This window comes from Sphingomonas sp. KR3-1, from assembly GCF_040049295.1.
Lineage (GTDB): Bacteria > Pseudomonadota > Alphaproteobacteria > Sphingomonadales > Sphingomonadaceae > Sphingomonas.
On sequence record NZ_JBDZDQ010000001.1, the window covers coordinates 1507759 to 1562188 of the forward strand.

At 68.2% G+C, this 54430-nt stretch carries 62 protein-coding genes (2 of these 62 running past the window's edge); 40 read left to right on the forward strand and 22 right to left on the reverse strand.

The genetic code is table 11. The features are described 5' to 3' along the window. The 3 genes in view from ABLE38_RS07360 to ABLE38_RS07370 are tightly spaced (at most 2 nt apart) and all read left to right on the forward strand, a layout consistent with a single transcriptional unit that may run on beyond the window. Positions 1–1282, forward strand: the 3' end of a protein-coding gene (locus ABLE38_RS07360) for an isoleucine--tRNA ligase (RefSeq protein WP_348973506.1). The gene continues 1646 nt to the left of window position 1, outside the view; the window shows 1282 of its 2928 coding nt (coding positions 1647–2928); its start codon lies off the left edge, out of view; it ends in the stop codon at positions 1280–1282. Positions 1283–1284: 2 nt separating this feature from the next. Beyond that, positions 1285–1848 carry a signal peptidase II gene (gene lspA, locus ABLE38_RS07365; RefSeq protein WP_348973507.1) on the forward strand — a complete coding sequence of 188 codons (564 nt, stop codon included), beginning with the start codon at positions 1285–1287 and terminating at the stop codon, positions 1846–1848. Further along, entirely contained in the window at positions 1841–2254 is a 414-nt protein-coding gene (locus ABLE38_RS07370; protein WP_348973508.1) for a DUF3035 domain-containing protein, read from the forward strand. Before lspA ends, ABLE38_RS07370 begins: the two co-directional genes overlap by 8 nt. Before the next feature lie 104 nt (positions 2255–2358). Here ABLE38_RS07370 and ABLE38_RS07375 read toward each other — a convergent pair whose 3' ends face one another. The 4 genes from ABLE38_RS07375 to ABLE38_RS07390 form a co-directional block, all read right to left on the reverse strand. Then, a complete protein-coding gene (locus ABLE38_RS07375; protein ID WP_348973509.1) occupies positions 2359–3153 on the reverse strand; it encodes a TorF family putative porin in 795 nt (264 codons plus the stop codon). Between the two features lie 197 nt (positions 3154–3350). Next, positions 3351–3830, reverse strand: a complete 480-nt coding sequence (locus tag ABLE38_RS07380) for a RidA family protein (protein WP_348973510.1) — start codon at positions 3828–3830, stop codon at positions 3351–3353. A gap of 9 nt (positions 3831–3839) precedes the next feature. Continuing rightward, the gene (locus ABLE38_RS07385) at positions 3840–4475 is read right to left on the reverse strand and encodes an HAD family hydrolase (RefSeq protein WP_348973511.1); all 636 of its coding nucleotides are present in this window, start codon (positions 4473–4475) and stop codon (positions 3840–3842) included. Next, the gene (locus ABLE38_RS07390) at positions 4472–4738 is read right to left on the reverse strand and encodes a DUF3572 family protein (protein WP_348973512.1); all 267 of its coding nucleotides are present in this window, start codon (positions 4736–4738) and stop codon (positions 4472–4474) included. The genes ABLE38_RS07385 and ABLE38_RS07390 overlap by 4 nt, the downstream gene beginning before the upstream one ends. 37 nt (positions 4739–4775) lie before the next feature. Here ABLE38_RS07390 and ABLE38_RS07395 point away from each other — a divergent pair, with 37 nt between their 5' ends. Further along, entirely contained in the window at positions 4776–5186 is a 411-nt protein-coding gene (locus ABLE38_RS07395) for a response regulator (RefSeq protein ID WP_348973513.1), read from the forward strand. A 45-nt stretch (positions 5187–5231) separates the two neighbouring features. Here the strand turns inward: ABLE38_RS07395 and rpmG are convergent, their stop codons facing one another. Continuing rightward, positions 5232–5399 carry a 50S ribosomal protein L33 gene (rpmG, locus tag ABLE38_RS07400; RefSeq protein ID WP_025560997.1) on the reverse strand — a complete coding sequence of 56 codons (168 nt, stop codon included), beginning with the start codon at positions 5397–5399 and terminating at the stop codon, positions 5232–5234. A gap of 175 nt (positions 5400–5574) precedes the next feature. Between rpmG and ABLE38_RS07405 the strand changes: the two genes are divergently transcribed. Together ABLE38_RS07405 and ABLE38_RS07410 are read left to right on the forward strand one after the other, a co-directional pair. After that, positions 5575–6138 carry a TMEM165/GDT1 family protein gene (locus tag ABLE38_RS07405; protein ID WP_348973514.1) on the forward strand — a complete coding sequence of 188 codons (564 nt, stop codon included), beginning with the start codon at positions 5575–5577 and terminating at the stop codon, positions 6136–6138. A gap of 109 nt (positions 6139–6247) precedes the next feature. Beyond that, the gene (locus tag ABLE38_RS07410) at positions 6248–6745 is read left to right on the forward strand and encodes a DNA starvation/stationary phase protection protein (RefSeq protein ID WP_348973515.1); all 498 of its coding nucleotides are present in this window, start codon (positions 6248–6250) and stop codon (positions 6743–6745) included. A gap of 54 nt (positions 6746–6799) precedes the next feature. Here ABLE38_RS07410 and ABLE38_RS07415 read toward each other — a convergent pair whose 3' ends face one another. Both ABLE38_RS07415 and ABLE38_RS07420 read right to left on the reverse strand, forming a co-directional pair. Further along, on the reverse strand, positions 6800–7123 hold the full coding sequence (locus tag ABLE38_RS07415) for a hypothetical protein (RefSeq protein ID WP_348973516.1): 324 nt from the start codon (positions 7121–7123) through the stop codon (positions 6800–6802). A 35-nt stretch (positions 7124–7158) separates the two neighbouring features. Then, positions 7159–8040, reverse strand: coding sequence for a metallophosphoesterase (locus ABLE38_RS07420; protein ID WP_348973517.1), 882 nt, complete (start codon positions 8038–8040; stop codon positions 7159–7161). A 50-nt stretch (positions 8041–8090) separates the two neighbouring features. On the opposite strand from ABLE38_RS07420, the gene ABLE38_RS07425 reads away from it, so the two are divergent. From ABLE38_RS07425 to ABLE38_RS07435, 3 genes are read left to right on the forward strand one after another with little or no spacing between them, the layout of a single operon-like run. Next, positions 8091–9668, forward strand: a complete 1578-nt coding sequence (locus ABLE38_RS07425) for a cisplatin damage response ATP-dependent DNA ligase (RefSeq protein ID WP_348974463.1) — start codon at positions 8091–8093, stop codon at positions 9666–9668. 15 nt (positions 9669–9683) lie between these two features. Beyond that, positions 9684–10127, forward strand: coding sequence for a hypothetical protein (locus tag ABLE38_RS07430; RefSeq protein ID WP_348973518.1), 444 nt, complete (start codon positions 9684–9686; stop codon positions 10125–10127). A gap of 10 nt (positions 10128–10137) precedes the next feature. After that, complete coding sequence (locus tag ABLE38_RS07435; RefSeq protein ID WP_348973519.1) at positions 10138–10971, forward strand: DMT family transporter; 834 nt, start codon at positions 10138–10140, stop codon at positions 10969–10971. Between the two features lie 150 nt (positions 10972–11121). Here ABLE38_RS07435 and ABLE38_RS07440 read toward each other — a convergent pair whose 3' ends face one another. Next, a complete protein-coding gene (locus ABLE38_RS07440; protein WP_348973520.1) occupies positions 11122–11949 on the reverse strand; it encodes a cold-shock protein in 828 nt (275 codons plus the stop codon). Between the two features lie 210 nt (positions 11950–12159). Here ABLE38_RS07440 and ABLE38_RS07445 point away from each other — a divergent pair, with 210 nt between their 5' ends. The 7 genes from ABLE38_RS07445 to ABLE38_RS07475 all read left to right on the forward strand — a co-directional run bounded on the left by ABLE38_RS07445 (position 12160) and on the right by ABLE38_RS07475 (position 17773). Then, complete coding sequence (locus ABLE38_RS07445; protein WP_348973521.1) at positions 12160–12978, forward strand: TerC family protein; 819 nt, start codon at positions 12160–12162, stop codon at positions 12976–12978. 31 nt (positions 12979–13009) lie between these two features. Further along, positions 13010–13630, forward strand: coding sequence for a ribonuclease D (locus ABLE38_RS07450; RefSeq protein ID WP_348973522.1), 621 nt, complete (start codon positions 13010–13012; stop codon positions 13628–13630). Then, on the forward strand, positions 13630–14274 hold the full coding sequence (gene lptC / locus ABLE38_RS07455; RefSeq protein WP_348973523.1) for an LPS export ABC transporter periplasmic protein LptC: 645 nt from the start codon (positions 13630–13632) through the stop codon (positions 14272–14274). Before ABLE38_RS07450 ends, lptC begins: the two co-directional genes overlap by 1 nt. 3 nt (positions 14275–14277) lie before the next feature. Beyond that, the gene (locus tag ABLE38_RS07460; RefSeq protein ID WP_348973524.1) at positions 14278–14886 is read left to right on the forward strand and encodes an LptA/OstA family protein; all 609 of its coding nucleotides are present in this window, start codon (positions 14278–14280) and stop codon (positions 14884–14886) included. 124 nt (positions 14887–15010) lie between these two features. Beyond that, complete coding sequence (gene lptB, locus ABLE38_RS07465; protein WP_348973525.1) at positions 15011–15787, forward strand: LPS export ABC transporter ATP-binding protein; 777 nt, start codon at positions 15011–15013, stop codon at positions 15785–15787. A 6-nt stretch (positions 15788–15793) separates the two neighbouring features. After that, positions 15794–17329, forward strand: a complete 1536-nt coding sequence (rpoN, locus tag ABLE38_RS07470; RefSeq protein ID WP_348973526.1) for an RNA polymerase factor sigma-54 — start codon at positions 15794–15796, stop codon at positions 17327–17329. 57 nt (positions 17330–17386) lie between these two features. Further along, the gene (locus ABLE38_RS07475) at positions 17387–17773 is read left to right on the forward strand and encodes a hypothetical protein (RefSeq protein ID WP_348973527.1); all 387 of its coding nucleotides are present in this window, start codon (positions 17387–17389) and stop codon (positions 17771–17773) included. A 216-nt stretch (positions 17774–17989) separates the two neighbouring features. Here the strand turns inward: ABLE38_RS07475 and ABLE38_RS07480 are convergent, their stop codons facing one another. From ABLE38_RS07480 to ABLE38_RS07490, 3 genes are all read right to left on the reverse strand, one after another. Continuing rightward, on the reverse strand, positions 17990–18442 hold the full coding sequence (locus ABLE38_RS07480) for a hypothetical protein (protein ID WP_348973528.1): 453 nt from the start codon (positions 18440–18442) through the stop codon (positions 17990–17992). A gap of 56 nt (positions 18443–18498) precedes the next feature. Then, positions 18499–19494, reverse strand: coding sequence for a ligase-associated DNA damage response exonuclease (locus ABLE38_RS07485; RefSeq protein ID WP_348973529.1), 996 nt, complete (start codon positions 19492–19494; stop codon positions 18499–18501). Positions 19495–19565: 71 nt separating this feature from the next. Continuing rightward, positions 19566–19826 (reverse strand): hypothetical protein, encoded by a 261-nt coding sequence (locus ABLE38_RS07490; RefSeq protein ID WP_348973530.1) that lies wholly within the window; start codon positions 19824–19826, stop codon positions 19566–19568. A gap of 147 nt (positions 19827–19973) precedes the next feature. Here ABLE38_RS07490 and ABLE38_RS07495 point away from each other — a divergent pair, with 147 nt between their 5' ends. Genes ABLE38_RS07495 through ABLE38_RS07510 form a run of 4 tightly spaced genes read left to right on the forward strand, consistent with a single transcriptional unit; the run spans position 19974 to position 26153 of the window. Then, complete coding sequence (locus ABLE38_RS07495) at positions 19974–21134, forward strand: S8 family serine peptidase (RefSeq protein WP_348973531.1); 1161 nt, start codon at positions 19974–19976, stop codon at positions 21132–21134. Between the two features lie 44 nt (positions 21135–21178). Beyond that, positions 21179–23593, forward strand: coding sequence for a ligase-associated DNA damage response DEXH box helicase (locus ABLE38_RS07500; RefSeq protein WP_348973532.1), 2415 nt, complete (start codon positions 21179–21181; stop codon positions 23591–23593). A 51-nt stretch (positions 23594–23644) separates the two neighbouring features. Next, positions 23645–24673, forward strand: a complete 1029-nt coding sequence (locus tag ABLE38_RS07505) for a retroviral-like aspartic protease family protein (RefSeq protein WP_348973533.1) — start codon at positions 23645–23647, stop codon at positions 24671–24673. 46 nt (positions 24674–24719) lie between these two features. After that, complete coding sequence (locus ABLE38_RS07510; protein WP_348973534.1) at positions 24720–26153, forward strand: mannitol dehydrogenase family protein; 1434 nt, start codon at positions 24720–24722, stop codon at positions 26151–26153. A gap of 244 nt (positions 26154–26397) precedes the next feature. Here the strand turns inward: ABLE38_RS07510 and ABLE38_RS07515 are convergent, their stop codons facing one another. The 4 genes from ABLE38_RS07515 to ABLE38_RS07530 all read right to left on the reverse strand — a co-directional run bounded on the left by ABLE38_RS07515 (position 26398) and on the right by ABLE38_RS07530 (position 31297). Beyond that, positions 26398–27498: an ATP phosphoribosyltransferase regulatory subunit gene (locus ABLE38_RS07515; RefSeq protein ID WP_348973535.1), complete on the reverse strand. Its 1101-nt coding sequence runs from the start codon at positions 27496–27498 to the stop codon at positions 26398–26400. Positions 27499–27684: 186 nt separating this feature from the next. Continuing rightward, positions 27685–29262, reverse strand: a complete 1578-nt coding sequence (serA, locus tag ABLE38_RS07520) for a phosphoglycerate dehydrogenase (RefSeq protein ID WP_348973536.1) — start codon at positions 29260–29262, stop codon at positions 27685–27687. Positions 29263–29397: 135 nt separating this feature from the next. Next, positions 29398–30558 (reverse strand): phosphoserine transaminase, encoded by a 1161-nt coding sequence (locus ABLE38_RS07525; RefSeq protein ID WP_348973537.1) that lies wholly within the window; start codon positions 30556–30558, stop codon positions 29398–29400. Between the two features lie 115 nt (positions 30559–30673). Then, positions 30674–31297 (reverse strand): hypothetical protein, encoded by a 624-nt coding sequence (locus ABLE38_RS07530; protein ID WP_348973538.1) that lies wholly within the window; start codon positions 31295–31297, stop codon positions 30674–30676. A 74-nt stretch (positions 31298–31371) separates the two neighbouring features. Here ABLE38_RS07530 and ABLE38_RS07535 point away from each other — a divergent pair, with 74 nt between their 5' ends. After that, a complete protein-coding gene (locus ABLE38_RS07535; protein ID WP_348973539.1) occupies positions 31372–32052 on the forward strand; it encodes an extensin family protein in 681 nt (226 codons plus the stop codon). A 36-nt stretch (positions 32053–32088) separates the two neighbouring features. Then, complete coding sequence (locus tag ABLE38_RS07540) at positions 32089–32997, forward strand: LOG family protein (protein WP_348973540.1); 909 nt, start codon at positions 32089–32091, stop codon at positions 32995–32997. Between the two features lie 4 nt (positions 32998–33001). On the opposite strand, the gene ABLE38_RS07545 is transcribed toward ABLE38_RS07540, so the two are convergent. Continuing rightward, the gene (locus ABLE38_RS07545) at positions 33002–34195 is read right to left on the reverse strand and encodes an acetyl-CoA C-acyltransferase (protein WP_348973541.1); all 1194 of its coding nucleotides are present in this window, start codon (positions 34193–34195) and stop codon (positions 33002–33004) included. A gap of 100 nt (positions 34196–34295) precedes the next feature. Here ABLE38_RS07545 and ABLE38_RS07550 point away from each other — a divergent pair, with 100 nt between their 5' ends. After that, on the forward strand, positions 34296–34658 hold the full coding sequence (locus ABLE38_RS07550; protein WP_348973542.1) for a DUF427 domain-containing protein: 363 nt from the start codon (positions 34296–34298) through the stop codon (positions 34656–34658). Here the strand turns inward: ABLE38_RS07550 and ABLE38_RS07555 are convergent. The 5 genes from ABLE38_RS07555 to ABLE38_RS07575 all read right to left on the reverse strand — a co-directional run bounded on the left by ABLE38_RS07555 (position 34648) and on the right by ABLE38_RS07575 (position 38109). Next, positions 34648–35436 carry a crotonase/enoyl-CoA hydratase family protein gene (locus tag ABLE38_RS07555; protein ID WP_348973543.1) on the reverse strand — a complete coding sequence of 263 codons (789 nt, stop codon included), beginning with the start codon at positions 35434–35436 and terminating at the stop codon, positions 34648–34650. The genes ABLE38_RS07550 and ABLE38_RS07555 overlap by 11 nt on opposite strands. A 34-nt stretch (positions 35437–35470) precedes the next feature. After that, positions 35471–36070, reverse strand: a complete 600-nt coding sequence (locus ABLE38_RS07560) for a response regulator transcription factor (protein ID WP_348973544.1) — start codon at positions 36068–36070, stop codon at positions 35471–35473. Positions 36071–36131: 61 nt separating this feature from the next. Next, the gene (locus tag ABLE38_RS07565; protein WP_348973545.1) at positions 36132–37013 is read right to left on the reverse strand and encodes a transposase; all 882 of its coding nucleotides are present in this window, start codon (positions 37011–37013) and stop codon (positions 36132–36134) included. Continuing rightward, on the reverse strand, positions 37001–37948 hold the full coding sequence (locus ABLE38_RS07570) for a hypothetical protein (RefSeq protein WP_348973546.1): 948 nt from the start codon (positions 37946–37948) through the stop codon (positions 37001–37003). Before ABLE38_RS07570 ends, ABLE38_RS07565 begins: the two co-directional genes overlap by 13 nt. Further along, positions 37945–38109: a hypothetical protein gene (locus tag ABLE38_RS07575; protein ID WP_348973547.1), complete on the reverse strand. Its 165-nt coding sequence runs from the start codon at positions 38107–38109 to the stop codon at positions 37945–37947. Before ABLE38_RS07575 ends, ABLE38_RS07570 begins: the two co-directional genes overlap by 4 nt. Positions 38110–38227: 118 nt before the next feature. Here ABLE38_RS07575 and ABLE38_RS07580 point away from each other — a divergent pair, with 118 nt between their 5' ends. Both ABLE38_RS07580 and ABLE38_RS07585 read left to right on the forward strand, forming a co-directional pair. Continuing rightward, positions 38228–38668 carry a PaaI family thioesterase gene (locus ABLE38_RS07580; RefSeq protein ID WP_348973548.1) on the forward strand — a complete coding sequence of 147 codons (441 nt, stop codon included), beginning with the start codon at positions 38228–38230 and terminating at the stop codon, positions 38666–38668. Beyond that, positions 38665–39039 (forward strand): PaaI family thioesterase, encoded by a 375-nt coding sequence (locus ABLE38_RS07585; RefSeq protein ID WP_348973549.1) that lies wholly within the window; start codon positions 38665–38667, stop codon positions 39037–39039. Before ABLE38_RS07580 ends, ABLE38_RS07585 begins: the two co-directional genes overlap by 4 nt. 104 nt (positions 39040–39143) lie before the next feature. Here the strand turns inward: ABLE38_RS07585 and ABLE38_RS07590 are convergent, their stop codons facing one another. After that, positions 39144–40379, reverse strand: coding sequence for a PQQ-dependent sugar dehydrogenase (locus ABLE38_RS07590; RefSeq protein WP_348973550.1), 1236 nt, complete (start codon positions 40377–40379; stop codon positions 39144–39146). Positions 40380–40511: 132 nt separating this feature from the next. Here ABLE38_RS07590 and ABLE38_RS07595 point away from each other — a divergent pair, with 132 nt between their 5' ends. From ABLE38_RS07595 to rpsO, 15 genes are all read left to right on the forward strand, one after another. Beyond that, positions 40512–42443, forward strand: a complete 1932-nt coding sequence (locus tag ABLE38_RS07595; protein ID WP_348973551.1) for a S9 family peptidase — start codon at positions 40512–40514, stop codon at positions 42441–42443. A gap of 94 nt (positions 42444–42537) precedes the next feature. Beyond that, entirely contained in the window at positions 42538–44421 is a 1884-nt protein-coding gene (locus tag ABLE38_RS07600; protein ID WP_348973552.1) for a S9 family peptidase, read from the forward strand. 293 nt (positions 44422–44714) lie between these two features. Next, a complete protein-coding gene (rimP, locus tag ABLE38_RS07605) occupies positions 44715–45299 on the forward strand; it encodes a ribosome maturation protein RimP (protein ID WP_348973553.1) in 585 nt (194 codons plus the stop codon). Continuing rightward, positions 45299–46918, forward strand: a complete 1620-nt coding sequence (gene nusA / locus ABLE38_RS07610; protein ID WP_348973554.1) for a transcription termination factor NusA — start codon at positions 45299–45301, stop codon at positions 46916–46918. Before rimP ends, nusA begins: the two co-directional genes overlap by 1 nt. Next, entirely contained in the window at positions 46918–47145 is a 228-nt protein-coding gene (locus tag ABLE38_RS07615) for a 4-oxalocrotonate tautomerase family protein (RefSeq protein ID WP_348973555.1), read from the forward strand. Before nusA ends, ABLE38_RS07615 begins: the two co-directional genes overlap by 1 nt. Continuing rightward, entirely contained in the window at positions 47126–47872 is a 747-nt protein-coding gene (locus tag ABLE38_RS07620; RefSeq protein WP_348973556.1) for a DUF448 domain-containing protein, read from the forward strand. Before ABLE38_RS07615 ends, ABLE38_RS07620 begins: the two co-directional genes overlap by 20 nt. A 7-nt stretch (positions 47873–47879) precedes the next feature. Continuing rightward, the gene (gene infB / locus ABLE38_RS07625; protein ID WP_348973557.1) at positions 47880–50594 is read left to right on the forward strand and encodes a translation initiation factor IF-2; all 2715 of its coding nucleotides are present in this window, start codon (positions 47880–47882) and stop codon (positions 50592–50594) included. A gap of 141 nt (positions 50595–50735) precedes the next feature. Beyond that, positions 50736–51161, forward strand: a complete 426-nt coding sequence (locus ABLE38_RS07630) for a PaaI family thioesterase (protein WP_348973558.1) — start codon at positions 50736–50738, stop codon at positions 51159–51161. After that, positions 51158–51565 (forward strand): 30S ribosome-binding factor RbfA, encoded by a 408-nt coding sequence (rbfA, locus tag ABLE38_RS07635; protein ID WP_348973559.1) that lies wholly within the window; start codon positions 51158–51160, stop codon positions 51563–51565. Before ABLE38_RS07630 ends, rbfA begins: the two co-directional genes overlap by 4 nt. A 31-nt stretch (positions 51566–51596) precedes the next feature. Beyond that, positions 51597–51878 (forward strand): AbrB/MazE/SpoVT family DNA-binding domain-containing protein, encoded by a 282-nt coding sequence (locus ABLE38_RS07640; RefSeq protein ID WP_348973560.1) that lies wholly within the window; start codon positions 51597–51599, stop codon positions 51876–51878. 20 nt (positions 51879–51898) lie between these two features. Beyond that, entirely contained in the window at positions 51899–52264 is a 366-nt protein-coding gene (locus tag ABLE38_RS07645; protein WP_348974464.1) for a type II toxin-antitoxin system VapC family toxin, read from the forward strand. Further along, positions 52265–52840, forward strand: a complete 576-nt coding sequence (locus ABLE38_RS07650) for a thymidine kinase (protein WP_348973561.1) — start codon at positions 52265–52267, stop codon at positions 52838–52840. Positions 52841–52894: 54 nt separating this feature from the next. Continuing rightward, positions 52895–53293: a DUF6491 family protein gene (locus ABLE38_RS07655; protein ID WP_348973562.1), complete on the forward strand. Its 399-nt coding sequence runs from the start codon at positions 52895–52897 to the stop codon at positions 53291–53293. Between the two features lie 38 nt (positions 53294–53331). Continuing rightward, positions 53332–54234 carry a tRNA pseudouridine(55) synthase TruB gene (truB, locus tag ABLE38_RS07660; protein ID WP_348973563.1) on the forward strand — a complete coding sequence of 301 codons (903 nt, stop codon included), beginning with the start codon at positions 53332–53334 and terminating at the stop codon, positions 54232–54234. 20 nt (positions 54235–54254) lie between these two features. Then, positions 54255–54430: the 5' portion of a 30S ribosomal protein S15 gene (rpsO, locus tag ABLE38_RS07665; RefSeq protein ID WP_348973564.1), read on the forward strand. 94 nt of this gene lie beyond the right edge of the window; only the first 176 of its 270 coding nucleotides appear in the window; it begins with the start codon at positions 54255–54257; the stop codon falls past the right edge of the window.

The following is a 54430-nucleotide window of genomic DNA, read 5'->3' on the forward strand; positions in this document are numbered from 1 at the left end:
GGGCGTGCCGATCGCGCTCTATGTCCACCGCCAGACCGGCGAATATCTCCGCGATCCCGAGGTCAACGCCCGCATCCTCGAGGCCTTCGCGACCGGCGGCGCCGACGCCTGGTTCCAAGCCGATCACCGGGCGCTGCTCGGCGAGAAATACGACCTCGCCCATTATGAGGTGATCACCGACATTCTCGACGTCTGGTTCGATTCGGGCTCGACGCACAGCTTCGTGATCGAGGCGCGCTACGGCGCCGGCACTCGCGCCGACCTCTATCTCGAGGGTTCGGACCAGCATCGCGGCTGGTTCCAGTCGTCGCTGCTCGAAGCGAGCGGCACGCGCGGCCGGGCGCCGTACGACGCGGTGCTGACGCACGGCTTCGCGCTCGACGGCCAGGGCAAGAAGATGTCCAAGTCGCTCGGCAACGTCGTCGATCCGCTCAAGATCATCGGCGAGAGCGGCGCCGATATCCTGCGGCTCTGGGTCGCGCAGACCGACTATTTCGACGATGTCCGCATCGGCAAGGAAGTGCTCGCCGGCACCAGCGATGCGTATCGCAAGATCCGCAACACCTTCCGCTACCTGCTCGGCGCGCTCGACGGCTTTAGCGAGGGCGAGCGGATCGCGGTCGCCGAGATGCCCGAGCTCGAGCGCTACATCCTCGCCAAGCTGGCCGGGCTCGATGCCGAACTGCGCTCGGCGGCCGACGCGTTCGAGTTCAACCGCTACAGCCGCGCGCTGTCGGACTTCATGAACGAGGACCTCTCGGCCTTCTTCTTCGATATCCGCAAGGACTGCCTCTATTGCGAGGCGGAAGGATCGGCCAAGCGCCGCGCCTATCGCACCGTGCTCGACGTGCTCTTCCACGCGCTCGTCCGCTATGCCGCACCGATCCTCGCCTTCACGGCGGAGGAAGTGTGGCAGGCGCGCTTCCCGAGCGAGGACGAATCGGTCCACATGCTCGAATGGCCGGTGCTGCCTGAGGGCGCGGCGGTGCAGAGCGACTGGACCGCGATCCGCGCGCTGCGCCAGCAGGTGACCGAGGCGATCGAGCCCTATCGCCGCGAGAAGCAGGTCCGCTCCAGCCTCGAGGCCGAAGTCACCGTGCCCGACCTGCCCGCATCGGCGGAGGATCTCACCGAGCTGTTCATCGTCTCCAAGGTGACAAAGGGCGATGCGGTCACGGTAACGCCCACCCAGCGCCATAAATGCGGCCGCTGTTGGCGCCATCTCCCGGAAGTTGCGCAGGACGGCGCCTTGTGCGACCGCTGTGCCGGGGTGGTGGAATGAACGTGACTCGTGGAATCGGCTTTGCCGTCGCGGCCTTGGTCTTTGTCATCGATCAGGTGACGAAGCTGCTGGTCGTGCGCGCGCTCGGCGTCGACCTCAAGTTCGTCCAGACGCTGATCCAGCAGCGCCTCGGCCTGGATGGCCTCAACCACGTCCAGGAAGTGCTGCCGATCTTCGACCTGCGCTTCGTCGCCAATATCGGCGTGTCGCTCGGCCTGTTCGCGGCGAACAGCGACGCGACCCGCTGGATGCTCGTGCTGCTCACCGGCGCGATCGCCGCCGGCGTGATCTGGTGGATGTTCCGCGAGAGGAAGCTGCCCGATGTCTGCGCGCTCGGCATGGTGCTGGGCGGCGCGCTCGGCAACATCCTCGATCGCGGGCGGCTCGGCTTCGTCGTCGATTTCGCCGATCTGCATTTCGGGACATGGCGCCCGTTTTTGGTCTTCAACGTCGCCGATGCGGCGATTACCATCGGCGTGCTGATCCTGTTGATCCGCGCCCTTCTAGTGCGCGATAAGGCCGCAGGCGACAGCCCGGCCGCTGTGGAGAATGAAGTCAATGCGTAAGACTGTTACCCTCGTGAGCGCGATTGCGCTCGCGGCATCGCTCTCCGCCTGCGGCAAGAAGGGCTATGATCGCGCCCGTCCTGACGAGTTCGCCGTCGCGCGCCAGGCGCCGTTGGTGATCCCGCCCGATTTCTCGCTGGTTCCGCCCCAGCCCGGCGCGCCGCGCCCGCAGGAGGCCAACCCGGCCAACCAGGCGCTCGACGCGATGTTCGGCGGCTCGGCCGCGCGCAGCCCGGGCGAGCAGGCCGTGCTCGATTCGTCGGGCAGCACCGGCGCCGATCAGAGCGCGCGCTCGACCGCGGGCAGCCCCGGCACCAATGTCGTCGACAAGGGCTCGACCACGCGCGACATCGTCGCGGCGCCCGAGGGTGACGGCAAGGACGCCAAGGCCAGCACGCCCAAATAAGCGGCGCGCCCTTCACGCAATAAGAAACGCCGGCCTGCATCCCCCTGCAGGCCGGCGTTTCCGTATGGCGGGGAGCGCGGCGCGCTCCCCTTCCCCCCAACTTTTTAGAAGGCGACGCTCACCGAGCCGAGGATGCCGCCCTTGGCCGCGTTCTTGCCGCTCGGCGTGAAGAAGTCGGTGTCGGTATCGACATAGGAGACGCCGAAGGTCAGCGTCTTCCAGGTCGCGGTCGCGCCGATCGCCCAGTCGGTATATTCGCTGGTCGGGCCCGACAGCCAGCTCGGGCCCCAGGTGTGGCCGAGATGGCCGGTGAGGCCGATCGGCGTCTTCGGGATCGAGACCGAAAGGTCGCCCGCCAGGTAGAAATTGTCTTCCTTCTTGAACGCGCCGGTCAGGCCCTGGTCGATCGCCAGCGCCTTCTGCTTCGGCGCGTAGTTGCCGGTGACCTTCGCGGTGACCGGGCCGATCGCATAGGCGACCGAGGCATAAGGCTCGACGAAGTCGGACTTGCTGACGTCGCCCGCGAAGCCCGGCTTGGTGCCCGGATAGACGTAGTAGAGCGCGCCGACATCGAGGGTGACGCCGCCGCTGAACGCATGCTTGTAGCCGGCGATCAGGTCGAGCTCCTGGTGGGCGGTGCCGTGGACCGTGACGTAGTCGTCGACCGAGGAGCCCCAGGCCGAGATGTAGAAGCCCGACGAATGGCTGATCGTGATGCCGCCCTGCACAGCGAAATTGCCGTCGGTCTGCGAGATGCCGCGGAACTTGTAGTCGCTGACAACGCCAACGCTGCCGCTGATGGTCACGGCGGGCGGCGGATCGGTCTGATCCTGGGCCATCGCGGGGGTGGCTGCGGCCGCAGCCGCGAAAGCGGCGAGGCTGATGATCGTGTAGCGCATGGAATACCCTTCCCGTTTATCTAAAGGGTTCCCGCCTGCCGTCGCCGGTACTGCGTCCTTTGGGCCTCGAAGGCCTGCGCGGTTTGCAGCGACACAACTTCCTTGCCGGAACGCGCTGCGCCGCACAACATTATTTGCTGTAACGTTACACCGAAGGCCGGAACACTGTTGCGGCGCCGCAACAGCGGCGCGCCCGATCAGTCCAGCGCCGCTGCGCGAATCTGCACCACGGCATCGATCTCGACCGCGGCGCCGAGCGGCAGCACCGGCACGCCCACGGCGCTGCGGGCGTGCCGGCCGGCATCGCCGAACAGTGCCTGCATCAGCTCGGACGCGCCATTGGCGACCTTGGGCTGATCGGTGAAATCGCCTGTCGAATTCACGAACACGCCCAGCTTCACGATTCGCTCGACCCGCGACAGGTCGCCGCCGAGATACTTCTTGATCTGCGCGACGAGCATCAGCCCGCAGCGCTGCGCCGCCTCGGCCCCGAAATCGAGATCGCGATCCGCACCGAGTCGCCCGGTCATCAGCGCGCCGTCCTTGAAGGGCAGCTGGCCCGAGATGTGGAGCAGGCCGTTCGCCTCCACCACGGGAACATAGGCGGCAACCGGTGCCGCGGCTTCGGGAAGGGCGAGGCCAAGCTCTTCGAGCTTGCGGTCGACATGCGTGGTCATGCGCCCTGCTCAACCACTCGCGGCATCGGCGGTCAAGCCTGCGTCGAAGCGCGCCGCGATCCAGCCCTGCGCCTCCAGCCAGTCGTCGATCCGGGCATGCGCGTGCGGCGCCTTCGCCACGCTCGGCGCCAGGCTCGGCTCGGCGACCATGTGGAGGCGGAACACGCCCGGGGCATGCTTCGCCACCGATTCGTGGTGCACCGCCAGATCGTCGACGAACACCGTGACGCTGGGCTGCAGTTCCGCAACCAGCCGCGCGACCGGCGCGCCCTTGCCGCCCTGGTTGCACTCGACCCGGTGCGCGATCCCGTGAGTCGCCAGCTGGGCGATGCGGTGATCGCGGCAATGGTCCTGCAGGTTGGTGAGCACCACGATCTCGGCGCGCTCGGCCAGCGCGGCCAGCGCCTCGCGGGCATGCGGCACCAGGGTCTGGCGCTCCATCTCGGCGGGGAAGAAGCCGTCGAGAAGGCCCCACATCTCCTCGCGCTCGATCACCGACGAATCGCTGCGGCGGCGCATCGAATTGGCGAAGTCCGCCCCGTCGGGGGTGAAGTCGATATCGTGCGTCTCGCCCAGCCAGGTGCCGAAATGGCGGACCATGTGGAGCAGGACTTCGTCGCAATCGGTGATCAGCAGGGGTTTCATGCGCGTTCCAGCGTCGCCCGGGCGGCGACCAGTTGTTCGGGGGCGATGTCAAGCGCCTCGGCGCAGGCGACAAGGTCGGGCTCGTAGGATTCGAGGAAGGAGAGCGTCGCGGCAAGCAGCACCGCCTCGCCGGCGCGTGCGCGCAGCTCGGTGGGATCGAGCCCGGTCAGGTCGAGCAGGCGCCGGGCGCGCGATTCGTCGCCCAACGTCCAGACAAGTGCCTGCAGCGCCAGCGCTTCCGCATTTGTTTCCGCGCTCGCCATACCCTACATCGTCCCAATTGGATCCGGGGGTTAGCGCGTGGCAAAAAGGGTGCTCGTTGTCGAGGACAACGAACTCAATCTGAAGCTGTTCTGCGACCTGCTGCGTGCGCACGGCTTCACCGCCGAGCCGGTGCGCGACGGGCGCGAGGCAGTGGCGCGCGCCCGCGAGTTCGATCCGCAGCTGGTGGTGATGGACATCCAGATGCCGCACGTCACCGGGCTCGAGATCATCCAGCACATGAAGCTCGATGCGCGGCTGCGCACGATTCCGATCATGGCGGTGACGGCCTATGCCGGCAGCAGCGACGAGGAGCGCATCCGCGCCGCAGGGGCGGATGCCTATGTCTCCAAGCCGATCGGGCTGGTGCGCTTCATGGAGGAAGTGCGCGCGCTGATGCCGCCCGAAGGCCCGCCGGCTCAGGGCACAGAAGAAGCCCCGCAGGCCTGAGCGGCCCCGGGGCTTTCTTGCAGACCGGCAATCCGCGTTAGCGGATTACTTGATCTTCGCTTCCTTGAACTCGACATGCTTGCGCACGACCGGGTCGTACTTGCGGAACGAGAACTTCTCGGTCTGGGTGCGCGGATTCTTCTTCGTGACGTAGAAGAAACCCGTGTCCGCCGTGCTGACGAGCTTGATCTTGACAGTGGTCGGCTTGGCCATGACCCGAAACCCTTGAATCTTGTAAAAAAGAAAGAGCGGCACGCTGAGCGCACCGCTGCCAGACGCGGGCACCTGTGCGATTCTCCGCCGAAAGTCAAGGCTGGCGCCGCGCCGGACCATGCTTCACGCGCATTTAACCGTGGCGTGCGCAGGGTGGCCGGCGAAAGGGAGGCACATGGAAGCTCTGGTCCCGGCCTTCCTGCTGGCCGTCATTACCCAGCTTTGCGACAAGCCGGCGACGCTCAGCGCGATCCTCGCCGATCGCTATGGCCGTCCGCTCACCGTGGCGGTCGCCGCCGGGCTGGGGCAGGCCGCGACCAATTTCGCCGCCGGCCTGGGCGGCATCCTCATCGCGCCGATGATGACTCCCAACGCCCGCGCGCTGCTGCTGGCAATGGCACTGATCTTCGGCGCGCTCGGAACGATCGGATCGAACCGCGTGAAGGACCGGCTCGACGGCTGGAAGCTCGGCTCGTTCGTCACCGCGTTCCTGGCCGTGCTGGTCCTCTCCTTCGGCGAGAGCACCCCCTTCTTCACCCTGGCGCTGTCGACCGGCGGCCAGCCCTGGTTCGCCGCGGCGGGCGCGTCGATCGGCGCCTTCGCGGTCATGTTCGTCGCGGCGGTGCTCGGCGAGCGGATCTGGGCGGCCGTGCCCTGGCGCTGGCTGCGCATCCTCAGCGGCATCGCCTTCATGGGCGCCGGCATCTGGATCGGGCTCGGCGCGCTGCGCCTGACCTGACCTGCTTGACCGGGTCGATCACTCAGATCGGGAAATTGCAAGTGCGCCCGCGGACCCGGCGCGGTACCTGTTCGTTGACGTTCCGAACCAAATCCCCCGGGAGGCAAAGATGGCAGACACGAACGCGGCGCTCCGCACCCCCACCGATCTCAACCGCAACGACACCAAGAGCGTGGCGGACGCGCTGAACAGCGCGCTGGCCGATTGCTTCGCGCTCTATTTCAAGACCAAGAACTTCCACTGGCACGTCTCGGGCCCGCATTTCCGCGACTATCATCTGCTGCTCGATGACCAGGCGGCGCAGATCTACGGCATCACCGATGCGATCGCGGAGCGCGTGCGCAAGACCGGCAACAGCACGCTGCGCTCGATCGGCGACATCGCCCGCCGCCAGACGCTCAAGGACAATGACGCGGACTATGTCGCGCCCGGCGACATGCTCGCCGAGCTGCGCGAGGACAATCTCAAGCTGGTCGAGAGCTTCCGCGCGGTGAAGCAGGCGGCCGAGGATGCCGGCGACAATGCCACCTCGGGAATCGTCGACGAATGGACCGACCAGGCCGAGGAGCGCGCCTGGTTCCTGTTCGAGGCTTCGCGCAAGGGCTGAACCGCGCCCTCGCCGGAAAATCAAAAGGGGCCGACTCGCATCGGCCCCTTTTCGTTACTTCACCTTGGCCAGGTCGGCATCGAGCTTGGCGAGGATCTCGTCGGTGATCTTGCCATCCGAATAGGGGGCGACTGCGCGGAAGCTCATTGCCTTGAACTGGTCATAGGCCGGGTGCTTGTCGACATCGCCCAGGCCATCGGCGACCAGCACCGCCTTGGTCGCCTCATTGGCGAACAGCGCCTCGATCGGCGTGTCGGCGCTGAACTTGGCGGCAACGGCGGGCGCAGGGGCCGGAGCCGGAGCGGGTGCAGGCGCGGTCTGGGCAAAGGCGGCGATGGGCGCGCAGGCCAGCGCGGCGGCGGTAAGGATAAGCTTCATTACGTGGAGTCCCCTCCGGTGGTGGAGCGTCGAGCCTAACCCGCTTTTCGTGTCGGCGCTATTACTGCCGGCACCAGGGTAAGCAGCCAGAAATCAGGCGGTGCGCCGAGCCGCAGCGCCGGTCCGCTGGTGCCCATGCCAGCGGTGACGATGACGGTGCGCTCCGGATCATGCACCACGCCGCACCGATAGCGCGGATCATAGAGCCGCTTGGGAGGATCGGGCCAGTCGGTCGCCGCGCCAATCAGCGGAAACACCACCTGCCCGCAATGCGTGTGCCCCGCCAGCAGCAGGTTCACGCTCGGCGGCAGGCGGGGGATCAGCCCGGGCGAATGGGTGAGCGCGACCGCCACGCCGCCCAGACCGGCGGCCGAGCGCAAGGTCGCGGCGACATCGGCGTGCCCCGAGAAGCTGTCGTCGAAGCCCAGGATCGTGAGCGGCCCGCGCCGCACGGCCTGGTTGGCGAGCACGGTCACGCCCGCCGCCTCCAGCGCACGACGCACCGGCCCGGCGCCGGTCCAGTGATCGTGGTTGCCCGGCACCGCAATCACCCCGAGCGGCGGGCGCAATCGCGCAAGCGGTGCGGTAAGCCCGGGTGCCAGGCGCGCGCTCTCGGCGGGGTCATGGCCGTAGATGAAATCGCCGGCGATCAGCACGAGGTCGGGATGCGTCGCCGCGATCTGGTCGGCGATGCGCGTCAGCCGTTCGGCGTCCATCGCGCCACTGCCGATATGGATGTCGCTGAGCAGTGCCACGGTCACCGGCTTCGCGCCTTCGGGCCAGCCGGAAAGCGCCAGCCGCGCGCGCCGCACCACCGGATCGCTGCGCGCCTCATGCCGGGCATAGAGATACATGCCGCCGCCCGCCACGACGGCCAGCGCGGCCAGCCCGATCAGCCATTTGAGAATCGCCTGCATCGCGAACATCGTAACGGGAGCGCATCGGCTGCGCTATGCGTTGCGTCATCATGCGCGCCTTTGCCGACCTGCTCGACAGCCTGATCTACACCCGCTCGCGCAACGCCAAGCTGCGGCTGATCGGCGATTATCTCCGCGCGACTCCCGATCCCGATCGCGGCTGGGCGATGGCGGCGCTCACCGGCACGCTCGACTTGCCGGCGGTGAAGCCCGCCTTGCTCCGCGCGATGATCGAGGCGCGGGTCGATCCCGTGCTCTACGCGATGAGCCGCGACTTCGTCGGCGATTCGGCCGAGACGATCGCGTTGCTCTGGCCCGAGCCCGCGGTGCCGCCGGAGGATGCCGCGCCGCTCACCGTATCCGACGTCGTCGCCACGCTGGGCAGCATCTCCAAATCCGATGCCCAGGCCGCGCTCGCCGCGATGCTCGACCGGCTCGAGGCGGACGAGCGTTTCGCCCTTTTGAAGCTCGCCACCGGCGCGCTGCGCGTCGGCATCTCCGCGCGCCTCGCCAAGACCGCGCTCGCCCAGGCCTTTGGGCTCGATGTCGATGCCGTCGAGGAAGTCTGGCACGGCCTCACTCCGCCCTATGCGCCGCTGTTCGACTGGGCAGAGGGCCGCGGCGCGCAGCCGACCGCGCGCAACGTCCCCGTCTTCCGCCCCTTCATGCTCGCCCATCCGCTCGAGGAGACACAGCTCGACCTCGCCGATTATGCCGCCGAGTGGAAATGGGACGGCATCCGCGTCCAGCTCGTCCATGTCGCAGGCGACACCCGGCTCTACAGCCGCGCCGGCGACGACATCACGCACAGCTTCCCCGAAGTCGCGCGCGCCTTCATGACGCCGGGCGTGCTCGACGGCGAATTGCTGGTGAAGGGCGAGGCGCAGGGCGGGGACGCGGGCAGCTTCAACGCGCTCCAGCAGCGGCTGGGCCGCAAGGTCGTGAGCGCCCGAACGCTGGCCGACTATCCCGCCTTTGTCCGCCTCTACGATATCCTGTTCGACGGCGAGGAGGATCTGCGCGCGCTGCCTTGGTCCGAGCGCCGTGCCCGGCTCGAGACCTTTGTCCCCGCGCTCGATCCCGAGCGCTTCGACATCTCCGCGGTGATCGACGCCGCCGATTTCGCCGCGCTGGAGGAGATCCGCGCCGGCGCCCGCGACGCCGCGATCGAGGGAGTGATGCTCAAGCGCCGCGATTCGCCCTATGTCGCGGGGCGCCGCACCGGCCTGTGGTACAAATGGAAGCGCGATCCGCTCATTGCGGACTGCGTGCTGATGTATGCCCAGCGCGGCAGCGGCAAGCGCTCCAGCTTCTATTCGGACTATACTTTCGGCGCCTGGAACGAAGCGGGCGAGTTGCTGCCAGTGGGGAAGGCCTATTTCGGCTTCACCGACGAAGAGCTGAAATGGCTCGATCGCTATGTGCGCAACCACACGGTCAATCGCTTCGGCCCGGTGCGCGAGACCGACAAGACGCTGGTCCTCGAAGTCGCCTTCGATTCGATCCACGAATCGAAGCGCCACAAATCGGGCCTGGCGATGCGCTTCCCGCGGATCAGCCGCATCCGCAACGACAAGCCGGCCAGCGAGGCCGATACGATCGAGGCGTTGCGCAAGCTCGCCACCTGAGCCACTCTCCGCCGCATGCCTGAAGCCGAACGCATTCCGGCACTGCCGCTCGTCGTCTGCACCCTCGCGGGGCCGCTTCCCGCGTCGCTGCTCGCTGCCTTGGCCGGCAGCGGCGGCGCCGAATCGCTGCTCCGCGTCTGGGGCACGCTCGCGCTGTTCGGGCTCTGCTATGCGCTGGCCATCGGGGTGCCGATCGCGCTGCTGCTGCTGCGCGATCCCGCGCTGCCCTGGCGCCGCTGGATCGCCGCGGCGCTGCTCGCCGGGCTGATCACCACCGCGGTCGTCCTGATCTGGACCGGCTTCAGCAGCGCGCGTCACCTTGTTGCCGGGCAATGGGACGCATTCCAGGTGCTGATCTTCTGGCTGGTCGTGCCGCTCGTGCTGTTCTCGGCGATCGTCTCGCGCGTCCTGGTCGCGCTCTGGCTCGCCCGCACGCGCACCCGCAGCCTCGCCCGATGAACCCTGTGGAGTGAGCCCCGCCCTGCTCGCCCCGGCGATGATGATCGCCTCGGGCTCGATCCATGCGGTGGTCAACGCGATCCTCAAGGGCGGCAAGGACCGGATGGCCGGCCGCGCGGTCATCGACGGCTCGAGCGCGCTGATCCTGCTTCCGGCCATCTTGCTGGTGCCGCTGCCCGCCGGGGCCTGGGGCTGGATCGCCGGCACCGCACTGGTCCATTGCCTCTATCTCTACGCGCTCGTCCGCACCTTCGACCTGAGCGACTATTCGGCCGCCTATCCGATCCTGCGCGGCACCGCGCCGCTGGTCACCGCGGCGCTCTCGATCGGCGTTTTGGGCGAGCCGGCTTCCGCGCGCCAGCTGACCGGCATCGCGCTGATCGGCGCGGCGATGTTCGTCATGGTCGCCGGGCGCCATATCGGCCGCGCCGGGCTCGGCTGGGCGCTGCTCACCGGGCTGAGCATTGCCGGCTATACCGTGATCGACGCCCACGGCGTCCGCGCCGCGCCGACACCGGCGAGCTATATCGTCTGGATGTTCGTGCTGATGGGGATGAGCACGGTGACGATGTTCGCGCTGCTCTCGAAGGGCGCGATCTTCGCCGCAGCAGCCCGGCAATGGCGCCCGGGCGCGGCGGCGGGCGCGCTGTCGATCCTGACCTATGGGCTGGCGCTGTCCGCGCTGGCGATCGGCCCCACCGCGCCGCTGGCGGCGCTGCGCGAGACCGGCATGGTCACCGCGCTGGTCATCGCCACGCTCTTCCTCGGCGAGAAGGTCACGCGCGGCCGGATGGCCGGCGTCGCCGGGATCCTTGCCGGCGCGGTGCTGATCCTGGCGTCCTAGCATCAGAAGTCGCTCCCCGGCGAAAGCCAGGGTTTCTCTGCCGTATCGCTCGTGACACTGGGCCCGGCCTCCGCCGGGGAACAGGCACGCCCAAAACAAAAGGGCCGGACGTTTCCGCCCGGCCCCTTGTTTGCTTGCCTTAGGCTAGCCTCAGCTACCCGGCGTGAGGTTCACTGCCGCGTACTTGCCGCGACGATCGACCTCGAGCTCGAACTCGAGACGGTCGCCCTCGTTGAGCGTCGGCATGCCTGCACGCTCCACGGCCGAGATGTGCACGAACGCATCCGGCTGGCCGTCGTCGCGCTGGATGAAGCCGAAGCCCTTCATGGCGTTGAAGAACTTGACCGTGCCGGTCGCCTTCTCGCCCGTGAGCTGGCGCTGCGGGCCGCCGCGATCGCCGCCGCCGAAGCCGCCACGATCACCACCGCGATCGCCGCGATCCTCGCGCGGAGCGCGCTCTTCGACCGGCATCGGCTCGCCGTCGATCTTCAGCTCGGTGGCCGAGATGCGGCCGCCGCGATCGACGAGCGTGAAGCCCAGCGGCTGGCCTTCGGCCAGGCCGGTGAGGCCGGCCTGCTCGACTGCCGAGATGTGCACGAAGACGTCTTCGCCGCCATCGTCACGAACGACGAAGCCGAAGCCCTTCTGGCCGTTGAAGAACTTTACGACGCCGGTGCCTTCGCCGATGACCTGGGGGGGCATCCGGTTGCCGCCGCCGAAGCCGCCGCCACCACCGCCACCGCCGCCGCCGAAGCCACCACCGCCGCCGCCGCGGTAACCACCGCCGCCGCCGCCGCCGTAGCCGCCACCGCCGCCGCCGCCGCCGAAGCGGTCACCGCCGCCGAAGCCGCCGCGATCGCCGAAGCCACCGCCGCCGCCATAGCTGCTGCCGCCGCCAAAATCATCGCCGCCAAAGCCATCGCGCTTGTCACGGCCACGTCCGCCGCGATCCCCACGGCGCCCTTTATCGAAACTCATGCCCTGTTCGTCTTCCCGGTTCGCCCAAAATCACAATCAAAGTCCAAGCGCCGGACGAAAAACGCAGGTCTTCCAGCGCAAAAAACTGCGCCATAGAATCGGCCATAGCCCAAAATCGGACAGCGAGCGAACTAAATTCGACTTGAACAAGGCGAACCATCGTTAACCGCGGCGCTTGCGCCACAATCGGGGGCGCGGCAGAGGTGGAAGATGGATGCGATCCCCGAATTGCTCGCCAGCCCGGCCGCCTGGGCCGCGCTCGTCACGCTGATCGTGATGGAGGTGGTGCTCGGAATCGACAATCTGATCTTCATCTCGATTCTCTCGAACAAGCTGCCCGAGGAGATGCGCCAGCGCGCCCGCCGAGTCGGCATCAGCCTCGCGCTGGTCATGCGCCTCGCGCTGCTCACCGGGATCAGCTGGATCATCAGCCTGAAGAACACCGTGTTCTCGCTCGGCCTCTACGGCCCGCTCGATTCGCACGGCGAACGCGCCTTCGAGACCGATTTCTCGTGGAAGGACCTGATCCTGCTCGCCGGCGGCCTGTTCCTGATGTGGAAGGCGACCACCGAGATCCACCATTCGATCGACGACGACGCGCATGACGAGTCGGACCAGTTGCTCGACAAGACGAAGAAGACCGTCTCGCTCGGCTTCACCGCCGCGATCGTCCAGATCCTGCTGCTCGACATCGTCTTCTCGGTCGATTCGATCCTGACCGCGGTCGGCATGACCGAGCATGTGCAGATCATGTACGTCGCGGTGGTCGTCGCGGTCGGCGTGATGCTGCTCGCCGCCGATCCGCTCGCCAACTTCATCAATCGCAATCCCAGCGTGGTGATGCTCGCGCTCGGCTTCCTGCTGATGATCGGCATGGTGCTGATCGGCGAGGCATTCGGCGCGCATATCCCCAAGGGCTATATCTACACCGCGATGGGCTTTTCGGCCGCGGTCGAGGGGCTCAACATCTGGTCGCGCAACGCCCGCGCCCGCAAGGCGGCGGGCAAGCGGCCGCCTTCGGACCATTGAGCCCGGCGCCGAACGAGTCTAGGCGGCAGGGATGACTGTGCATTTCCACGAAGAAGACATCCCCGAGGGCCTGTTCGCGCCGGGCGCCTCGATCGCCGTCGACACCGAGACGATGGGGCTGATCACGCCGCGCGACCGGCTGTGCGTCGTCCAGCTGTCCGATGGCTCGGGCGACGAGCATCTCGTCCGCTTCGGCCCGCGCTCGAACTACGACGCGCCCAACCTGCGCATGCTGCTCGCCGATCCCGAGCGGCTGAAGCTCTATCACTTCGCCCGCTTCGACCTGGCGGCGATCCGCTTCTATCTCGGCGTCACCGCCGGCCCGGTCTATTGCACCAAGATCGCCTCGCGCCTGGTGCGCACCTATACCGACCGCCACGGCCTCAAGGACCTGGTCCGCGAGCTGGTCGGCGTCGAGATCTCGAAGCAGCAGCAGAGCTCGGATTGGGGCGGCCCCGAACTTTCCGAGCCCCAGCGTGAATACGCAGCGTCCGACGTGCGTTACCTCCACGCAATGAAGATCGAACTCGACAAGCGCCTCGAGCGCGAAGGCCGCACCGACCTCGCCCAGGCGTGCTTCGATTTCCTGCCGGCGCGCGCCGAGCTCGATCTCGCCGGCTGGCCCGAAACCGACATCTTCGCGCACATCTGATGTCGGAGGTCGCCGCACGCCTTCGGTCACAGAAGCGCGGCTGGGCGCACCCCGGCAGCGCGCATGATCGAGTCGTACGGATCTCACTGTTCCTGCTGCCGATCGGCATCGGCGTGCTCTCCGCCTTCCTGATCCTCGCGCCGCTGCTCACCAAGGGCGATGTCAGCTTCGTGCTCGACAAGAACAAGGTGGCGATGGCGACCGAGCGGCTCCGCCTCGAATCGGCGGTGTATCGCGGCGAGGATTCGAAGGGGCAGCCCTTCCGCCTCAACGCCGGCTCGGCGATCCAGAAGAGCTCGGCCGAGCCGATCGTCCAGCTTAACCAGCTCGCCGCGGAGATCACCCTGCCCGAGGGTCCGGCGACGCTGAAGGCGGACAAGGGCCATTACGACATGAACAAGGAACAGGTGTCGAGCGACGGCCCGGTCAAGTTCCAGACCGCCGACGGCTATGTCCTCGACACCCAGAACGCCACCGTCGACCTCAAGACCCGCAAGATGGAAAGCGGTGGCGCAGTCACCGGCAAGACGCCGACCGGCGTGTTCAGCGCCAACAAGCTGACCGCCGACTTGGAAAACCGCACCATCTCCCTAGATGGCAATGCACGCTTGCGGATTACCCCCAAGCGCGCGAATAGGCGCTAAGACATGATCCGTGCGACTGCCCTGCTTCCGATCGGCTTCACGCTGGCACTGCTTGCCGCGTCGCCCGCGGCTGCGCAGCAGCGCCACGACAGCAACGCGCCGATCGATTTCGGGGCGCAGCACATCGAGCTGCAGGACAAGCAGAACCGCGTCCTCCTCTCGGGCAGCGTCAACATCAAGCAGGCGGAGATGACGTTGCTCGCCGCGCGCGTCACGCTCGCCTATCAGGGCCAGATCGCCAACGGCTCGCCCGAAGTCACCCGGATCGACGCATCGGGCGGCGTCACCGTCACCCGCCCCGACCAGAGCGCGACCGGCCAGTATGCGGTGTACGACGTCAACAAGCGGATCATCACGATGGTCGGCAGCGTCACGCTCAAGCAGGCGGGCAATGTCGTCTCGGGCGGGCGGCTGATCATCAACCTCGACACCGGCCGCGCGACCATCGACGGTTCGGGAGTCGGCGGCTCGGCAACGCCGGGCGTGCCTGGCGGCGTGCAGAGCCGCGGCGGCCGCGTCACCGGCCGCTTCAACGTGCCCCAGCGCAAGGACGCTTCGCCGGTTTCGGGCAGCATGGCGCCTGCCCCCGCCACGCCGGCACCCAAGCAGTAATCGCCCTTTTTCCACGGCACGCCGCGCGGGCCCTTCCCTTCCCGGCCCAGTTCATGCAGGAATCCTGCCAATCGCCGCGGAAGAAACCCGCCGGTAACGCGAACCGTCCATGCAGGGACCGAGTATGACCGACGCCGCAACCCTCGAAACTCCCGTCGCCGATCCCGCGCCGCTGCCCGACAAGGGGCTGGCGGTCGTCTCGATCGCCAAGTCATACGACAAGCGCGTGGTGCTCACCGACGTGTCGGTCTCGGTCGGCCGCGGCGAGGTCGTCGGCCTGCTCGGCCCCAACGGCGCCGGCAAGACGACCTGCTTCTATTCGGTGATGGGGCTGGTGAAGCCCGACAGCGGCCGCATCATGCTCGATGGCGAGGACATCACCCGCCTGCCCATGTATCGCCGCGCGATCCTCGGCCTCGGCTATCTGCCCCAGGAGACCTCGATCTTCCGCGGCCTCTCGGTCGAGAAGAACATCCTGGCGGTGCTCGAGCTTGCCGAGCCGGACAAGGCCGCGCGACAGCGCCGGCTTGACGAGTTGCTCGAGGAATTCGGCCTCACCCGGCTGCGCGCCGCGCCCGCCATGGCGCTGTCCGGCGGCGAGCGCCGCCGCGCCGAGATCGCCCGCGCGCTCGCCGCCGACCCAACGATCATCCTGCTCGACGAGCCGTTCGCCGGCATCGATCCGCTGTCGATCTCCGATATTCGCGACCTGATCATCCAGCTCAAGAAGCGCGGCATCGGCGTGCTGATCACCGATCACAATGTCCGCGAGACGCTCGACATCGTCGATCGCGGCTACATCATCTATGACGGCCGCGTGCTCTTCGCCGGCTCGCCGGGCGATCTCGTCCGCGACGAGAATGTCCGCCGCCTCTATCTCGGCGAGAGCTTCGAGCTTTAAGCACGCATGAGTCTCGCGCCTCGCCTCGATCTGCGCCAGTCGCAATCGCTGGTGATGACGCCGCAGCTGCAGCAGGCGATCAAGCTGCTGGCGCTGTCGAACCTCGAGATCGAGACCTTCATCGCCGAGGAGCTCGAGAAGAACCCGCTGCTCGAGAATAACGGCACCGGCGGCGACGAGCGCGAGAGCGGCGAACCCGCCGACGCCTCCGAGCCCGATCCCGACTTTGTCGAGCGCGACGGCCCGGCCGATGCCAGCGAACTGCTCGCCGGCGGCGGCGAGGCGAGCGGCGAAGCCGCGCTCGACGTCGATTTCGCTGCGGAGACCTTCCACCACGACAGCGGCAGCGACACGCTGGGCGCGCGCGGCGGGCTCGACGGCAGCCTCGGCCTGACCGGCGCGAGCGGCGCCGGCGCGCCCGAGGACGGCCCGGACTTCGACAATTTCGGCAGCGCCGACCTCAGCCTTGCCGATCACCTGATGGCGCAGGCCGGCGCCACCATCGACGGCGCCGACCTGTTCATCGCAGCGCATCTGATCGACCAGATCGACGAGACCGGCTATCTCACCGCGCCGCTGCTCGACATCGCCAACCGGCTCAATGTCGCGCTCGCTCGAGTCGAGGCCGTGCTGGCGACGATCCAGACCTTCGATCCCACCGGCGTCGGCGCGCGCACCCTGGCCGAGTGCCTCGCGCTCCAGGCCCGGGAAGCCGATCGCTACGATCCCTGCATGGCGCGGCTGCTCGACAATCTCGATCTCGTCGCGCGCGGCGACCTGCCCCGCCTCAAGCGCATCTGCGACGTCGATGACGAGGATCTGGCGGACATGATCCGCGAGCTCAGGAACTACGATCCCAAGCCCGGCTGCCGCTATGGCGGGGAACCGACGCTGGCAGTGACGCCCGACATCTTCGTCGCGCGGCGCGGCGCCGGCTGGGCGGTGGAGATCAACGCCGCCACCCTGCCCAGGCTGCTGGTCAACCGTGCCTATTATGCCGAGGTCTCGTCGGGCCCGCAGGACAAGGCGAGCAAGGCCTGGCTGTCGGACATGCTCGCCAGCGCCAACTGGCTGGTCAAGGCGCTCGACCAGCGCCAGCGCACGATCATCAAGGTCGCGTCCGAGATCGTGAAGCAGCAGGAAGCCTTCTTCCTCAAGGGCGTCGCCCATCTCAAGCCGATGACGCTGCGCCAGGTCGCCGAGGCGATCGAGATGCACGAATCGACGGTGAGCCGCGTCACCTCGAACAAATATCTCAGCTGCGCGCGCGGGCTGTTCGAGCTGAAGTATTTCTTCACCTCGGCGATCCAGTCGTCCGAAGGCGGCGATGCCGTCTCCGCCGAAGCCGTGAAGAACGCGATCCGCACGCTGATCCAGGCCGAGGATCCCAAGAAGATCCTCTCCGACGACACGCTGGTCGAGCTGCTCAACGCCAAGGGCTTCGACATCGCTCGCCGCACCGTCGCCAAATATCGCGAGGCGATGGGGATCGGCAGCTCGGTCCAGCGCCGCCGGCAAAAGGCGCTCGAGGGCGTCGGCTGAGCCTCTGCGCAAAGGCGATTCAGAATTTGGTAGCCAGCCGCTCCTATAATGGAGTCGATGTCCGCCGAATTCTCCTTCGACGTCGATCCCGCGCGCAGCCTTGTCCGTATCCGGATGAGCGGCTTCTTCGCGCCCGAAGACATCGCTGCGTTCCTGGCCGCACGCACCGAGGCGCATGCCCGGCTCACCTGCGGGCCCAACCAGCATTTCACGATCAATGACCTGCGCGACATCAAGATCCAGGCGCAGGAAAGCGTCGAGCTGTTCCGCGACTTGCTCGCCGATCCCGCCTATCGCTCGCGCCGCCTCGCCTTCGTGATCGGCAAGACGCTGGCGCGCACCCAGCTCCAGCGCGCGCTCGACCGGCGCTGCGCGCGCTGCTTCGACGATCCCTGGGCAGCCGAGGCCTGGCTGTTCACCGGCGAGGATCGCGCCGCGGCCTGATCCGCCCGCTTGCAATGTAGGATTTCGCCTGCTTGGCTCGCGCGGCCGGCTTTGCTGCCGGCCGCTCTTTGATGCCGTAGGAAATATAGGATCGCACCTGCGATGCGCCCGCGCAGCTTCGTTGCGCCGGGCAGGGAGTGGCGCGCGCCCATGAATGTCGCGGCTTTTGTGACCTTCCGCGGCCGCCGGACCGATTCGCGGCCCGGCGCTGTTGGATCAGTTCGCCGGCTTGTTCGCGCCCGCCACCATCGCGTCGAAGTCCTTCTTGGTCAGCGCGAGCAGCAGTCCCTTGTTGTTCTTGCCGAACGCCTCGAGCGGCACTTCGACCTTGCCCGCGTCCGCAACGACGACGGCGGCCGACATGCTGACCGACTCGATCTTGCCGAGCACTACGCCCTTCGAGTCATGCACCTCGCCGCCGGCGAGGATGTCCGCCGGCTTGGCCGGTACCGCGCGCGTCGCCTTGGCCTTTTCCGCGGCCAGCCGCTCCTCGCGCACCGCCTTTTCGAGGTTCGCCGCGCTGTCGTCCGGTCCCCGGAGCTCGGGAGCGTCGACCGAGCCGACCAGCACCGGCATGCCCGGCCCGCCCGACGCCTGCTGGGCCTGCGCCGCCCCTGCGCCGAGCGTCAGTCCCGCGGCCAATGCCGCCAGCTTCACTGCCTTCATCATCGCTCTCCCTCTTGTCTTTTGCCGGCAATGGTATCGCTACCAGCGGCGGGAGGCAATCAATCGTCCTCGTCCTCGAACCCGGCGAGATCGAGCGCGCGGGCCTTGACCTGGTGGAGGCGGCACCAATGGACGAGCGCATCCTCGCGGCCATGCGTCACCCACACTTCGCGCGGCTCCAGTTCCTGGATCGTGCGCGTCAGCTCGTCCCAGTCGGCATGGTCGGAGAGGATCAGGGGCAGCTCGACATTGCGCTGCCGGGCGCGCTGGCGCACCCGCATCCAGCCCGATGCCATCGCGGTGATCGGATCGGGCAGCCGGCGCGACCAGCGGTCGTTGAGCGCGCCAGGCGGGCACAGGATGATCCGCCCCTGCAGCTCGGCCTTGGGCACGCCGGTGGCGGGGCGCAGCTCGCCCAGCGCGACGCCCTGCTCGACATAGAGGTCGCAGAGCCGCTGGAGCGCGCCGTGGATGTAGATGGGATCGTCGAACCCCATCGCGCGCAGCTCGCCGATCACCCGCTGCGCCTTGCCCAGCGCATAAGCGCCGACCAGCACGCAGCGGTCCGGATTGGCGCGCAGCGCGGCGAGCAGCTTGTCGATCTCGTCATGCGTCTCGGGATGGCGGAAGACGGGGAGCCCGAACGTCGCCTCGGTGACGAACACGTCGCACGGCACCGGCTCGAACGGCGCGCAGGTCGGATCCGCGCGGCGCTTGTAGTCGCCCGAGACGACGATCCGCTCGCCGCGATGCTCGAGCACGATCTGCGCGGAGCCGAGGACATGGCCGGCGGGGACGAAGCGGATGTCGATGCCGTGCATGGTGATCCGCTCGCCATAGTCGACCGGGTTGCCCGCCTGCGGGCCGTAGCGCGCTTCCATGATCGCCAGCGTCTGCGGCGTCGCCCACACCGCCTCGTGCCCGCCACGGGCATGATCGGCATGGCCATGGGTCACCAGCGCGCGGCGCACCGGCTGGGAGGGATCGATCCAGATATCGGCCGCGGGCAGATAGATGCCCGTGGGCCGCGGATCGATCCAGTTTCCCAATGCCATGGGGGCAATATGCGTGGGCCGCTCCCGAGTTCCAACCGGTTCGGAAGCAGCCTCGCGCGACCCGGCAGGCCTCAGCCCGGGCAGATGGCGCCGTGCGCCGCGTCGCCCGCCTTGATGATGATCCCGATGATCAAGCCCAGCCCGGGCACCAGGTTGCCCAGCACCTGGAGCACCTGCTTCACGACGCCCCAGTTGTCGCAGAACAGCTGTTTGACGTCGGAGATGCCCTCCGGCGCGATCGGCGCCCCTTCGACATGCGGGGCGTCGACGGCGAGCGCTTGTGCCACCGCGGCCAGCGCAGCCTGGCGATGCGCGTCGGTAAAGTCGGTCATGATGCTTCCTTTCGCTCCGGGGGCGGCGTCGGCCGCCCGCGCTTTCCCAGTAGCGTCAGGGCATGCCGGACAGGCGTGACGGCGGTCACGCGCTCGCCGGGCCGGCCGGTGGCAGGTTTCCCCCCGATCAATCGGAGGAGACCTGCCATGCCTGAATATTCAGTCCTTTCGGTGCCCAAGGCCGAGGCTCCGGCGACGTTGGACTTCGCAGTCGAGTCCGTGGGGCAACCCGCCACCCCCAAGCTCGATCGCCAGACGCTCACGCCGTTCGAAGCGGTCGTGATCGAGCAGCAGGAGGAGGTCCAGGTCGTTGCCCGGCGGATGCCGATCCGCTTGATCGAACCGCGCGACGTGGCACCCGGCACGGCCGGCGACACCGCCTGGGGCCTCGACGCGATCGGCGCGCTGCAATCGAAGTTCACCGGCGCGGGCGCAGTCGTCGCGATCCTCGATACCGGCATCAAGGCGGGCCATCCGGCGTTCAGCGGTATCGAGATCGTCCAGGAGGATTTCACCGGCGAAGGTAACGGCGACTGGCATGGCCATGGCACGCACTGCGCCGGCACCATCCTCGGCCGCGATGTCGACGGCACCCGCATCGGCGTGGCGCCCGGAGTGACCAAGCTGCTCGTCGGCAAGGTGATCGGCGAGAAGAGCGCCGATTCGACCATGTTGTTCGACGCGATCGACTGGGCCGTGCGGGCAGGAGCCGACGTGATCTCGATGTCGCTCGGCATCGATTTCCCGGGCTATGTCTCACGGCGCATCCTGATCGACAAGATGCCGACCGAGGCCGCGGTCTCCGATGCGCTGGAAGCCTATCGGAACAATCTGCGGATGCTCGACGCGATCATGGGGATGATCCATGTCGGCGGCAATTATGGTCGCGATGCCGTAGTCGTCGCCGCCGCCGGCAACGAGAGCATGCGCCCGCGCTACAAGATCGCCGCCTCGATCCCCGGCGCCGCGCTCGACGTCGTTGCCGTCGCGGCGATGCAGCCGGACCCCGCGGGAGGCTACGGTGTCACCAGCTTCTCGAACAGCCTGCCGCAGCTCGCCGCCCCCGGTCTGGAGATCCTGTCCGCCGATGCCAAGACCGACAAGCTCATCAAGATGAGCGGCACGAGCATGGCGTGCCCGCACGTCGCAGGGGTCGCCGCGCTGTTGTGGGAGGCCCTGACGAAGGAAGGCCTTGAGCCGACCGGCGCCAATATCAAGGCCCGTCTCCTCGCGACCGCAAAGCGCGACAAGATCGTCGCCGGCACGACGGGAACCGATATCGGCCAGGGCATGGTTGCCGCGCCCTAGGCTCGACGGCTTCTCCCGGCCGGGATCGGGCCTATATCGGGGAGGTGTCCGCGCCCGACCTTCCCCAACCGCTTGCTGACTGGTTCGCCGCCCGCGGCTGGGCGCCGCGGCGCCACCAGCGCGAGATGCTCGAAGCGGGGCGCCGGGGCGAGCATGCGCTGCTCGTTGCCCCCACCGGCGCCGGCAAGACGCTGGCCGGCTTCCTGCCGACGCTGGCCGAGCTGATCGACGAACCCGCCGACGGGTTGCACACGCTCTACATCTCGCCCCTCAAGGCGCTGGCAGTGGACGTGCAGCGCAACCTGCTCACGCCGATCGAGGAAATGGGCGTTCCTATCCGCGTCGAGACACGCACCGGCGATACCCCCTGGGACAAGAAGGTCCGCCAGCGCGCCCGGCCGCCGCAAGTCCTGCTGACCACGCCCGAATCGCTCAGCCTGCTGCTGTCCTACGAAGACAGTCTGACGATGTTCGCCGGCCTGAAGACCGTAGTGATCGACGAGGTCCATGCCTTCGCCACCGGCAAGCGCGGCGACCTGCTGGCGCTGGCGCTGGCCCGGCTCCAGCGCCTCGCCCCCAACCTGCGCCGGGTAGCGCTGTCGGCGACGGTGGCCGACCCGGACGGCTACCGCGCCTGGCTCGCCCCCTATGGCGACATCGACAAGGTGACATTGGTCCAGGGCGAGAAGGGCGCCGAGCCCAATATTGCCATCCTGCTGCCGGAGGACAAAGTCCCCTGGGCGGGTCATTCGGGCAGCTATGCGATCCCGCAGGTCATGGCCGAGATCGAGCTGCACAGGACGACGATCGTCTTCTGCAACACCCGCGGGCTCGCCGAGCTGGTCTTCCAGCAGCTGTGGAAGGTCAACGAGCTCAAGCTGCCGATCGGCGTGCATCACGGCAGCCTCAGCCTCGAGGCCCGGCGCAAGGCCGAGCAGGCGATGGCCGACGGCCAGCTGCGCGCGCTGGTCGCCACCGCCAGCCTCGACCTCGGCGTCGACTGGGGCGACGTCGACTGCGTGATCCAGATGGGGGCGCCCAAGGGCTCCTCGCGCCTGCTCCAGCGCATCGGCCGCGCCAACCACCGGCTCGACGAGCCCAGCGAGGCGGTGCTCGTCCCCGGCAACCGCTTCGAATATCTCGAGGCGCGCGCCGCACTGGATGCGGTCGAGCAGGGCGAGCTCGACCCCGACATCTTCCGCCCCGGCGCGCTCGACGTGCTCGCCCAGCACGTCATGGCCTGTGCCTGTGCGGCACCCTTCCGGCGCGACGATCTGCTGCACGAGATCCGCGCAGCATTGCCCTATTCGGCGCTCACCGACGAGGTGTTCGACCGCGTCCTGAGCTTCATCGCCGACGGCGGCTATTCCCTGCGCGCCTATGACAAGTTCAAGCGCCTGACCCATGGCAAGGACGGGCTGTGGCGGGTCACCACGCCTGCCTTTGTTGCGCAGCATCGGTTGAACGCCGGCATCATCGTCGAGGCGCCGATGATGGAGGTGCGCTTCAAGAACGGGCGCCGGCTCGGCAAGATCGAGGAGGCGTTCGGCACCCAGCTCTCGCCCGGCGACACCTTCGTCTTCGCCGGCATGGCGCTGGAGGTCGAGCGGGTCGAGCTGACCGAACTGGTTGTCCGCGCCACCGCCAAGCAGGCGCGCTACGTCTCGTACATGGGCGCCCGGCTGGCGATCACCACGACGCTGGCCAACCGCGTCCGCCGCTATCTGCACGACCGCAGCGAATGGCTGCGCTTTCCGGCGGACGTCCAGGAATGGCTCGGCGCCCAGGCCCGCCGCTCGGCGATCCCCGCCCCCGGCCAGCTGCTCGTCGAGACCTTCCCGCACGAGGGCAAGCACCACATGGTGGCCTACAGCTTCGAGGGCTGGAACGCGCACCAGTCGCTTGGCATGCTGATCACGCGGCGGATGGAGGCGCTGGGGCTGAAGCCGCTGGGCTTCGTCGCCAACGACTATGCCCTGGCCGTCTACGGCCTGGAGAAGATCGAGGACCCGCGCGTGCTGTTCTCGCCCGACATCCTCGAGGACGAGTTCGTCGAATGGGTGCAGGGCTCGGCGCTGCTGAAACGCGCATTCCGCGAAGTGGCAATCATCGGCGGCCTGGTCGAGCGGCAGCATCCGGGCAAGAAGAAGACCGGGCGCCAAGTCACCTTCTCTACCGACCTGATCTACGACGTGCTGCGCAAATACGAGCCCGACCATCTGCTGCTGAGCGCCGCCTGGGCCGATGCCCGCGCCCGGATGACCGATGTCGGGCGGCTCGGCCATCTGCTCGACACCGCCGCCGAGACGATGCTCCATATCGACCTGCCCCGCGTCTCGCCGATGGCCGTGCCGGTGCTGATCATGATTGGCCGCGAGAATGTCGCGCAGGGCATGACCGAGGACGCGCTGCTGATGGAAGCGGAGAACATCGCGGCGGAGGCGATGCGGCTCGACTAGAAACAATCCAGACAATTGCTGCGCAGCATCGGAAGGTGTACCTTCACAAGCATGAACAGGCTTGCAGCGCTTCTCCTGCTCCCGCTGGCCGCAACCGCCGGAGCGCGTGACCTCCCCCAGGATCCGAGCGAGCGCGTCCCGCCGCCCCAGGATCCGGCGCTCACCTTCCCCACGCCCGAGAATGTCGAGGCGACGCTGCTCGCACTCGGCGAGATCGACAAGCGGCTGACGGTGCCGGTTGCAGTGGGCAATGAGGGGCCGTTCAACTTCATCATCGACACCGGCGCCGAGCGCACCGTCGTCTCGCGCGAGCTGGCCGGATCGCTGCGGCTCGGCGCAGGAGCACCGGTCAGGGTCACTTCGATGACCGGCAGCAGCACGGTCAACACCGTGGTGGTGCCCGACCTCGTCATCAAGTCGATCGGCGAGCTGCACACGATCGTCGCCCCCGAGCTCGAGGCGCGCAACCTGGGCGCGGTGGGCCTGCTCGGCATCGACACGCTGCGCAACCACCAGGTGACGATCGACTTCGAGAAGGGCACGATGGCGGTACGCCCCAGCGTCAAGCGCAAGAACACGGTCAGCCGCGACCCCGACGAGATCATCGTCACCGCCAAGAACGTGTTCGGCCAGCTGATCGTGACCGACGCCTATTACAACAATACCCGCATCCAGGTGGTGCTCGACACCGGCAGCCAGGTGACGATGGGCAACAGCGCGCTGCGCAAGCGGATCGGCCGGGCGGCGGCCAAGCCCGAGCGCATCCAGCTGACCAGCGTGACCGGCGACCAGACCATCGCCGACTACAGCTCGGCGCCGTCGATCCAGATCGGCGACGTCAAGTTCGGCGCGATGCCGATCGCCTTCGCCGATGTCGCGCCGTTCGAGCGCTTCGGGCTGATGCACCGCCCCGCGCTGCTGCTCGGCATGGACGCGCTGCGCAGCTTCCGCCGCGTCGACATCGACTTCCCCAACCGCCAGGTCCGCTTCCTGATGCCGCTGGGCTCGCGCTCGCGCCAGCCCCCCACCGGCACGCGGATCCGCGGCTCGGAGACCGCCGCGCCGATCCGCGCCTTCTGACGGCGCGCCATTGACTTTGGCCCGTGCGCGCGGCTTGACCACGCGCATGATCAGCCTTTCGCGCGCCGCCCTCGCCTCGCTTTCCGCCACCGTCGCGCGGCCCGGCCATGACCCGGCCGCGATCCGCACCGGCGTGGTCCATTTCGGCCCGGGCGCCTTCCACCGCGCGCACCAGGCGGCGTATTTCGACCGGGTGCTGGACAGCGATCCGCGCTGGGGCATCGCCGCGGTCTCGCTGCGCAGCGCCGGCACCGTCGACGCGCTCAAGGCGCAGGACGGACTCTACACGCTGGCGGTGATCGACCGCGAGCCGAGCACGCGCATCATCGCCGCGCATTCCGATGCGATCGGCCCCGGCGAAGGCGCCAAGCTGCGCACCCTGCTCGCCGATCCGGCGATCAAGCTCGCGACCAGCACAGTGACCGAAAAGGGCTATTGCCTCGCCGCCGACGGCAGCCTGGACTTCAACCACTCCGACATCGTCCATGACCGCGCCCGGCCGAGCGAGCCGGCGAGCGTGATCGGCTGGATCGTCGCGGGCCTGGCCGATCGCCGCGCCGCCGGTGCGCCGCCCTTCGCGATGCTGTGCTGCGACAACATGACGGGCAATGGCGGCAAGCTCCGCGCCGCCTGCGTGTCGCTCGCCCGCGAATGGGACGCGGGCCTTGCCGACTGGATCGGCGCCGAAGTCGCCTTCCCCGATTCGATGGTCGATTCGATCACCCCGGCGAGCGACCCGGCCTTCCTCGCCAGGATCGCCGAGCAACTGGGAGTCACCGACCAGGCGGCCGTGCAGCGCGAGCGCTTCACCCAATGGGTGCTGCAGCGCTTCAACCCCGCCGACGGCCCAGACCTGGCCGCCGCGGGCGTGACGCTGACCAACGACGTCCAGGGCTATGAGCAGGCCAAGCTGCGCATCCTCAACGGCGCGCATTCGAGCCTCGCCTATATCGGCCTGGCGCTCGGCCATGAGACGGTGTTCGAGGCCGTCAGCGATCCTGCGCTGGGCGGCTTTGTCGACCGGCTGATGCATGACGACATCGCCGGCGCGCTCAAGCCCGTCGAAGGGCTCGACGTGCAGGGCTATGCCGATGCCGTGCTCGGCCGCTTCCGCAATCCCGCGATCCGCCATCTGCTCAGCCAGATCGCCTGGGACGGCTCGCAGAAGCTGCCCTATCGCCTGCTCGACACGGTCCGCGACCGGCTGGCGGCGGGGCAGGACGTGGCGCGGCTGGCGGTGCCGGTGGCGGCGTGGATCGCGTTCCTGCATCGCAAGGCGCAGCTCGGCGAGACAATCACCGATCCGCTGGCAGACATGCTCGCCGGCGCGGCTTCGGGGAGCGACCCGGCGGCTGCCGTACTGGCGCTGCGGCAGGTGTTTCCGGCGCAGCTCGCCGAGGATGCGCGGTTCCGCGATGCGGTGGTCGCAGCGGTGCCGGCGTTCCTCGAGGGTCGGGCAACGGCGCTGCTGGCGCGCTGATCCTACAGCGGCAGAGCGGGCGACTCGGCAAAGTTCACGACGTTCACGCCTGGAGCGCGTTTCCGGCGCGCTTGGGTTGACACTGTTCCCGGAAACGCCCCGCATCTCGCAGCTTTGTTGCGCGGCGCTGGTCCTATATTTCCTACAGTTCGAAAGAGCGGCCGAGCGAGGTTCGACCGCAAAAGCCAAGCAGGCGAAATCCTACATTGCAAGCATGGAAGCAGCTTGGGGAATCAGGCGGCGCTCAGACCGCCTGCGGTGCCCCGTCGCGCAGCACATGCGTGCAGAGCTGCGCCTCGGGCGTGTCGTCCTCCTCGAGCCCGGCGACGGTGACCCAGCCTTCCGCGCGCAGCTTGGCGGCGATGCCCGCGGGCGTGCCGAGCGGCAGGAACAGGCGCTGGCGGTCGCCCGCGCCGATGCCGGCATTGAGGATCGGATCGGCATAGAGCGAGAAGCCGACCGCGGCTTCCTCGCGGCCGTTGCCGTGGAGGATCGTATAGGTGCCGCCGCGCCCGATCTCGCCGCGCACGCCCCGCGCGAACAGCGAGAAGCCGAGCCAGCTCTGATATTCGAAGCCGTGGCGCTCGGTCGGGTCGAGGGTGAGCGCGGCCTGGCCCTGGATGCGCTCGGCAATCGCGGCGAGGCCGTCGAGGCGCGTGGCGAGCGCCTTGCCCGCGTCGATCGCGCGCAGCCGCTCGATCGCGGCATCGAACGGACCAGCGGCTTCGATCAGCGGCAGGTAGCGCGCATCGATCGCGGCAACACCGGCGGCGTCCTTGGCATCGAGGCGCTCCCGCAGCGTGGCGAGCTGGGCAGGGGTGAGGCTGTCGCCGGCCAGGCAATCGACCAGGTCGGGCAGCGTGAAATCGAGCGCGATGCCTTCGACGCCGCCGGCCTGCAGCGCCTCGATCGCGACGCGCACCACTTCGGTGGCAGCGGCGACGGTATCGAGGCCGATCAGCTCGGCACCGATCTGGCGGGTGGCGCGCAGCGGATCGAGCTCGGAGGCGGAGAGCTTGATCACCGGGCCGGCATAGGAGAGGCGCACCGGGCGCGGATGGTGGCCCATGCGGGTGGCGGCGATGCGGCCGACCTGGGCGGTGAGATCGGGGCGGATCGCCAGCGTGCGCTGCGAAACCGGATCGACGAAGCGCACTGCGTCGCGCATCGCACCGGCGGCCTTGAGGCGCGCGCTCAGTTCGTCGGCGAATTCGGCAAGCGGCGGATCGACCTGCTCATAGCCATAGCCGCGCGCAACGCCGAGCACGCGGGACTCGAGGCGTGTCGCGGCATCGGCCGCGGGGGGGAGGCGATCGTGAAAGCCTTCGGGAAGGAGGCCGCTCATAGCTCAACCTTCGTGTCGCCCTCACCCTTCCCACTCGGCTTCGCCGAGCGGGCCCCTTCCCTCTCCCAATGGGAGAGGGAGGGAGGCGCGAAGCGCCGGAAGGGTGAGGGTGGATAGGAGATCATGCCGCCGCCTCTAGACCAAACCGTCATCCCGACGGAAGTCGGGATGACGGGAATTGTGTCGTCAGAACGCCAGCGCCATCGCAGTCTTCACGCCCGGGAGGGCGCGGACCTTGGCGATCAGGTCGGCATTCACTTCGTCGTCGACCGAGAGCAGCAGCACCGCCTCGCCGCCGGCGTTGCGGCGGCCGAGGTGGAAGGTGCCGATGTTGACGCCCGCCTCGCCCAGCGTGGTGCCGAGCCGGCCGATGAAGCCCGGCGCGTCCTCGTTGACGATGTAGAGCATGTGACCGGCGAGATCGGCCTCGACCTTGATGCCGAACAGCTCGACCAGGCGCGGCGCGGCATTGCCGAACAGCGTGCCCGCGACCGAGCGATCGCCCTGCGTGGTGCCGACGGTGACGCGGACCAGCGTGTGGTAATCGCCCTCGCGATCATGCCGGACCTCGCGCACGTCGAGCCCGCGCTCCTTGGCGAGGAACGGCGCGTTGACCATGTTCACCGTGTCCGAATGGACGCGCATCAGCCCGGCGAGCACCGCGCCGGTGATCGGCTTCTGGTTGAGCTCGGCGGCTGCGCCCTCGACCTCGATCGCGATGCTGCCGAGCTCGCCATGCGCGAGCTGGCCGACCAGGCTGCCGAGCTTCTCGGCCAGCGCCATGTAGGGCTTCAACCGCGGCGCTTCCTCGGCCGACAGGCTCGGCATGTTGAGCGCGTTGGTGACACCGCCCGAGACGAGGAAATCGGCCATCTGCTCGGCGACCTGGATCGCGACATTGACCTGCGCCTCGGTGGTCGAGGCGCCGAGGTGCGGCGTCGAGACGAAGTTGGGCGTGCCGAACAGCGGATGCTCCTTGGCGGGCTCGACTGCGAACACGTCGAGCGCGGCACCGGCGATATGACCGCTCTCGAGGCCCTGCTTGAGCGCCGCCTCGTCGATCAGACCGCCACGCGCGCAATTGATGATGCGCACGCCGCGCTTGGTCTTGGAGAGATTCTCGGCCGAGAGGATGTTGCGGGTCTGGTCGGTCAGCGGGGTGTGCAGCGTGATGAAATCGGCGCGCAGCAGCAGGTCGTCGAGGTTGACCTTCTCGACGCCCATCTCGATCGCGCGCTCGGGGGTAAGGAACGGATCGAAGGCGACGACCTTCATGCGCAGGCCGATCGCGCGGTCGGCGACGATCGAGCCGATATTGCCGGCGCCGATCAGGCCGAGCGTCTTGCCGGTGAGCTCGACGCCCATGAAGCGGTTCTTCTCCCACTTGCCGGCCTGGGTCGAGGCGTCGGCCTCGGGCAGCTGGCGGGCGAGCGCGAACATCAGCGCGATGGCGTGCTCGGCAGTGGTGATCGAGTTGCCGAAGGGCGTGTTCATCACGACGATGCCCTTGGCCGACGCCGCGGGGATATCGACATTGTCGACGCCGATGCCGGCGCGGCCGATGACCTTGAGGTTGGTCGCGGCCTCGAGGATTTCCTTGGTCGCCTTGGTCGAGCTGCGGATCGCCAGGCCGTCATACTCGCCGATGATCGCCTTCAGCTCTTCGGGGGTCTTGCCGGTGATCTCGTCGACCTCGACGCCGCGCGCGCGGAAGATCTCGGCCGCCTTGGGATCCATTTTGTCGGAAATCAGTACCTTGGGCATGGATTTGCTCCTGCTTCGCTCCCTCTCCCCTCCGGGGAGAGGGCTGGGGAGAGGGGAAGTGTGTCTTGAAAATCGTGCGTCTGGAGAGGTCGCAGGCGTCCTGCCTCTCTCCCCGATGGGGAGAGGCTTAGAAGGTCAGCCGGCCTTGGCTTCGGCATAGGCCCAGTCGAGCCAGGGGCCGAGCGCCTCGATATCGGCGGTATCGACGGTGGCGCCGCACCAGATCCGCAGGCCCGGCGGGGCGTCGCGATAGCCGGCGACGTCGTACGCCGCGCCTTCCTTCTCGAGCAGGCCGGCGAACTTCTTGATGAAGGCTTCGTCGGCACCCTCGACGGTGAGGCACACGCTGGTCTTAGAGCGGATGCCGTGCAGCTCGGCGAGATGACCGAGCCAGGGCCGTGCCGCGACGATCTTGTCGAGCGCAGCGGCATTGGCGTCCGAGCGGGCGATCAGCCCTTCGAGCCCGCCCAGGCCCTTGGCCCATTCGAGCGCGAAGATCGCGTCCTCGACGGCGAGCATCGACGGGGTGTTGATCGTCTCGCCCTTGAACACGCCCTCGGCGAGCGCGCCCTTGGAGACGAGGCGGAACACCTTGGGCAGCGGCCAGGCCGGGGTGTATTCGGTGAGCCGCTCGACCGCGCGGGGACCGAGGATCAGCACGCCGTGCGCACCCTCGCCGCCCAGCACCTTCTGCCAGGAGAAGGTGGCGACGTCGATCTTGTCCCAGGGCAGGTCGTAGGCGAACACCGCCGAAGTGGCGTCGGCGAAGGTCAGGCCCTCGCGGTCGGCGGGGATCCACTCGCCGTCGGGCACGCGGACGCCGCTGGTGGTGCCGTTCCAGGTGAAGAGGACGTCGGTCGACCAGTCGAGCGCATCGAGATCGGGAAGCTGGCCGTAATCGGCGCGGACGACGTTCGGTTCGAGCTTGAGCTGCTTGACGGCATCGGTGACCCAGCCCTCGCCGAAGCTCTCCCAGGCGAGCGTCGTTACTTCGCGGGCGCCGAGCATCGTCCACATCGCCATTTCGAAGGCGCCGGTATCCGAGCCGGGCACGATGCCGATGCGGTGGGTGTCGGGAAGGCGGAGCGCCTCGCGCATCAGGTCGATGCAATATTGGAGGCGGGTCTTGCCGATCTTCGAGCGGTGCGAGCGGCCGAGCGAGTCGGTGGCGAGCTTCTCGGGCGACCAGCCGGGAGGCTTGGCGCAGGGACCGGAAGAGAAATAGGGACGCGCCGGCTTGGTGGCGGGCTTTGCGACAGGCGCAAGGGTGGCGTCGGCGGCAGTCGAATCAGTCATATAGTCTCTCCTTACAGAGAGCGCGCGCGGCGTTGGGACCGCGTGGCCCGCCGACGGCCCTAGCGGCGGTTTCGGGAATGTCAATTCGGGATGTTGCGGCGCAATAATGTTGCGCTCAGGGCTTGGTGCAGCCCGCGATCATCGCATCCACCGCTGCGTTAACATCGCTGACGGGCACGGCGAACTCGGTGTGGTCATAGCCGGTCCAGGGCACGACATAGTCGAACTGGAGGTCGCGCAGCGCTTCGAAGCTCCTGGCGATCTTCTTGCGGCTGAGATTGCCCGGGCGCCACCTGCCGCCTTCGCGCCAGACGAAATCGGCGGTGAACAGGATGCGCGCGCCCGCGACCGTGGCGAGCGTCGAGAATTGCCCGGCGGTGTGTCCCGGCGTGGGGACCAGCAGCAGCTCGCCGGCGATCTCGGTGCGCGCGAAGGGCAGGACATGATCGATCTTCACGGCGTGCGAGCGATGCGCCATCGCCTCGGCCTCGATCGCGCTGCAATAGACGGTGGCGCCGAAATGCTCGGCGATCTTGTTGGTGAAGTCGCCGCCGAGATGACGGTCGCTGATCACCACCGTCTTCACGCCGCCCAGCGCGGCGATCGCGTCGAACGAATCGCCGATCGAGCCGGCGCAGGGGATGAAATTGCCCGCGGGATGGCGGACGAAATGCGCATAGCCGAAGCCCTTGCCGCCATTTTGCGGCACCGCGAACACACCAGGGAGAATTTCCTGCACTGCACTGCCTCCTGCCCGACGATCCGCATAGAATGTTCGTGCGCGGCGCACCATATCGCGGCTAGCCTGCGCGCATGCGGTTCCGGCTCCTCAGCGCCCTCGTGCTGCCCGTCCTCCTCGCAAGCTGCGTATTCGGCGGCGACGATCGGCCCGCGCCGGCGCCGATTCGCCCGCGCAGCTCGGGGCCGATCACGCTGAACGGCCCGACGCCGCGCGACGTGCAGCAATGTTTCGCCGACCTCTCCCGCGAACGGGTGCGCTACTCCGCGCTGCCTGACCGCGATTTCGGCGGCGGCTGCATCGTCACCGGGGCTGTGCAGCTGCTCGACATCGGCGTGCCGGTGACCGGGCTCAAATCGATGAAATGCGGGTTGGCGCGCAGCTTCACCGCCTGGGTGCGCTTCGCGGTGGCGCCGGCGGCGCGGCAGATCCTCGGCAGCGACCTGGTCCGCGTCGAGACCTATGGCACCTATTCGTGCCGCGGGATCATCGGCGGCAGCGCGGCGACGGTGAACCGCATGTCCGAGCACGGCCTCGCCAATGCGGTCGACGTATCGGGCTTCGTGCTGGCCGACGGGCGGCGCATCACGATCGAGCGCGACTGGCGCACGGACGACCAACAGGTGCGCGGCTTCCTCGAGACGATCCACGGCTCGGCCTGCAAGCGCTTCGCCACGGTGCTGAGCCCCGACTATAACGCGGCGCACTACAACCATCTGCATCTCGACATGGGGAGAGGTCCCTTTTGCCGCTGATTGCAGCGAGCGCACGATCGGCCTAAGCCGGGCTAAATGAGCGACACGAAAGTTCCGAGCCGCGTCTTCCGCCCTGCGCATCAGGAAGTGCAAGACGCCAACACCGCCAGCGGCACCCCGCAGACCGAACACCCCGCCTACCGGCTCGCCTTCCAGGATCTCGACTTCCTGCTGCGCGAAGACCTGCGACCGATCCGCTTCCAGCTGGAGCTCCTGAAGCCGCAGCTGACGCTCGACGAGGCGCACATCAAGTCGACCTTCGTCATCTACGGCTCGGCGCGCATTCCCGAGCCGAGCAAGGCGACCGCCTTGCTCGACCTGGCCGAGACGCCGCAGCAGAAGATCATCGCCGAGAGGCTGATCGAGAAGTCCAAATATTATGACGTGGCCCGCGAGCTGGGCCAGCTCGCCTCCAACTTCCCGCTCGACGAAGCGGGGAACCGGCACTTCGTCGTCACCTCGGGCGGCGGCCCGTCGATCATGGAAGCGGCGAACCGCGGCGCGCGCGACGTCGGCGCGGACACGATCGGCCTCAACATCCTGCTGCCGCACGAGCAGGCGCCGAACCCGTACGTCACTCCGGGCCTGTCGATGCAGTTCCACTATTTCGCGCTCAGGAAGATGCACTTCCTGCTGCATGCCCGCGCGGTGGCGGTGTTCCCGGGCGGCTTCGGCACGTTCGACGAATCGTTCGAGCTGCTCACGCTGATCCAGACCGGCAAGATCGCGCCGATCCCGGTGCTGTTCTACGGCAGGGACTTCTGGAACCGCGTCGTCAATTTCGAGGCGCTGGTCGAGGAAGGCGTGATCTCGCCCAAGGACCTCGACCTGTTCCACTTCTGCGAGACCGCCGAAGAGGGCTGGCAGATCGTCCAGGACTTCTGGAAGGGCAAGGACCATACGGTGATCCCGCGCCCGCGCCCGGGCATCGACAAGCCGGAATAACGCGTCACGGAATCTCGAACAGGCCGGCGGCGCCCATGCCGCCGGCGGTGCACATCGAGACGACGACATGGCGCACCCCGCGCTTGCGGCCCTCGATCAGCGCGTGGCCGACGAGGCGGCTTCCGGTCATGCCGAACGGATGGCCGATCGCGATCGCGCCGCCATTGACGTTGAGCCGCTCGGGATCGATGCCGAGCGTGTCGCGGCAATAGAGGCACTGGCTGGCGAACGCCTCGTTGATCTCCCACAGCCCGATATCCTCGATCCGGAGCCCGGCGCGGGCGAGCAGCTTGGGCACCGCGAAGACCGGGCCGATCCCCATTTCCTCGGGCTCGCAGCCGGCGACCTGGAAGCCGCGATAGATGCCCAGGATCTCCCTGCCCTCGGCCTCGGCAGTCCCGCGGTCCATCAGGACCTGCGCGGCGGCGCCATCCGAGAGCTGGCTGGCGTTGCCGGCGGTGACGAACCGGCCCTGCTGGACGAACTGGCCGTCCTTCCAGACGGTCTTGAGCGTGCCCAGCACTTCGGCAGTGGTGCCGGCGCGGATGCCCTCGTCCTGCGTCACCGTCACGGTCTCGCTGCCGGTGCGATTGCCTTCCTTGTCGTAGAGCGCCTTGGTGACGGTGATCGGTGCGATCTCCTCGGCAAAGGCGCCCTTTTCCAGCCCCGCAGCAGCCCGCTGCTGGCTAATCGCGCTGAACTCGTCCTGGGCCTGGCGCGAGATGCCGTAGCGCTCGGCGACGATCTCGGCGGTCTCGATCATCGGGATGTACGCGGCGGGCACCTTGTCGGTGACCGACCGGTTCACGTAGCGCGGCGCATTCTGCATCGTCAGGCTGATCGATTCCATGCCGCCGGCCAGCGCGACATCGATCTCGTCGGTCATGATCGAGCGCGCGGCCAGGGCAATCGCGGTCAGCCCCGAGCCGCATTTGCGGTCGAGGCTGAAGGCGGGGACGCTGTGCGGGATGCCGGCGGCGAACAGCGCCATCCGCGCCATGTTGGCGCCCTGCGTCCCCCATTGGTTGCCCATGCCGTAGAACACGTCGTCGATGCGCGCGGGATCGATGCCGGCGCGCTCGACCGCCGCGTTCATCACGTGCGCAGCGAGCACCGGCGCTTCGGTGTCGTTGAAATAGCCGCGCCCCGCCTTGCCGATCCCGGTACGCGCCGTCGAGACGATCACAGCTTCACGCATAGCGGCATTCTCTCCGAGTTTTAGAAAGTGCGGTATGGCTCCACATCCGCGCGTTTGCAATGGCCGTCACCCGCCCCATATCCCCGCCTGGAGGTGGCATATGGTGAGCAAGCCGATACTGGTCCCGAATTCCGAGCATCCGATCACGATCACGCCGAGCGACGCGCATGTCGTGGTGCGCGCCGGGGGCAAGGTGATCGCCGACACCAGCCGCGCGCTGGAACTGCGCGAGGCGAACTACCCGCCGGTCTTCTACATTCCGCGCGAGGACGCCGACATGGCGCTGCTCACGCGCACCGACCATGCGAGCTATTGCCCGTACAAGGGCGACGCCGCCTATTATTCGGTGCCGGGCGGCGAGAATGCGGTGTGGAGCTACGAATCGCCCTATGACGCGGTCGCGCCGATCCGCGAGCATCTCGCCTTCTATCCGGACCGGGTGGAGATCAGCGTCAGTCGATGAAATTGGGCGGGCGCTTCTGCATGTTCGCCATCACTGCCTCGATCTGGTTGGGGGTGCGCAGCAGGCCGGCCTGCTCGCGGCTCTCGGCGAGCAGCGTTTCACCGGCATCCGCCTCCAGATTGGCGAGGCGCTTGGCGGCGCGGATCGCATGCGGGTTGCGGCCGGCGATCGCGCGGGCGAGCGCCAGCGCCTCGGCATGCGGATCCTCGGCGATGCGGGTGACGAAGCCGGATGCCTGCGCCTCGGCTGCGTCGAACTCGCGCGCGGTATAGGCGAGCTCGCGCAGCACGTCGTCGCGGACATTGCCGCGCCACAGCGCATAGCCGGCCATGTCGGGCACGATGCCCCATTTCATCTCCATCACCGACAGCCGCGTGCCGGGCGCGGCGATGCGGATGTCCGCGCCACTGGCGATCTGCAGCCCGCCACCGAACGCCACGCCGTGGATCGCAGCGATCACCGGCACGGCGAGCGTGCGCCAGCCCCAGGCGACCTGCTGGAAATCGTTGGCGAGCCCGTGGGTGCGCGCGGCGATATCGAGGCCCGATCCGCCGCCCAGCCCGCTCTGCGCCATGCTCGCCATGTCGAGTCCGGCGCAGAAGCCGCGCCCCTCGCCCGACAGCACCGCCGCGCGCAGCCCGGGCGCCTGCTCCAGCCGGGCGATCGCATCGATGATCCCCGCGAACATCGCCGGATCGAGCGCATTGAGCTTGTCCGGCCGCGCCAGCCGCACATCGGCGACGCCTTCGCTGATCTCAATGGTGACGCGCGCTTCCATGCTCTTCTCCTTTGGCGCGACCCTAGCGCGGCGATCAGGCCGCGCACAGCCGATAGCCGCGCCCCTTGTCGGTGATCAGCATCGGCGCGCCGAAGCCGCGATCGAGCTTCGCGCGCAGCCGCGATACATGGACCTCGACGACATTGGTGCCCGGATCGAAGCCCAGCCCCCAGACCGCGGCGAGCAGCTCGGCGCGGCCGCTGGGGTGCTCGCCCCGGCGCAGCAGGTGGAGGAGCAGCGCATATTCGCGCGGGAGCAGCGGGATGGCGTGCCCCGCGCGCGTCACCCGGCGCTCGACCGGATCGATATGGAGCTCGCCGAGCACGATCTCGGGCCGCTGGCGTATCCGGGCGGCGAGGCGCGCGGCGATCTCCTCCGATCCGGCCGAGCCCGGCACGGCGTCGTCCGCACCGGCATCGAGCGCCGGGGCGATGCCCGCCCCGTCCGGCAGCACGAGCAGCAGCGGGCCGAGCCAGCCCTGGGCACGGATGCGCGCCACCTGGTCGGCAGCCCCCGCGAACAGCGCCGCCGCCGCCGCCACGCCCGGTGCATAGGGCACCAGCCCCAGCCCGCGCTCCGCGGCGGCCTGGGCAAGGTCGGGCATTTCCAGCGCACAGGCGACAAGCACGGTCACCGCATGACGGTTAACCGCGATTGCTCCGGATCGGCGGCAACCATGTCCGGTTCGGAGACGGTTATGGCCCGGCCAGGCGGGCCCGCGCATGCCCCGCGACGAAGCGATCGCGATCGCCGGCGGCGCGGGCGAGCAGCATGGGCGCCTCGTCCGGCAGCGCCGAGGCGAGCGCATCGAGCGCCGTCACCCGCATCCGCGCGCAGGGATGGCGGCGGGCGAAATCCTCGGCGAGGTCGATCCCATCGCCGAGATGGACGGCGAGCGCGACCAGCGCCTCCGCGGCGGTGACGGTCAGCCCGGCCGCGATCGTGCCGCTGGCGATGTCGAAGCGATATTGGTCGAGCCAGGGCTGGGCGGGATCGGAGCCGAGGATGTTGAGCGAGACCGACATGCTGTCCGGCGGCAGCTGGACATGCACGTCGCGCCGCATCCGGTAGAGCATCAGCTTGCCCGGATCGAGCCGCGTCCGCTCGACGAAGCGCAGTCCCGCGTGCTCGCCCGGCAGCCCGGCGAGGGGCGCGACGTCATATTCATAGTCATCGCTCCAATAGCCCGGACCCCGATAGCCCCAGGTGAGGAAGGGGAAATTATGGTCGTGCGGCAGGTCGTAGAAGAACGCGGCCGGGCCAGAGGCGCGGGTGAGCGAGTCGTGCCGGGCCGGCCAGAAATTGGCGCGCAGCACGAAGCGGCCATTGGGCGGGCGTAGCAGGAAGACCTGCGCGCCATAGCCGTTGCCGGCATGCTGCGCGGCGCAGCGCGTCTTCAGTTCCTCGATCGCGAGATCGGCGAGGAAATCGGCGTTGCGCCCCAGCCGGGCGAGCCACGGCCCCCAGCTGGCGAAGCCATCCTCGTCGCGCGCATCGACGGGATTGGCCTCGAGCGCCTCGACCAGGTCGTCGAGCCCGATCGCGCCGCCCTGGCCGGGGTCGATCAGGCGGGGCATGCCAGCCTCGGCCGGACCAGCGCCAGCGCCTGAACGGCAGCGGCGCGCACTTCGTCGTGCGCATCCTCGGCGGCCATGGCTTCGAGCCGGGGCAGCGCGGCGCGGGCATCGAGCGCCAGCCATTCGCGCATCGCCGCCCAGCGCAGGTGAAAGGCAGGGTCGCGCGTCGCCTCCTCGAAGCGCGGCGCGGCATCGGCGCGGCCGGCGAGGCGGAGGAAGGCGAGCAGCATTTCCGCGCGCGAAGCGCGATCGTCGCCGCTCGCCACCCGGAGCAGCCGGCCGTCGTCAGTGGCATGCTCGCGCATCAGCGGCGCAGCGCCGGCACGGATCGTCACGACGAGCGTGACCAGGTCGCCCTGCGCATCGGTGACCAGCTGCGCCTCGCAGCGCCCGTCGATCGCATGGACCTCGCCGTCCGCCAGCCGGAGCGGCGGCGCTTCGGCGCAGGGCGGCGCGGTCTCGGCGCGGAAGTCGGGGCCGGCGAGCGGCGCGCGCCAGCGGCGCAGCGTCGCGTTGCCGGCGCGGACATAGCGCGTCACCGCCAGCCTGCCCGAAAAGGTGACGCTCGCCGGCACGCCACGGCCTCGCATCGCCGCCGCGCTGCTGTGGCAGGCCGAGAGCGAGACGGCGGGACTGTCGAACAGCACCAGCCCGATCCGGGCGCCGTCGCGGCTCGCCTTGAACGGCGGCTCGAACAGCGGCTCGGCGGCGAGCGCCGCGACCAGCGGGGCGAGCAGCTCGGCGGCCCAGCCGCTCGCGGCGAGCAGGTCCGTCGCGCGGGCCAGCGCCGTGCCGGGATCGTCGAGCGGGCAATCGGCGAACCGCGCCTCGAGCGCGCGATACGCGGCGCCCTGCCGCCAGGCCCGCACCGCTGCGCCACCGCCCGCGCGCGCGGCAAGGATGGCCGCGCGGGTGGTATCCTCCACGCCGTTCATCGTACGCCGGGCGCGATCTCGTAGATCAGGATGGCGATGCCGACCACCAGCTCGAACAGATCATCATCGCCCACCGTGCCGGCGATGCTCAGCGTGCCGTGCAGCGCGACGCGCGTTCCCAGTTCGACGATCCCGCCAAGGTCGATGCCGATCAACTCCATGCGCCCCTCCCATTGCTTCCCGCCTCGAAGGGGTAAGGCGGCGCGGATCTGGTGCATGTTACAACGATGTAATTGCCGCCATTTGCGTGCTTTCCCGCACCGCGCTAGGGCCGGGCGCATGACCGACACGGCCATATCCGGCTTCGATCCCCAGCGCTTCTTCTCGCTGCGCTATGCCAGCCATGGCAGCCGGCTGGGCGTCGCCTATCGCGCGCACGGGCCCGACTGGGCCGAGCTCGAGCTGCCCTATCGCGAGGACATGATCGGCGATCCGGCTTCGGGCGTGCTCGCCTCGGGCCCGATCCTGGCGCTGATGGACATGGCGACCGCAGTCTCGGTGTGGCTCAAGGCCGGCGCCTTCCGCCCGCAGGCGACGCTCGACCTGCGCATCGACTATCTGCGCCCGGCGACGCCCGGCCGCACCGTGATCGGGCGCGGCGAATGCTACCGGATCACCCGCTCGATCGCGTTCGTGCGCGGGCTGGCGCATGACGGCGATCCCGAGGATCCGCTCGCGCACGTCGCCGGCACCTTCATGGCGACGGAGGGATACCGGTGATCCTGCCGCCCTATGCCGAGCTGCTCGGCCTCAGCATCGAGCCGGGCGAGGACGCGCCGGTGTTCGTCATGCCGTTCGGCGAGGATGTGCTCGGGCGCCCCGGCTTCCTGCACGGCGGCGCGATCGGCGGGCTGCTCGAGATGGCGGCGGTCGGCGCGCTCAAGCAGGCGCTCGGCGGCGAGGACGCGCAGGTCAAGCCGATCAACATCACCGTCGACTATATGCGCGGCGGCCGCGACAAGCCGACGCGGGCGCGCGGCTCGGTCACCCGGCTCGGCACCCGCGTTGCCAATGTCGAGGCGATCGCCTGGCAGGACGAGCCCGACCGGCCGATCGCCGCGGCACGGATCAACTATCTGATCGTGCGCTGACTTTTTGGTGGGATCGGCACCAGCCCGCTCCCCCACCCGGCCTCCCATAGGATACTGCCGCCGGGAGGCCGGCTGGGGGAGCGGGCCGGTGCCGCATCAGATGCTCACTTCTTCGGGATGAGCTTGAACAGCCGGCCGTTGGTCTTGCCGGCATCCTCGAGCAGCCATACCGCGCCGTCCGGCCCCTGGACCACGTCGCGGATGCGCATGTTCAGCTTCCACTGATCGGCCTTGCTCGCCTTGTCGCCGCTGAGCGCGACGCGGATCAGCCCGCGATCGGACAGCGCACCGATCAGCAGCGAGCCCTTCCACTTGGGGAACATGGTGCCGGTATAATAGACCATCCCGCCCGGCGAGATCGACGGGTTCCAGAAGACCTTGGGCGCCTCATAGCCGTCGCCGGCCTTGTGATCGGGGATCGGCGTGCCGTCGTAATTGTCGCCGTTCGAGACGTTGGGCCAGCCATAGTTCCTGCCCTTGACGATCAGATTGACCTCGTCGCCACCCTTGGGGCCCATCTCGACCTCCCACAGCCGCCCGCCGCCATCGAACACCAGGCCATAGGGATTGCGGTGGCCGAGCGTCCAGGTCGCGGCGGGGGCGAGGTTCGGCCCCTCCACCGTCTGGGCATGGCTGGGCGCGGTCCTGGCGAGTTCGGTGTTCTTGGGCGGATCGGTGACCGTCACGGTCGGGCTGCCCTGCTTGCCCGCCCAGGGATTGCCGGGGGCCGGCTTGCCGTCGAGCGTCAGGTGCAGGATCTTGCCCAGCGCCTGGTTGGGATCCTGCGCCGGGGTGAAGCGCTGGCGCTCGCCCGAGGTGAGGAACAGCGACTTGCCGTCGGGCGCGAAGGCGATGACGGCGCCGAACTGGCCGCCCTTGCCGTCCGATCCCGCGCGCCACAGCACCTGCGGATTGGTCAGCGTGGGTGTGGCGCCGTCGAAAAAGGTCGCGCGCGCAAGGGCCAGGCTCGATCCCTCGGGGCGCGGCTCGGCATAGGTATAGTAGACGAGATGGCTCTTCGCGAATTCGGGCGCGGGGATCACGTCGAGCAACCCGCCCTGGCCCTGGAACACGACATCGACGCTGGCGAGGGTCTGCTGGGTCTTGCCGTCGGCCGAGACGAGCAGGATCTTGCCCGCCTTCTCGGTCACCAGCATGCGGCCATCGGGCAGGAACGCCATCGCCCAGGGCGAATCGAAATCGGCGACCTGGGTCATGGTGAAGGGCGCGGCGTCGGCATCGGCGGCGGGCGCCTGCTGCTGGGCCGAAGCGCCCGAACCGGCATTGCAGGCGGCGAGCAAGGCGAATGCGGGCAGCGCCAGGCGAAGTTGCGATTGCATCGGGTCGACCCTCTTTGTTTCCGCGGTGCCAACGCGCCACGTCCGCGCCGGCTCCCCACGATCCTGGTGCCAATTCTGCTTGCAAGCCAGGCTGCTGCCAAGAGATGCTGGCAGGATACGGGGGGCACGACGATGCGGGGCAGGATTTTCAAGGCGCTGGCGCTGGCCGGCGCAGCGGCGCTGGCGGGCATCGCATCGGCGGCGGGGCCTGATCTCGCCGTGCCGACGGCGGCCGATCTGGGCGCTCGGCCGGTGATGATCGATCTGGTGATCTCGCCGGACGGCCAGCACGTCGCCGCCGAGGCGCGGCGCGGCGACAAGCAGGTGATCCTGCTGACCGAGGCCGATCCCGCCAAGTCGATCGAATCGCACGTCGTGCAGATCCCGGAGAATTTCGACATCCGCTGGGTGCGCTGGGCGGGATCGGGCAAGGTGCTGATCAGCCTGCTCACCACCGGCAAGGCGTTCGGCATCGACATGCCGATCACGCGGCTGATCGAGATGGACGTCCGCACCACCCAGACCAGCTTTGTCGGGCTGAAGGAGCTCGGCCTGCTCGGCGACGACGTGATCTATGTCGATCCGGCCGGCGGCTTCGTGCTGCTCAACGCCCAGCCCAGCCTTTTCGACTATCCGGCGGTCTACCGGATCGACCTTGCCACGCTGAAGGCCGAGCGCGTCGTCAAGGCGCAGCAGGGCGTGTGGAGCTGGTATGCCGACGACAAGGGCGTGGTGCGCGCGGGCGTGGGCAGCGAGGACAAGAAATGGTGGGTCTTCTACCGCGAGCGCGCCGACCAGCCGTTCGAGCGGACCAAGCGGCGCGAATATGATGACGACGATGTCGGCATCGACAAGTTCCTGCCGCTGGGCGGCAGCGACACCGGCTATGCCGTGGCGGCGGGAAAGAGCGGGCGCTTCGGCCTCTACAAATATGATTTCCGCGCCGATGCGATCGGCGACCTGGTCTATGAGAATCCCGAGGTCGACATCGACGATTTCGACCTGAAGGACGGCGTGCCCAGTGCGGTCTATTTCACCGACGACCGGCCCCAGATCGAGTGGTTCGACCCCGCGCTCAAGAAGCTCCAGGCACGGCTCGACCATGCGCTGCCCGGCCGCGCCAACCGCGTGATCTCGCGCAGCGCCGACGACATGCGCCTGCTCGTGCTCAGCAGCTCGGCCGAGGACCCCGGCACGGTCTATTTCTTCGACCGCAAGGCCAATCGCATGTCGCCCTTCGCGGCGCTGTACGAGCCGCTGATCGGCAAGCGCCTCGCCCCGATGGAGCCGGTCCGCTACCAGGCGCGCGACGGGCTCGAGGTGCGCGGCTACCTCACGCTGCCGCCGGGCCGGGATGCCAAGGGCCTGCCGCTGATCGTCATGCCGCATGGCGGCCCGTTCGCGCGCGACAGCTGGGGCTATGATGCCTGGGTGCAGTATCTGGCGAGCAAGGGCTATGCCGTGCTCCAGCCCAATTATCGCGGCTCGACCGGCTTCGGAAAGGCGTTCGTCGACAAGGGCGTCGGCCAGTTCGGGCGCGGCATGCAGGACGATGTCGACGACGGCGTGAAATGGCTCGCCGCGCGCGGCACGGTGGATGCAAAGCGCGTCTGCATCATGGGCGCATCCTATGGCGGCTATGCGGCGATGCTGGCAGCGGTGCGCAATCCCGAAATCTATCGCTGCGCGATCAGCTTCGCCGGGCTGTCCGACGTCGCGGCGCAGCTGCGCTACGACCGCAAGTCGTTCGCCGCAAGCCGCTATTACCGCAACTGGCGCGACAAGGTGCGCGGCGACAAGGATTTCGAGCTCGACACGATCTCGCCGCTCAAGATGGCGGAGAAGATGACCGTGCCGATCCTGATCGCGCACGGCACCAAGGACCGCACCGTGCCCGTCGCCCAGTCGCAGAACCTGCACGACGCGTTGCTCAAGCTGAAGCGGCCGCACGAGTTCGTCCTGTACAAGGACGAGGCGCACGGGTTCAGCAATCCCGCCAACGCCACCGACTTCCTCAACCGCGTCGGCGCCTTTCTCGACAAGCACAACCCCGCGGGATTGTAACGGTGCCGTTTCAATAAGTTGCGCAAATCTACGGTATTGCGCAACTTTCGTTCTTTCCCCATCCTCGCGCTCGGGACTCGGGTGGGGTTTGTTGATGGCGTATCACTGGGCAGCTGCCGCCGCACTGGCGGGCATTCTCGCGTTCACCGGATCGGCGCGGGCCGATAGCGATCGCGCCGCGCCGAGCGCCGCCGAGCTGCTCGGGCCGCCGGCGATCGAGGAACCGATCCTCTCGCCCGACGGCACCAGCATCGCCGCGCGGATCGCGCCCGAAGGCCGGCTTGCGCTGTTCGATCCCGCGCATCCCGATCATGCCCCGCGCGCGCTGCCGATGCCCGCAGGCGAGCGGCTCGACTGGTTCCTGTGGCTGGCGCCCGGCCAGCTGCTCGCCAGCCTGACCCGCGACGGCGAGCGGCCGACGACTCGGCTGGTCCAGGTCTCCTCGGGCAGCGGCCAGCTGCGCCAGCTCGGGGCAGAGCGCAGAATGGGCCCGGGCGAGCTGCTCCATATCGATCGCAATGCCGGCTTCCTGCTGTTCAAGGCTCCAGACCCGCGCCGCGACGCGCCCGCCGTGTACCGCGTCGACCTGGCGAGCGGCGCCGTGACGCTTGTCGTCGCCGCGCAGCCGCACGTCCGCGACTGGGTGGTCGACGGCGCCGGCGTGGTCCGCGCCGGCATGGGCGAGAAGAACGACAAGTCCTGGCTGCTCTATCGCCGCGGCGAGGGCGACCGGTTCAGCAAGGCGAGCAACGGCGCGCGCGACACCGATCCGGACGCCGCGCAATTCGCGCCCGTCCAGGGCAGCGACCAGGGCTATGTGCTGGCCGAGGCGCCGTCGGGCCGAATCGCGCTCTATGGCTATGACTTCCGCCGGGGCCGGCTCGGCGCGCTGGTCTATCAGAACGACAAGGCCGATCTCGACGGGTTCGAGCTCGGCGCGAACGGCAAGCCCGCCGGCGTCGCCTATACGGACGACCGCGACCGGATGCTGTGGTTCGACGCGGCCGCCCGCACCCGCCAGGCGGCGATCGACTCGGCGCTGCCCGGGCGCACCAACCGGATCGTCTCGGCGAGCGACGACCAGCGCCGGCTGCTGGTCTACAGCGCCGCGGCGAGCGATCCCGGCGCCTATTATCTCTATGCCGAAGGCCGGATGCAGCGCCTTGCCGCGATCAACCCGGCGCTCGACGGCAAGCCGCTCAGCCCGGTGACGACGATCGCCTATGCCGCCCGCGACGGGCTCGGCATCCAGGGCTATCTCACGCTGCCGGCGGGCCGCGATCCGCACGGCCTGCCGCTGATCGTGATGCCGCATGGCGGCCCCTATGCGCGCGACAGCTGGGACTATGATCCCTGGGTCCAGTATCTCGCCGGCAAGGGCTATGCCGTGCTCCAGCCCAATTATCGCGGCTCGACCGGCTTCGGCCGCGAGATGACCGCGCGCGGCGACGGCCAATGGGGCCGCGGCATGCAGGACGATGTCGATGACGGGGTCGCCTGGCTGGCAAAGCAGGGCACGGTCGATGCGAAGCGCGTCTGCATCATGGGCGCCTCCTATGGCGGCTATGCCGCGATGTGGGCGGCGGCGCGCGACAAGGGGATCTATCGCTGCGCGATCAGCTATGCCGGCATCTCCGACGTGCGCGCGCAGCTCGATTTCGACCACAAGACCTTCGAGGAGCGCGCCTTCCGCGCCTGGCGCCACCGCATCCAGGGCAATGCGCCGTCGCTCGAATCGCTCTCGCCGCTCCGCTATGCCGCCGGCCTGAAGATGCCGATCCTGATCGCGCACGGCACTGCCGACCAGACGGTGCCGGTCGACCAGTCCGAGCGGCTGCACGACGCGCTGACCCGGCTCGGCAAGCCGCACGAGTTCGTCGAGTATCAAGGCGAGGACCATACGATGCACGATCCCGCGCACGAGGCGGATTTCCTCGGCCGCGTCGGCGCGTTCCTCGACAAGCATAACCCGAGCTAGGTGTTAATTCCTCCCCGAGCTCGTCTCGGGGAGGGGGACCATTCGCGCAGCGAATGGTGGAGGGGTCGCCGCGAACGCGGCGGTGCCCGCCGCGCCCCTCCACCCCCGCCTTCGGCGGCGGTCCCCCTCCCCCAGGCAAGCTGGGGGAGGAATTTTCGGGAATCCGAAGCCCCTTGCCCACGCCTGGCCAAGTGCGTATATCGCAGGTGCTTTCTCGACATCGTCAAACATGCCGAGGTCGGGGCCCGCAGGGCTCCGGCGCTGAAGCTGCTTGACCAATCCCGGAGTGCCGCGTGGCGAATATTGCCGACATCACCAAGCTGATCGAACCCGAAGCCAAGGCGCTCGGGCTCGCGCTGGTGCGCGTCAAGATGTTCGGCGGCACCAGCGATCCGACGCTGCAGGTGATGGCCGAGCGCCCCGACACGCGCCAGCTGACGATCGACGATTGCGCCGACCTGTCGCGCCGCATCTCGGACGTGTTCGACGCGCTGGAGGAAGCGGGCAAGGACCCGTTCGACCACGCCTATCGACTCGAGGTCAGCTCGCCCGGCATCGACCGGCCGCTCACCCGCGCCCAGGACTTCGAGGACTGGAAGACGCACGAGGCGCGGCTCAACCTGGTCGAGCCGCTCGAGGACGGGCGCAAGCAATTGACCGGCGACCTGATCGGCGCCGAAGGGGACATGATTTCGATCGATGTCCGCAAGTACAAGGTGGTCAGCGTTCCGTTCGGCGCCATCGCCGACGCCAAGCTGCTGATGACCGACAGGCTGATTGCCGCAACCGCGCCCCTCTCGTCAGCGGGAGCTGACGAGTTCCAATATCAAGCGCCCACCGAGGGCGCAGACGAATACGAAGCAGAGGAAAACGACTGATGGCCACTGCCATTTCCGCGAACAAGGCCGAGCTGATCGCCATCGCCGATTCGGTCGCGAAGGAAAAGCTGATCGACAAGGCCATCGTCATCGAGGCGATGGAAGACGCGATCCAGCGTGCCGCGAAGAATCGCTACGGCATCGAGAACGACATCCGCGCCAAGCTCGACCCCAATTCGGGCGACCTGCGCCTGTGGCGCGTCGTCGAGGTGGTCGAGGCGGTCGACGATTATTTCAAGCAGGTCGATGTCGCCCAGGCGCAGAAGCTGCAGAAGGGCGCTGCCGTCGGCGACTATATCGTCGATCCGCTGCCCCCGATCGAGTTCGGCCGCATCCAGGCCCAGGCCTCGAAGCAGATCATCTTCCAGAAGGTCCGCGACGCCGAGCGCGAGCGCCAGTATGAAGAGTTCAAGGACCGCCAGAACGAGATCATCACCGGCGTGGTGAAGCGCGTCGAGTTCGGCCATGTCGTCGTCGACCTGGGCCGCGCCGAGGGCGTGATCCGCCGCGACCAGCAGATCCCGCGCGAAGTCGTCCGCGTCGGCGACCGCGTCCGCTCGATCATCCTCAACGTCCGCCGCGAGAACCGGGGCCCGCAGATCTTCCTGAGCCGCGCGCACCCCGAGTTCATGAAGAAGCTGTTCGCGCAGGAAGTGCCCGAGATCTACGACGGCATCATCGAGATCAAGGCCGCTGCCCGCGACCCGGGTTCGCGCGCCAAGATCGGCGTCATCTCGCATGATTCGTCGATCGATCCGGTCGGTGCTTGCGTTGGTATGAAGGGCTCGCGCGTCCAGGCGGTCGTGCAGGAAATGCAGGGCGAAAAGATCGATATCATCCCCTGGTCGCCCGATACCGCGACGTTCGTCGTCAATGCGCTGCAGCCGGCCAATGTCAGCCGCGTCGTGATCGACGAGGAAGAGGACCGCATCGAAGTCGTCGTTCCCGACGACCAGCTGAGCCTCGCCATCGGCCGCCGCGGCCAGAATGTCCGCCTCGCCTCGCAGCTCACTGCCAAGGCAATCGACATCCTGACCGAGACCGACGCCAGCGAGAAGCGCCAGGCCGAGTTCGTCGCGAATTCGGAGACCTTCCAGAACGAGCTCGACGTCGACGAGACGCTGGCCCAGCTGCTGGTCGCCGAAGGCTTCAGCAGCCTGGAAGAAGTCGCCTATGTCGAGCTCGACGAGATCGCCTCGATCGAAGGCTTTGACGAGGAGCTCGGCCAGGAGCTGCAGAGCCGTGCGCAGGAAGCGCTCGAGCGCCGCGAGGAAGCCAATCGCCAGACGCGCCGCGACCTCGGCGTCGAGGACGACCTCGCCACCATGCCCTACATGACCGAGGCGATGCTGGTCACGCTCGGCAAGGCGGGCATCAAGACGCTCGACGACCTGGCGGATCTCGCCACCGACGAGCTGGTGCAGAAGAAGCGCGCCGAGCCGCGCCGCCGCAACGAGGATGCGCCCAAGCGCGAGCAGGACAAGGGCGGGATCCTCGCCGAATATGGCCTGAGCGACGAGCAGGGCAACGAGATCATCATGGCCGCCCGCGCCCATTGGTTCGAGGACGACGCACCCGCCGCGACCGAGACCGCCGAAGCCGCGGAGGGCGATGCCTGATGCCGTTCATCGACATCCGTCTGGCAGGTTCGGCCACGCGCGAGCAGAAGGCGCTGATCGTCGAGGACGTGACGCGCTCGATGGTCGAGCGGCTAGGCAAGCCGGCGGCTGCCGTGCAGGTCAATATCACCGAGCTCAGCTTGGAGAATTACGGCGCGGGGGGCCAGCTGATCGCTGACCGCAACGCGCCGGTGCAGGGAGACGCGCATGCGGAACCCTCACAATGATACCGCGCCGGTAAAGACCAGCAAGGAAGCGGTGGACGGTCCCGTCCGCCGCTGCATCCTCTCGGGCGAGCGCGAGCAGCGCGACGGATTGATCCGTCTCGCGCTCTCGCCCGATGGCGACGTGCTGCCCGATGTCCGCGCCAAGGCCCCGGGCCGCGGCGCCTGGATCGGCGTGACGCGCGCCGAGCTCGATGCCTCGGCCAAGAAGCTCAAGGGTGCGCTGTCGCGCGCGTTCAAGACGAACGACATCACCATTCCTGCGGACCTGGGCGCGCGCATCGCCGAGCAATTGCAGCGCGGCGTGCTCGATCGCCTCGGCCTCGAGTTCAAGGCCGGCCATGTCGCGATCGGCGGCGACCGCATCCAGGAAGCGGGCCGCAGCGGCCGGCTCCACCTGCTGCTCCACGCGAGCGACGCCGGCGAAGACGGTGCGCGCAAGCTGGCCCAGGCATGGCGCGTGGGCCGCGATCAGGAAGGAAGCGGGCTCAAGGGCTTAACATTGCCCATCTCGCGCACCATATTGTCCTTGGCGCTAGGCCGCGAAAATGTGGTACATGCCGGCTTGACCGACGCCAAAGCAGCCGCCCGGACGCGCGAAGCGCTCGATCGGTGGCTGCACTTTATCGGACCCGATTCCACTCCCCGCCCTTGCGAAACCGCTTCGCAAGGCGCATCGGCGCTTCCGTCGGAAGCGTCCGTAGACGAACGACAGACTGAAGGACTTTAGGCCCCGCATGAGCGACACCGATAACGAAAAGCCGAAACTGGGCATGCGCGCGCCGCTGGGGCTGAAGCGCACGGTCGAGACGGGCAAGGTGAAGCAGAGCTTCAGCCATGGCCGCTCGAACACCGTGGTCGTGGAAGTGAAGCGCCGCCGGGTCCTCGGTCCGCACGGCACCCCGCAGGACGAGGCCCAGGGCGCGCCCGAGCCCGCTGCCGCACCCGCGCCGACGCCCGCACCGGCCCCTGCGCCGGCCCCCGCCCCGCGCCCGCCGGTCTCGAACGAGACCGCGCAGGAGCGTCAGTCGCGGCTGCTGCGCGAGGCCGAAGACCAGCGCATGCAGGCGAACGAGGAAGCGCGCCGCCGCGAGGAGCGCGAGCGTTCCGAGGCCGCCGAGGCCGAAGCCCGCCGCATCGAGGAAAAGGCACGCGTCGAGGCGGAGGCCGCCAAGGCCCCGGCTCCCGCTGCGCCCGAGCCCAAGGCGGAAGCCCCCAAGGCCGAGGCCGCGCCGGCTCCGACGCCCGCGCCTGCGCCGGCGGCCAAGCCCGCACCGGCTCCCGCCCCCGCGCCGGCACCGGTCGCGCTCACGCTCGACCCGAGCCGCCCCGCTCCGCGCCTGTTCACCCCGGTGCAGCGTCCCGAGATTCCCAAGCCGCAGCCCAAGCCCGAGCCCAAGCAGGAAGCGGCGCCCGCGCCGGCTGCCCCTGCTGCCGCCGCGCGTCCGGCCGGTGGCGCTCCCGCATCGCGCCCCGCCCCCACGGGCGGCGCACCGGTGCGCCGTGCGCCCGAGCCCGCGCGTCCGCAGCAGCGTGACCGCAAGGGCGACGACCGCCGCCAGTCGGGCAAGCTCACCGTCAATCGCGCGCTCGGCGGCGATGACGGCGCCCGTGCCCGCTCGCTCGCCGCGCTCAAGCGCGCCCGCGAGAAGGAACATCGCCGTGCCTATGGCGGCTCGTCCGCCCCGCGCGAGAAGCAGGTCCGCGACGTGGTCGTCCCCGAGGCGATCACCGTGCAGGAGCTCGCCAACCGCATGGCCGAAAAGGGCAGCGACCTGGTGAAGGCGCTGTTCAAGATGGGCATGCCGGTCACGATCAACCAGACGATCGACCAGGACACCGCCGAGCTGCTCGTCACCGAATTCGGTCACAACCTGCAGCGCGTCAGCGAGAGCGACGTCGATCTCGACGTGGCCGAGGCCGATGCCGAGGACACGCTGCAGCCGCGCGCGCCCGTCGTCACGATCATGGGCCATGTCGATCACGGCAAGACCTCGCTGCTCGATGCCCTGCGCGGCACCGACGTGGTGAAGGGCGAGGCCGGCGGCATCACCCAGCATATCGGCGCCTATCAGGTCACGCTGAAGGACAAGTCGAAGATCACCTTCCTCGACACGCCGGGCCACGAGGCGTTCACTCAGATGCGCGCCCGCGGTGCCGACATCACCGACATCGTCGTGCTGGTGGTCGCCGCGAACGACGGCCTGATGCCGCAGACGATCGAGGCGATCAATCACACCAAGGCGGCCGGCGTGCCGATGATCGTGGCGATCAACAAGGTCGACCTCGACAGCGCCAATCCGCAGCGCGTGCGCGAGCGCCTGCTCGAGCATGAAGTGATCGTCGAAGAGATGGGCGGCGAGACGCAGGACGTCGAAGTCTCCGCGCTCAAGAAGATCGGCCTCGACGACCTGATCGCCAAGATCCAGATCCAGGCCGAGCTGCTCGATCTCAAGGCCAATCCGGACCGCGAGGCCGAAGGCACCGTGATCGAGGCGAAGCTCGACAAGGGCCGCGGCCCCGTCGCCACCGTCCTCGTCAATCGCGGCACCTTGAAGGTCGGCGACGTGTTCGTCGTCGGCGCCGAGAGTGGCAAGGTCCGCGCGCTGGTCAACGACAAGGGCCAGCAGGTCAAGGAAGCCGGTCCTTCGGTTCCGGTCGAGATCCTCGGCCTCTCCGGCGTGCCGATGGCGGGCGATCCGCTCCAGGTCGTCGAGAACGAGGCACGTGCGCGCGAAGTCGCCGAATATCGTTCGGGCGTCGCGCTCCAGAAGCGCACGACCAACGCGCCGGCCAGCCTCGAGAGCATGTTCTCGGCGCTCAAGGAAAAGCAGGCGATGGAATATCCGCTGGTCGTCAAGGCGGATACCCAGGGCACGGTCGAGGCGATCGTCGCGGCGATCAACAAGATCAGCACCGACGACATCAAGGCGCGCGTGCTGCATTCGGGCGTCGGCGGCATCACCGAGAGCGACGTGTCGCTCGCCGGTGCCGCGGGTGCGCCGATCATCGGCTTCAACGTCCGCCCGAACGCCAAGGCGCGCGAGATCGCCGAGCGCAACAAGGTCGCGTTCAAATACTATGACGTGATCTACGACCTGACCGACGAGATCCGCGCCGGCATGGCCGGGCAGCTCGGGCCGGAAGCGTTCGAAACCGTCGTCGGCCGCGCCGAGATCAAGGAAGTCTTCTCGGCGGGCAAGCACGGCAAGGCTGCCGGCCTGCTGGTCACCGAAGGCTCGATCCGCAAGGCGCTCAAGGCGCGCATCACCCGGGACGATGTCATCATCTACCAGGGCGAGATCGCCTCGCTGCGCCGCTTCAAGGACGATGTCCCCGAAGTCCGCGCGGGCCTGGAGTGTGGTGTGACGTTCACGCAGAACTTCACCGACATCAAGGCGGGCGACTATCTCGAGACCTTCGAAGTCGAGATGCGCGAGCGCACGCTGTAATCTGAAATTCCCTCTCCCTTTGGGAGAGGGAGGGAGCCGCGGAGCGGCGGAAGGGTGAGGGTCGAGAGGCAGTGCTGCCCTCACCCTCCCACCCGGCTTCGCCGGGCGGGCCCCTCCCTCTCCCGCTGGGAGAGGGAATAGATGGCTTCGATCTTCGACGACTTCCCCGTCCCTTCCTCGGCCCGGCTGCTTGGCTGGGAAGTGAAGGCGGTCGATGTCGCGGCGAAGACGATCGAGATCGGCTTCGCCATCGACGATCGCTTCCTCAATCCGGCGGGCACGGTGCAGGGCGGCTTCCTCGCGGCGATGCTCGACGACACGCAGGGGCCCTGCCTGTTCGCGGCGAGCGAGGGCGCGGTCTATGCGCCGACGATCGACTTCCACGTCGTCTGCCTGAAGCCGGCGCTGCCGGGGCGCTTCACCGGCAAGGGCCGTGTGGTAAGCCTGGGCAAGACGATCGCGGTGACCGAGGCCGAATTGTTCGACGAAGGCGGCGCGATGGTCGCCCGCGGCACCTTCACGGGCCGCGTGATGCAGGGCGCAATGGCGCGCCGGGGTGAGAAATGAAGACGACGACCACCACCGAAGAACGCTCCGTCCGCCTGCTGCGCGTCGGCGAGCAGGTGCGCCACGTGCTGAGCGAGATCCTCCAGCGCGGCGACGTGCATGACGATGTGCTGGCCAAGCACATGGTCTCGATCACCGAAGTGCGCATGTCCCCCGACCTGCGCCACGCCACCGTGTTCGTGAAGCCGCTGCTCGGCAAGGACGAGGCCGTGGTGATCAAGGCGCTGCGCACCAACACCGCCTATCTCCAGCGCGAGGTCGCCACCCGCGTGAAGATGAAATACGCGGCCAAGCTCAAGTTCCTGGCGGACGAGAGCTTCGACGAGGGCAGCCATATCGACAAGCTGCTGCGCGACCCCAAGGTGGCGCAGGACCTGGGCGACGAGGCGGGCGCGGAAGATTGACTCCGACCGCGGTAAGACGCATCTTACCTTGGTGCATGCGAAGACGACCTTATCGGCCAAGGGGCAAGTGGTAATCCCGAAGGAAGTTCGGGATGCGCTCGGCCTGCTGCCCGGTCAGGTGCTTGACGTTGTCCGGACGGGCAATGGTGTTCTCCTCACACCGCAGCATCGCAAGAGCGGACGAACCGCCGAAGAGATTTTCGCGCGCATCCGTGAAATAGCGCCGCCCTGGAATGGCCCCCCGGTTTCCATCGAAGACATGGATCGCGCCGTCGATGCCATGTTCGCAGCCAAGTCGAAGGATGACATCTGACTGCGGCGATAGACACGAATATTGTCGTGCGTGCCGTTACCGGGGACGATGCCTTCCAGTCGCCGCTGGCGAGAGCGCTGCTGACAGAGCCGTTCATATTATCGGCGAGCGTTCTGGTCGAAACGGAATGGGTGCTCCGTTCCCAATATGGCTGGTCTCGCGATACGATCGCCGACGCGCTTGCGGAGTTGGTCGATTTGCCGGCACTCGCTGAAGCGCCGACGGCAATCCATTGGGCAGTCGAACGTTTCGCGGCGGGCGCCGACTTTGCCGATATGATCCACCTGGTCTCCGCCGGCGCCGCGACGCGTTTCGTGACCTTTGATCGTCGCCTGAAGGCCAAGGCCGGAAACCCTTCCCCCCTCCCGATTGAGATACCCGCATAGATGGCCAAGCTCTATTTCTACTATGCCTCGATGAACGCGGGCAAATCGACCACGCTGCTCCAGGCCGATTTCAACTATCGCGAGCGCGGCATGCGCACGCTGCTGTTCACCGCCGGCATCCATGACCGCGGCGGCAAGGGCGTGATCGATTCGCGCCTCGGCATCAGCGCCACCGCGACGCCGTTCGACGAGGCGACCGACCTGCGCCGCATCGCCGAGGACGCGCATTACGAGGCGCCGCTCGCCTGCGTGCTCGTCGACGAATCGCAGTTCCTCTCGCCCGCCCAGGTCCGCCAGCTCGCGCATCTCGCGGACGAGGTCGGCATCCCGGTACTCTGCTATGGGCTGCGCACCGATTTCCAGGGCCGGCTCTTTCCCGGATCGGCCGAGCTGCTCGCGCTCGCCGACTCGCTGGTCGAGATCAAGTCGGTCTGCGAATGCGGGCGCAAGGCGACGATGAACCTGCGCGTCGATGACGAGGGCAATGCCGTGCGCCAGGGCGAGCAGCGCGAAGTGGGCGGCAACGAGCGCTATGTCGCGCTGTGCCGCCGCCACTTCATGCAGCGTACAGCCTGACCCTGGCATAGCGGCGCCGAGAGTGCTCCTCCGGTTCGACAAAGGAGACGAACCATGTTCCGCAAGACCCTGATCGCGCTGGCCGCCCTGGGCGCCGCGACCTCCGCCTCGGCGCAGCAGGCTGGCCCCACGCCCGGCCCGAAATCGGGCGAGCAGGCGACGATCCCGTTCCTGACCCGCAGCGACGTGCGCACCTTCACCAGCACCGACAATGGCGAGGGCGTCTATATCGAGGATGCGCGGCGCAACTGGTATTATGTGGCGTTCTTCAGCCGCTGCAACGAGCTGCCCTGGGCGGTGGGCATCGGCTTCAAGACCTTTGCCGGCAGTTCGCAGCTCGATCGCGGCGACACGATCTTCGCCGGGCGCGATCGCTGCACGATCGCCAGCATCGTCCATAGCGGCCCGCCGCCCGAGAAGCCCAAAAAGGCGAAGAAGCCCAAGGGCGCGTGACGCTGGCCGTGGCGCCGCGCCTCGGCTAGGGCGCCGCGATGCATGGCTGGATCATCCTCGACAAACCGCTGGGCCTCGGCTCGACCCAGGGCGTGAGCGCCGTCAAGCGCGCGCTGCGCGACGGCAAGTACGGCAAGTTCAAGGTCGGCCATGGCGGCACGCTCGATCCGCTGGCGACCGGCGTGCTGCCGATCGCGATCGGCGAAGCGACCAAGCTGGCGGGCCGCATGCTCGACAGCGACAAGGTCTATGACTTCACCGTGACCTTCGGCGTCGAGACCGACACGCTCGATCTCGAAGGCAAGGCGATTGCGACCTCGGACGTGCGCCCCACGCTCGCGCAAGTGGAGGCGGTGCTGCCGCGCTTCACCGGACCGATCGAGCAGGTGCCGCCCGCCTATTCGGCGCTCAAGGTGGATGGCGAGCGCGCCTATGACCTGGCCCGCGCCGGGGAAGAGGTGAAGCTGGCGAGCCGTGCCGTGACGATCCATGCGCTGGACCTGATCGGATCCGGCCAGTTCGTGGATCGGGACGTGCTGGAGGACATCGACCTCCGCGCCCATGTCTCCAAGGGCACCTATATCCGCAGCCTCGCGCGCGACATCGCCCGGGCGCTCGGCACCGTCGGCCATGTCACGATGCTGCGCCGCGTGAAGGCCGGGCCCTTCACCCTGGATTCCGCGATTTCGCTGGACAAACTGGGCGAAGCCGCTAAGGGCCGCACCCTTGAACAACTCCTCCTGCCATTGAGGGCGGGGCTGGACGACATCCCGGCTCTATCCCTCACCCCCGACCAGGCAGGGCTGCTCCGACAGGGGCAGGTTCTGGCCGGGATCGCCAAGGAAGACGGCCAATATTTCGCGTGCCTGGAGGAGTCTCCGATCGCGCTGGTGGAGGCTCTATCCGGTCACATCCGGGTCGTCCGCGGCTTCAATATCTAAGCGATGTCGAAGGAAAGACTATGTCGATCACTGCAGAGCGCAAGGAAGCGCTCATCAAGGAACATGCGCGCGGCGGCACCGACACCGGCAGCCCCGAAGTGCAGGTCGCGATCCTCTCGGAGCGCATCTCGAACCTGACCGAGCACTTCAAGACGCATGCCAAGGACAACCATTCGCGCCGCGGCCTGCTCATGCT

Coding starts and splice junctions, on each gene's coding strand:
- ABLE38_RS07370 (WP_348973508.1), top strand. CDS start 1,841: ATGCGTAAGACTGTTACCCTCGTGAGCGCGATTGCGCTCGCGGCATCG.
- ABLE38_RS07375 (WP_348973509.1), bottom strand. CDS start 3,153: ATGCGCTACACGATCATCAGCCTCGCCGCTTTCGCGGCTGCGGCCGCA.
- ABLE38_RS07380 (WP_348973510.1), bottom strand. CDS start 3,830: ATGACCACGCATGTCGACCGCAAGCTCGAAGAGCTTGGCCTCGCCCTT.
- ABLE38_RS07385 (WP_348973511.1), bottom strand. CDS start 4,475: ATGAAACCCCTGCTGATCACCGATTGCGACGAAGTCCTGCTCCACATG.
- ABLE38_RS07390 (WP_348973512.1), bottom strand. CDS start 4,738: ATGGCGAGCGCGGAAACAAATGCGGAAGCGCTGGCGCTGCAGGCACTT.
- rpmG (WP_025560997.1), bottom strand. CDS start 5,399: ATGGCCAAGCCGACCACTGTCAAGATCAAGCTCGTCAGCACGGCGGAC.
- ABLE38_RS07405 (WP_348973514.1), top strand. CDS start 5,575: ATGGAAGCTCTGGTCCCGGCCTTCCTGCTGGCCGTCATTACCCAGCTT.
- ABLE38_RS07410 (WP_348973515.1), top strand. CDS start 6,248: ATGGCAGACACGAACGCGGCGCTCCGCACCCCCACCGATCTCAACCGC.
- ABLE38_RS07415 (WP_348973516.1), bottom strand. CDS start 7,123: ATGAAGCTTATCCTTACCGCCGCCGCGCTGGCCTGCGCGCCCATCGCC.
- ABLE38_RS07420 (WP_348973517.1), bottom strand. CDS start 8,040: ATGCAGGCGATTCTCAAATGGCTGATCGGGCTGGCCGCGCTGGCCGTC.
- ABLE38_RS07425 (WP_348974463.1), top strand. CDS start 8,091: ATGCGCGCCTTTGCCGACCTGCTCGACAGCCTGATCTACACCCGCTCG.
- ABLE38_RS07430 (WP_348973518.1), top strand. CDS start 9,684: ATGCCTGAAGCCGAACGCATTCCGGCACTGCCGCTCGTCGTCTGCACC.
- ABLE38_RS07440 (WP_348973520.1), bottom strand. CDS start 11,949: ATGAGTTTCGATAAAGGGCGCCGTGGGGATCGCGGCGGACGTGGCCGT.
- ABLE38_RS07445 (WP_348973521.1), top strand. CDS start 12,160: ATGGATGCGATCCCCGAATTGCTCGCCAGCCCGGCCGCCTGGGCCGCG.
- ABLE38_RS07450 (WP_348973522.1), top strand. CDS start 13,010: ATGACTGTGCATTTCCACGAAGAAGACATCCCCGAGGGCCTGTTCGCG.
- lptC (WP_348973523.1), top strand. CDS start 13,630: ATGTCGGAGGTCGCCGCACGCCTTCGGTCACAGAAGCGCGGCTGGGCG.
- ABLE38_RS07460 (WP_348973524.1), top strand. CDS start 14,278: ATGATCCGTGCGACTGCCCTGCTTCCGATCGGCTTCACGCTGGCACTG.
- lptB (WP_348973525.1), top strand. CDS start 15,011: ATGACCGACGCCGCAACCCTCGAAACTCCCGTCGCCGATCCCGCGCCG.
- rpoN (WP_348973526.1), top strand. CDS start 15,794: ATGAGTCTCGCGCCTCGCCTCGATCTGCGCCAGTCGCAATCGCTGGTG.
- ABLE38_RS07475 (WP_348973527.1), top strand. CDS start 17,387: ATGTCCGCCGAATTCTCCTTCGACGTCGATCCCGCGCGCAGCCTTGTC.
- ABLE38_RS07480 (WP_348973528.1), bottom strand. CDS start 18,442: ATGATGAAGGCAGTGAAGCTGGCGGCATTGGCCGCGGGACTGACGCTC.
- ABLE38_RS07485 (WP_348973529.1), bottom strand. CDS start 19,494: ATGGCATTGGGAAACTGGATCGATCCGCGGCCCACGGGCATCTATCTG.
- ABLE38_RS07490 (WP_348973530.1), bottom strand. CDS start 19,826: ATGACCGACTTTACCGACGCGCATCGCCAGGCTGCGCTGGCCGCGGTG.
- ABLE38_RS07495 (WP_348973531.1), top strand. CDS start 19,974: ATGCCTGAATATTCAGTCCTTTCGGTGCCCAAGGCCGAGGCTCCGGCG.
- ABLE38_RS07505 (WP_348973533.1), top strand. CDS start 23,645: ATGAACAGGCTTGCAGCGCTTCTCCTGCTCCCGCTGGCCGCAACCGCC.
- ABLE38_RS07510 (WP_348973534.1), top strand. CDS start 24,720: ATGATCAGCCTTTCGCGCGCCGCCCTCGCCTCGCTTTCCGCCACCGTC.
- ABLE38_RS07515 (WP_348973535.1), bottom strand. CDS start 27,498: ATGAGCGGCCTCCTTCCCGAAGGCTTTCACGATCGCCTCCCCCCCGCG.
- serA (WP_348973536.1), bottom strand. CDS start 29,262: ATGCCCAAGGTACTGATTTCCGACAAAATGGATCCCAAGGCGGCCGAG.
- ABLE38_RS07525 (WP_348973537.1), bottom strand. CDS start 30,558: ATGACTGATTCGACTGCCGCCGACGCCACCCTTGCGCCTGTCGCAAAG.
- ABLE38_RS07535 (WP_348973539.1), top strand. CDS start 31,372: ATGCGGTTCCGGCTCCTCAGCGCCCTCGTGCTGCCCGTCCTCCTCGCA.
- ABLE38_RS07540 (WP_348973540.1), top strand. CDS start 32,089: ATGAGCGACACGAAAGTTCCGAGCCGCGTCTTCCGCCCTGCGCATCAG.
- ABLE38_RS07545 (WP_348973541.1), bottom strand. CDS start 34,195: ATGCGTGAAGCTGTGATCGTCTCGACGGCGCGTACCGGGATCGGCAAG.
- ABLE38_RS07550 (WP_348973542.1), top strand. CDS start 34,296: ATGGTGAGCAAGCCGATACTGGTCCCGAATTCCGAGCATCCGATCACG.
- ABLE38_RS07555 (WP_348973543.1), bottom strand. CDS start 35,436: ATGGAAGCGCGCGTCACCATTGAGATCAGCGAAGGCGTCGCCGATGTG.
- ABLE38_RS07565 (WP_348973545.1), bottom strand. CDS start 37,013: ATGCCCCGCCTGATCGACCCCGGCCAGGGCGGCGCGATCGGGCTCGAC.
- ABLE38_RS07570 (WP_348973546.1), bottom strand. CDS start 37,948: ATGAACGGCGTGGAGGATACCACCCGCGCGGCCATCCTTGCCGCGCGC.
- ABLE38_RS07575 (WP_348973547.1), bottom strand. CDS start 38,109: ATGGAGTTGATCGGCATCGACCTTGGCGGGATCGTCGAACTGGGAACG.
- ABLE38_RS07580 (WP_348973548.1), top strand. CDS start 38,228: ATGACCGACACGGCCATATCCGGCTTCGATCCCCAGCGCTTCTTCTCG.
- ABLE38_RS07590 (WP_348973550.1), bottom strand. CDS start 40,379: ATGCAATCGCAACTTCGCCTGGCGCTGCCCGCATTCGCCTTGCTCGCC.
- ABLE38_RS07595 (WP_348973551.1), top strand. CDS start 40,512: ATGCGGGGCAGGATTTTCAAGGCGCTGGCGCTGGCCGGCGCAGCGGCG.
- ABLE38_RS07600 (WP_348973552.1), top strand. CDS start 42,538: ATGGCGTATCACTGGGCAGCTGCCGCCGCACTGGCGGGCATTCTCGCG.
- nusA (WP_348973554.1), top strand. CDS start 45,299: ATGGCCACTGCCATTTCCGCGAACAAGGCCGAGCTGATCGCCATCGCC.
- ABLE38_RS07615 (WP_348973555.1), top strand. CDS start 46,918: ATGCCGTTCATCGACATCCGTCTGGCAGGTTCGGCCACGCGCGAGCAG.
- ABLE38_RS07620 (WP_348973556.1), top strand. CDS start 47,126: ATGCGGAACCCTCACAATGATACCGCGCCGGTAAAGACCAGCAAGGAA.
- infB (WP_348973557.1), top strand. CDS start 47,880: ATGAGCGACACCGATAACGAAAAGCCGAAACTGGGCATGCGCGCGCCG.
- ABLE38_RS07630 (WP_348973558.1), top strand. CDS start 50,736: ATGGCTTCGATCTTCGACGACTTCCCCGTCCCTTCCTCGGCCCGGCTG.
- rbfA (WP_348973559.1), top strand. CDS start 51,158: ATGAAGACGACGACCACCACCGAAGAACGCTCCGTCCGCCTGCTGCGC.
- ABLE38_RS07650 (WP_348973561.1), top strand. CDS start 52,265: ATGGCCAAGCTCTATTTCTACTATGCCTCGATGAACGCGGGCAAATCG.
- ABLE38_RS07655 (WP_348973562.1), top strand. CDS start 52,895: ATGTTCCGCAAGACCCTGATCGCGCTGGCCGCCCTGGGCGCCGCGACC.
- truB (WP_348973563.1), top strand. CDS start 53,332: ATGCATGGCTGGATCATCCTCGACAAACCGCTGGGCCTCGGCTCGACC.